Origin of the sequence: Variovorax sp. J22P240, assembly GCF_030316855.1 — a bacterium.
Classification (GTDB): domain Bacteria; phylum Pseudomonadota; class Gammaproteobacteria; order Burkholderiales; family Burkholderiaceae_C; genus Variovorax.
This window is the reverse complement of record NZ_JASZYR010000002.1, coordinates 509116-564542: the sequence shown is the minus strand read 5'-3', so window position 1 is coordinate 564542 and position 55427 is coordinate 509116. Positions and strand designations below refer to the sequence as shown.

Sequence of the window (55427 nt, the reverse complement as noted above, 5' to 3'; positions counted from 1 at the left end):
AAGAAGGGCCAGTTCCTCGCGCCGCACGACATGAAGAACGTGATCGACAAGGCGCGTGCGGCGGCCAAGGAAAAGGGTCTGCCGGAAGACAGCTTCATGGCCTGTGAACGCGGCGCGAGCTTCGGCTACAACAACCTCGTCTCTGACATGCGCTCGCTGGCGATCATGCGCGAGACGGGCGCGCCGGTGGTCTTCGACGCCACGCACTCGGTGCAGCTGCCCGGCGGCCGGGGGACGAGTTCCGGCGGCCAGCGCGAGATGGTGCCCGTGCTGTCGCGTGCCGCCGTCGCGGTGGGTGTGGCCGGCCTGTTCATGGAAACCCACCCTGACCCGGCCAAGGCGCTCAGCGACGGCCCCAACGCCGTGCCGCTCAAGCACATGAAGGCGCTGCTCGAGACGCTGCTCGCGCTCGACAGCGTCACCAAGAAAAACGCATTCCTAGAGGACATTTTTCAGCAATGACCAGTGCCTACATCATCGCCAACGTCGAAGTCACGAATCCGACGCAGTATGAGGAATACAAGAAGTGGTCCACCGAGGCCATGAAGGCGCACGGCGCCGAAGTCTGCGTGCGCGGCGGCAAGGTCGAAGTGCTCGAAGGCGACTGGAATCCCCAGCGTCTCGTGATCCTCAAGTTCCCGACCGTCGAGGCCGCGAAGAAATTCAACGACTCCCCCGAATACGGCAAGGCCCGCGCTTCGCGCCAGGGCGCAGCGATCATGCGCATGATCGTGGTCGAAGGTGTCTAGCAGGCTCCCCCCCAACCAACAGCCCGGCGGAGCCGGTTCTGCGGTATCTCGCGAATGGGGAGTGGCATGATTTGGATATTGAGTGATTACCAGGTTTTTTTCGGAGCAAGAGAACAATGAGTGCAATCGTTGACATCGTCGGGCGTGAAATCCTCGACAGCCGCGGCAACCCCACCGTCGAGTGCGACGTGCTGCTCGAATCGGGCACCATGGGCCGCGCGGCCGTTCCCTCGGGCGCATCGACCGGCTCGCGCGAAGCGATCGAACTGCGCGACGGCGACAAGAGCCGCTATCTCGGCAAGGGCGTCCTCAAGGCCGTCGAGAACATCAACACCGAGATCTCCGAGGCCGTGCTGGGTCTCGACGCCAGCGAGCAGGCGTTCCTCGACCGCACGCTGCTCGACCTCGACGGCACGGACAACAAGGCACGCCTGGGCGCCAACGCTACCCTGGCCGTGTCGATGGCCGTGGCTCGCGCTGCTGCCGAGGAATCGGGCCTGCCGCTGTACCGCTACTTCGGCGGCATGGGCGGCATGCAGCTGCCGGTGCCGATGATGAATGTCATCAATGGCGGCGCACACGCCAACAACAGCCTGGACCTGCAGGAATTCATGATCATCCCCGTGGGCGCGAAGAGCTTCCGCGAGGCCGTGCGCTATGGCGCCGAAGTGTTTCACGCGCTCAAGAAGATCCTGGGCGACCGCGGCATCAGCACCGCCGTGGGCGACGAAGGCGGCTTCGCACCGAGCGTCGAGAGCCACGAAGCCGCGATCCAGTTGATCCTCGAAGCCATCGACAAGGCCGGCTACACCGCCGGCGAACAGATCGCCCTGGGCCTGGACTGCGCCGCGAGCGAGTTCTACAAGGACGGCAAGTACGTGCTTTCCGGCGAGAACCTCAGCCTCACCGCCGAAAGCTGGACCGACATGCTCGCGACCTGGGTCGACAAGTACCCGATCATCAGCATCGAGGATGGCATGCACGAAGGCGACTGGGACGGCTGGAAGCACCTGACCGAGCGCCTCGGCAAGCGAGTGCAGCTGGTCGGCGACGACCTGTTCGTGACCAACACGAAGATCCTGCAGGAAGGCATCGACAAGGGCATCGCCAATTCGATCCTGATCAAGATCAACCAGATCGGCACACTGACCGAGACTTTCGCCGCCATCGAGATGGCCAAGCGCGCGGGATACACCGCCGTGATCAGCCACCGTTCGGGCGAGACCGAGGACAGCACCATCGCCGACATCGCCGTGGGCACCAACGCCGGCCAGATCAAGACCGGCTCGCTGTCGCGCTCGGACCGCATCGCCAAGTACAACCAACTCCTGCGCATCGAGGAAGACCTCGGCGACGTCGCGTCGTACCCGGGTCGCGCCGCTTTCTACAACCTGCGCTGATCTCCCCGGATCAGGCGCCATGCGATCACGCATCGTCCCGATCATCCTGGTCCTCCTGCTGCTGATCCTTCAGTGGCAGCTCTGGACCGGGCGCGGCAGCGTGCGCGAGGTCGCACAGCTGCAGGAGAAGCTGGCGGACCAGAAGGAAGCCAATTCCCGCGCCGCCTTGAACAACGAACGTCTCGCCAACGAGGTCAACGACCTCAAAGAGGGTCTGGAGATGGTCGAGGAACGTGCCCGGCAGGAGCTCGGCATGGTCAAGCCCAACGAAGTCTTCGTGCAGATCACGCGCTGAATGACTTCGATCTCGGCGGCCCCATGACGCCCGATCTCCCCGCTGGCTGCGTCATCGCGCTGCTCGGCGCCCACGGCACCGGAAAGACCAAACTCGCGAACGCGCTCGCAGCGCGGATCTTGCAGCGCGGCATCGTGGCCACCCTGGTGGCGGACGTCTCGCACGAATGGCGAGTGCGCGAGCGGCGCAGTCCGAACGCCGTCGAACTGGCGGCTATCGCCCGCGAACAGACCCGACTCATCGCATCCGCGGCCGAACAGGGGGTGGTCGTGGCCGACACGACGGCCCTGACGCCAGCGGTTCACAACGACATCCTCTTCAACGACGACGCGCTGTATGCGAATGCACTGACGGCACACCGCGGCTATGCGATCACGCTGCTCATGGCGCTCGACCTGCCGAGCAGCATCGAGGAGGAGCAACGCGACCGGGTGGACGCATCGTTGCGCGCAGCCTTCGCCCGCTCGGGAACGCCCTACTCCGTGATCCATGGACGTGGCTCGGAGCGACTCGCCAATGCATGGAACGCCATCAACGCGAGCGCGGAAGCCGCGGGAAATGCGTCGAGCAGGGGCCGCATCGGCGGCGACCAGCGGCCCTGGTTCTGGCCATGCGACAAATGTTCCGATCCCGCGTGCGAGCACAGGCTGTTCAGCGACTTGGTGGCCCGGCGCCCTTAGTGCAGAAGACACCACAAGACCCCATGGCAAGTCCATCGCTACTCAAACTCAAAGTCCAGATAGCGGCTTTCCTGGCCGTGACATGCTTCGTATGCGCGTCGGCACGAGCCGCACCGGCCACCGTGACCGTCGAGAACCAGACGCGCCCCACCGCTTGCGCCGAGGAGGACAACGTGTCCATGACCCTCAGCGGCCGGAATATTGCCCGCTTCCGGGTCGAAGCGCTGCAACCAATCTACCTGGCCGACATCAAGGCCGACATCACCGCGCCCGACTTTTCCAACTGCAACTTCGACGGCGGCGCGCATCCCACGGACCCGAGCTACCCCTTCAAGCCGCGCCGCGTCGTATTCCACGACGGCAAGGATTGGATGATCGTCGGCATCACGCTGCCCAGCTTCTGGCGGCCGCACCGGGTGCCGGTGCGTGTCGGCAAGCGAGTGGAGGATGACATCCATCTGCTGCAGGTCTATGCGAAGAAGCCCGGTGCCAAGCCGCTCGAAGCGCTGGTGATGTATCCGGCCGACGGCTACTGGCGCCTCAAACCGCTCCCGCCAGCGCGCTTCGGCGACGGCGTCTACGGCTCGTCCTTCTTGATGGGGCGGGTCGGGACGGACGGCCGGCCGGTGGTCAACATCGCATCGATCGACGTCAGTATGAGGCCACTCGCCTTTCGCGTTCGCTTCGTCGGCGGCGGCCGTGTCGACGTGAAGGTCGCGGAGATCAGCGAGAAACGCACTGCGCTCAATGTGTCCCTGAAGCCGCCGACGCGGGGCGACCAGCCCTTCGCGATGCTGCGCTCGATGTACGTGACCGCCGACAACGCGGACATGAGCGCGGTGAGCTGGCGGGCGACGCCCACTTCTGCTCTGCAGACGCGGGAGCTGCCTTCGGTCTCCACGCTCGAGGCGGCACAGGTCCGCTTCGGCCGCACAGTGCCTTCGCGCCACAACACCAGCGCACCGGACATCCGGTTCAGCGCCTTCGAGGCCGGGACGAGACGCTCCGCGCCCCAGCCATGAAGGTTGAACCGCCCTACTGCACCACCGCCGTACCCGGCATCTGATCCCCCGGCGCGGTAAATATCTGCGCGGCATCGACCGCATCGAAGCGGTACTGCTTGCCGCAGAAGTCGCAACCGACCTCGATGTCGCCACGCTCGGCAAGGATGCTCTCCGCTTCTTCCACGCCAAGCCCACGGATCATGTTCGCGACCCGCGTGCGCCCGCAGGTGCATGCGAAATGCGGTCCAAGCAAGCCGGCCTGCGGCTCGAAGCGCAGCAGTTTCTCTTCCCAGAAAAGACGACGCAGGATGGTGTCCACATCCAGTGTCAGGAGTTCGTCGCGCGTCAGGCTCGAGGCAAGAATGGAAATGCGGTTGTAGTCCTCGTTGCGGCCGATCTCGTCCTCGTTGGACTGGTCATGATCGCTGCGGGATGTGCCTTCGAGGTTGGCTTCACCCTTGACCGGCAGGCGCTGGATCAGGAGGCCTGCAGCCACCTTGTCGTCGGCCGCAAGGACCAGCGTCGTATCGAGCTGCTCGCTTTGCAGCATGTAGTGCTGCAACACGTCGCTGAGCTTGTCGAGCTTTTCGCCGCGGTCGCCGAACAGCGGCACCACGCCCTGGTACGGCTGCTGGCCCGGGAGCTTGTCCTTGGGGTCGAGCGTGATCGCGCAGCGGCCCTTGTTCTTGACGTTGACCATGTCGGGCAGACGCGCATCGGCGGCGAGCTCACCCACCACCTTGGCGGTGGCGCGCAGGCTCAGATCGGGCTTCACTTCGGCGACCGCGATCTTGACCGGGCCGTCGCCAAAGATCTGAAGGATGAGCGCGCCGTTGAACTTGATGTTGGCCTGCATCAGCGTGGCCGCGGCCGTCATCTCGCCCAGCAACTCTGCCACCGGGGCCGGATAGGCGCCGGTGCCTGTATTGGACGCACGGCGCGCCAGGATTTCCTGCCAGGCATCGGTCAGTCGCACGATCATGCCGCGCACAGGCAGGCCGTCGAACAGGAACTTGTGCAACTCGCTCAATTGAGACTCTCTCTCCCGCCCTTTCAGGCGATTTTCTTGAGGCCTTTCGCGAAGCGACGGCCGTTTTCCACATAGTGCTCGGCGCCATGCCGCAGCTTCGCGGCGGCGGCATCGTCGAGCGTGCGCACCACCTTCGCCGGCGATCCGATGATGAGCGAGTTGTCAGGAAACTCCTTGCCCTCGGTCACGACGCTGCCGGCGCCAACGATGGAATTGCGGCCGATCTTCGCGTTATTCAAGATCACCGCCTGGATGCCGATGAGCGAGTTGTCACCGATCGTGCAGCCGTGCAGCATGACCTGATGGCCGATCGTCACGTTGTCGCCGATGGTCAGCGGGCAGCCGGGGTCGGAATGGAGCATCGACAGATCCTGCACGTTGCTGTTGCGCCCGAGGCGCATCGCCTCGTTGTCGCCCCGCAGCACCGCGCCGAACCAGACGCTCGCGTTCTCGGCGAGCACCACGTTGCCCATGACCTGAGCGCTATCGGCGACCCATGCGCCTTCGCCGAGTTGGGGTGCCACGCCGTCGAGTTCGTAAAGGGCCATCGCGATGTCTCCAGAGGTCGAAAACTAGAATTGTAGGGATGCACCCCCGCCTTGGCGCCCTGGCCGCACTGCGCCTCACCGATACCGACCTCAAGGTGGCCGCGACGCACGCCACGGTCGCGCAATCCATCCTGCACCCGATGCCCACGGAGCCCATCCGCACGGAAGGCGACGAAGCCGGCGTCCCTGGCCGCCCCGAGCGTCCGCTGCGCGTCTCCGCCACCGAAGTCGAGAAGCGCTCGCCGTTCACGACGGAAGGCCGCGCCGCGCTGATCCATTCGATCTGCCATATCGAGTTCAATGCGATCAACCTCGCCCTGGACGCGGCCTGGCGCTTCGACGGCATGCCCGAGGCCTACTACCGCGACTGGCTGCGCGTGGCCGACGAGGAGGCCCAGCACTTCATGCTGCTGCACGACCATCTTCGTGGCATGGGCTGGAGCTACGGCGATTTCACCGGCCATGACGGCCTGTGGAACATGTGCGAGAAGACCAAGGACGACGTGGTCGCCCGCATGGCCTTGGTGCCTCGCACCCTCGAAGCGCGCGGTCTGGACGCGACGCCGCTGATCCAGGCCAAGCTGCGCCGCGTGAACACGCCGGACGCGCTGGCCGCTTGCGCGATCCTCGACATCATCCTGCGCGACGAAGTCGGACATGTGGCTATCGGCAACCGCTGGTACCGCTGGCTGTGCGAGCGCCAGGGCCTCGACCCGATCGCACACTACCGCGTGCTGTACCGGCGGCACGAGGCGCCGCGCCTGAAGGCTCCATTCAATCTGGAGGCCCGTGCGCGGGCCGGCTTCACGAACGAAGAGTTGCAGGCCTTGACGGCTCATTCCCGCGGGGAAAACTGACGCCGCGACACCACCATCTTCGGCGAGAAACGCTGCAGCACATCACCGTGCTGGTTCTTCGTCTCGCAACGCATCACGACCATCCCGCGCCCCGGCTTCGAGCGCGACGGGATCACCTCCACCACTTCGCTCTCGACGCGCAGCACGTCGCCCGGCCGGGTCGGCTTGGGCCAGTGGATCTCGCCGCCCGAGCCGATCACGCCATCGGCCAGCGGCATGCCACTGGTCACGAGCAGCCGCATCGTGATCGCCGCCGTATGCCAGCCGCTCGCCGCCAGACCCTGGAAAAAAGTGTTCTTGGCGGCTTCCGGATCCAGATGGAAAGGCTGCGGATCGAAGCGCTGCGCGAACTCGATGATCTGTGCCTCATCGAGCGCGTGCAATTCGCTGACGAAGCGATCGCCGGCCTTCAGGTCTTCGAGATAAAGGTTGCGCTGGAAGGTGCCGGGTTCGGTCATATCGATCTCCTGTGCGGCCATGCCAGTGGCCCATGGCGCAATGCGCCTTCCGCGACGCATGAATCCGCTTAGCCGAGGGCCAGGAATGCCGCGGAACCGGCTTGGCCGGGCCTCTGGCATTGCCCCCGGCAGGGGGTTGGCGCAGCGACACGAAGTGCGCGGAGCCTGGGGGCGAGTTTCATCCTACTCGGCCTTGATGCCTGCGGCTCGCACGATGCGGCCGTTGCTCTCGTATTCGCTCGCGATCTCGTTCGCGAATTCTTCGGCGCGACCGCCGGTGGGCACGTTGTCGGTCGACTGCAACTTCGCGCGCAGATCGGGGCTGGCCAGGGCCTTGTTGATCTCGACGTTGTACTTCTCGATCAGGATCGACGGCGTCCCGGCCGGAGCGAACACGCCGAAGAGAGATGAAACGTTGGCCGCGGGATAGCCCAACTCCGACAGCGTCGCCACCTTCGGCAGGTTGTCGAGCCGCTTCGGCGCGCCGACTGCCAGAGGACGCAGCTTCCCGGCCGTGATCTGCGCGGCGACAGTCGGCCCCGCATTGGTCGAGAGAATCTCGAACTGCCCGCCGATCGCGTCGTTGAGCTGCTGGCCTCCCCCCTTGTACGGGATGTGCGTGATATCCACCTTGGCGGCCGCGCGAAGCTGTTCGAGCACCACGTGGCCCAGCGAGGCCTGGCCCGATGTCGCCCAACGCACTGCACCTGGCCTTGCCCTCGCATCGTCGAGCAATGACTGGAAATCGCGAGTCCCGGTCGCCGGCGTTGCCAGCAGCAACACCGGCGAATACATGACGCTGACCACTGGAGCGATGTCCTTCAGCGGATCGAAAGGCGACTTGCCGAGATGGGGATTCAGCACCAGTGGACTGATGGCGGAGAAGCCCAGCGTCGCGCCGTCGGGCGCGGCCTTGGCGACGGCGTCCATGCCGATCGTCCCGCTCGCGCCCGCCTTGTTCTCGACCACGACCGTGCTGCCGAGCTGCACGGAGAGTTTGTCGGCCAGTGCGCGGGCAATCACGTCACTGACGCCGCCCGCGGGATAGGCAACGACGAGGCGAATCGTTTTCGGTATGACCTGCGCCTGTGAGACGCCGGCGGACAGTGCAAGACCCAGCGCAAGCGCAATGCGGTGCACGGGAAAATTGAAAGACATCGATGCAACTCCTTTCTTGTCAGCCGCGCGGATGGTGCTGCGCATGCAGCTGCTTCAGCCGCTCGCGCGCGACGTGCGTGTAGATGGTGGTGGTGGAAATGTCCGCGTGGCCCAGCAGCAGTTGCACCGCGCGCAAGTCCGCGCCATGGTTGAGCAGGTGCGTCGCGAACGCATGGCGGAGCGTGTGCGGCGACAGCGGCACATGAATGCCGGCCGCCAGCGCGTTCTTCTTCACGATGACCCAGAACATCGCGCGCGTCATCCCCGCGCCGCGATTCGTGACGAAGAGGTCGGCGGTCTGCTGACCATCCAGGATCACGGGACGCGACTCGTGCAAGTAGCGGTCGATCCAGCGCCGAGCCTCGCCTCCGAAAGGCACCAGGCGCTCCTTGCTCCCCTTGCCGAGCACGCGCAGCACGCCATCGTTCAGGCTCATCTCGAACACCTTGAGTTCGACCAGTTCGCTGACGCGAAGCCCGCTCGCGTACATCAGCTCGAGCATGGCGCGGTCGCGCAGGCCCAGCGGCGTATCGACATCCGGCGCGGCGAGCAGGTCGTCGACCTGCTTCTCCGACAGGGTCTTGATCGCTCGCGGCATCTGCCGGGCCGGCGCCAGCCGCAGGCTCGGGTCGGCGGCGATGCGCTGTTCGCGCAGAGCCCATCGGTAGTAGCGCTTGAAAACGGTGAGCCGCCGGTTTGCCGAGGTCGCCTTGCCCTTGTCGGAAAGACGCACGCCCATGTAGGCCTGCAGGTCGTTCTCCTGGGCGGCGTCGAGCACCTTGCCCCGCTCGGCTTTCATCCAATGGGCGAACAGTTCGAGATCGCGGCGATAGGCGGCCAGCGTGTTCTTCGACAGACCGTCCTCGAGCCACAGGGCGTCGATGAAGTCGTCGATTTCGGGCGTTTCGGTGGGCGTTTCGGTGGCCGCGGTCATGCGATGCAAGATAACAAAAAGAAAAAGCCGCCCGGGAGGGGCGGCTTCGAGCGGGAGTGCCGTGATCAGTCGAGCTTGAGCTTCTGCTTGGCCACGACCTGCTTGTAGACCTCGTACTCGGCCTTGATCTGCGCCGCGAACTGCTCGGGCGTGTTCGCCACGACGAGCGAGCCAGTGTCCTCGATGCGCTTGCGCACGGCCGGGTCCTCGACGGACTTCTTGACGCCAGCGTTGATCTTGTCGACCACTTCCTTCGGCAGCCCCTTCGGGCCGAGGATGCCGTAGTAGGCCATGCGGTTCACCGGTTCCAGGCCGACTTCCTTGAAGGTCGGCACGTTGGGCAGCGCGGCGAGGCGCTGGGGCGCCGACACCACGATCGGCACCAGCTTGCCGGTCTGGATGAAGGGCAGCGCCGACGGGATGTTGTCGAACATGATCGGCACCTGTCCAGCCACGACGTCGTTCAGCGCGGGGCCTGCACCGCGATACGGAATGTGGGTGACGAACGTGTTGGTGAGGCTCTTGTAGAGCTCCATCAGCAGATGCCCGATGCCGCCCGTGCCCGAGGTCGCGTACGAATATTTGCCCGGGTTTTTCTTCAGCTCGGCGATGAATTCGGCGTAGTTCTTGGCCGGGAAACTCGGGTGCACCGCGATGATGTTGGGCGTGGCGGCGATGTTGACGATCGGCGTGAAATCGTTGATCGGGTCGTACGGCGTCTTCGGGTTGATCGCCGGATTGGCTGCCGTGCTCGACACTGTCGCGACGCCCAGCTTGTAGCCGTCCGGCGTGGCCCGGGCCGTTTCGGCCGCACCGACGATGCCACCGCCGCCCGCCCTGTTGATGACCACCACGGGCTGGCCCAGCGTCTTGCCCAGCGGTTCGGCGATCACGCGCGCCACGATGTCGGTGGTGCCGCCCGGTGCGAACGGCACCGAAAGTTCGATGGGCTTGTTCGGGTAACCCTGCGCCCAGCTGGACCCTGCGAGCGCGAACAGCGCGGCTGCGCTGGCAAACGCATTCCATTGACGACGTTGCATTTGGATAGCCCTCCTTGGGCCAATAAACGAAAGCCCGGATGCTAACGGGTCGCTCGTCCGTCTACGTCGTGGATTACCCATGCCGCGCGGCGGATATCCTCGAACGGTGAACTATGCGCAGTTGCTCTTCCCCGACTTCTCCCTCATCGCCTGCGGCTGGCTCCTATGCCGCTATACCGCACTTGACCGCCGCGTGTGGAACCAGGTCGAAAGCCTTGTCTACTACTTTCTCTTTCCGGTGCTCCTGTTCCATTCGATCGTGCGCAGCCCGCTCGACTTCGGGGCTACGTCCAACCTGCTGACCGCGGGCGTGGGCGTCGGGCTCAGCGGCATCGCGCTGGCCTACGCCCTGCCCTTTCTGCCGGCGATCGGCGCGCACATCGATCGTCGCGACCACGCGGCCAGCGCGCAGATCGCCTTTCGCTTCAATTCGTTCATCTGCCTCGCCCTTGCCGACCGCGTGGCGGGGCCGGAGGGCCTGCTCATGATCGCGGTGCTGATCGGGGTGTGCGTGCCGATGTTCAACATCGCGGCCGTCTGGCCGATGACCCGGCACGCGCAGACCGGCTTCGTGCGGCAGCTCGCGCGCAACCCGCTGATCATCGCCACCGTGACCGGCCTGATCGCCAACGTGCTGGGCCTCGGCGTGCCCACCTGGCTCGAACCGACGCTCACCCGCATCGGCGCGGCATCGCTCGCGCTGGGGCTGATGGCGGCCGGCGCGGGCATGCAGTTCGCGACCCTCGCGCAAGGCAAGGTGCTGGCGGTATCGGTCCTGGCCATACGGCATCTGGTGCTGCCGCTGATCGGCTGGGGGCTCGCGATCGTGCTGAAGCTGGACCCGGCCCAGGCGGCGGTGCTGATGACCTTTTCTGCCGTGCCCACCGCGTCGAGCGCCTACGTGCTGGCGGCGCGCATGGGTTACAACGGCGCCTATGTGGCGGGGCTTGTGACGCTGTCGACGCTGCTGGGCGTCCTGAGCCTGCCCTTTGCCCTCGCGCTGACACGCTAGTGGGCCACCTTCGCGGCTACCATCTCCCGATGCGCCGCTACCTCCTGGCCGTTGTCGCAGCATCATCGCTGGCGGGCGTGGCGCACGCGCAGGAATACACCCGCTACCAGGGCGGCTGGAACGGCCCCTTCCTGTTCTACGTGGTGCAGCAGGACACGGGCGCGCAAGGACCACCGGAGGTCTATTCGGGCGTGCTGCAGATCGACTTCGACGGCCGGGTGAATGGCAGTGTCCCTGAAGCCACCTGCAGCCTGATGGGGTCGAGCATGGACTACGTGTCGCCCGCGAATGCCTCGCTCGAGCTCACCGTGAGCGGCTGCAAGGACACACGCTTCAACGGCCACTTCAGCGGCAAGCTGATCAACAACCCCACATTGAAATACGCCTCGCTTCGCCTGAGCTCGATGCGCTCGCTGGACTCGGGGACGGCCCAGATCTCAGCCATCATCCGGCACTGAAGGCCAGCGCCCACTCGACGTGCTCGCGCACCAGCGCGCTCGGGTGCTCGCGGCGGGAGGCCAGGGCCGCGCGCGCGCTGTCATCCCCGGCGCGCAGCGCATTGCCGAGCGCGACGGCCACGTTGCGCAGCCATCGCTCGTGACCGATGCGCCGGATCGGACTGCCCTCGGTGTAGCGCAGAAAGTCTTCCTCGCTCCAGGCGAAGAGTTCGCTCAACTGACGCCCGGTAAGGCCGTCGCGCGCATCGAAGTCGGGCAGCGCGCTTTTCTTGGCGAACTTGTTCCAGGGACAGATCAACTGGCAGTCGTCGCACCCATAGATGCGGTTGGCCATCAGCGACCGCAGTTCGACGGGGATCGCCCCCGCATGTTCGATCGTCAGGTACGAAATGCAGCGTCGCGCGTCAAGGCGGTACGGCGCGATGATGGCCTGTGTCGGGCACACGTCGATGCAGGCACTGCAACTGCCGCAATGGGGCGTGACCGGTTGGCTCGGCGGCAACGCCATGTCGACGTAGATCTCGCCGAGGAAGAACATCGAGCCGGCTTCGCGGTCCAGCACCAGCGTGTGTTTGCCGCGCCAGCCTTGGCCGCTGCGCGACGCGAGTTCGGCCTCCAGCACGGGCGCGGAGTCGGTGAAGGCGCGGTGACCGAAGGGTCCGACCTCGCCGGCAATGCGATCCGCCAGTTTGGAGAGGCGCGAGCGAAGGACCTTGTGATAGTCCCGGCCACGCGCGTAGAGCGACACGACGCCCTCGTCCGGCCGCCGAAGGCGTGAGAACTCGATCGCCTGCCAATCGTCGGGCGTGGCCCGTGGAAGGTAGTCCATGCGGGCCGTGATCACCGACACGGTGCCGGGCACCAGTTCCGCCGGCCGCGCGCGCCGCGTGCCGTGGGCGGCCATGTAATGCATGTCACCATGGAATCCCTCGGCCAGCCACTGCATCAGCCCCGGCTCGGCACTCGAGAGGTCGACACCCGCGACCCCGATTTGGGAGAATCCGAGTTCCCGGGCCAAAGCCCGAATCCGAATCACGAGTTGATGTCTGCCGATCACCTGCCGATTGTAGAAACGCACAGCGCCACCTTGGTCTGGCGCACCGAAGACGACACGGACGCGTTGGCATGCGCCCTCGCGCAGTCGCCGGCGCTGCGCGACGCCTTCATCTCGCTGCAAGGCGACCTGGGCGCGGGCAAGACGACCTTCGTGCGCCACCTGCTGCGCGCACTCGGCATCACGGGCCGCATCAAGAGCCCGACCTACGCGGTCGTGGAGCCGCACGAGGCGCCCGACGGGCTCGCCATCTTCCATTTCGACTTCTATCGCTTCAGCGATCCACGCGAATGGGAGGATGCCGGCTTCCGTGACATCTTTGCCGGACCAGGGGTCAAGTTGGCGGAATGGCCCGAAAACGCCGCGGGGCGCATTCCGCTTGCGGACCTCGCTATTAAAATCGAAGCAATGACCGACGACACCCGCACAGTGACTCTTCGCGCGCACACGCAGCGCGGCAGCCGGTTGCTTGCCGACGCCGCATGAGGGCGAGCGGACTGAAGCGACGTGCGCTGCTGCAAGGCGGCAGCATTGCCTTGCTGCTGGGCATCCACGAGATCGCCCAGGGCGCGACCATCGTCGCGGTCCGCGTCTGGCCCGCCTCCGACTACACACGCGTGACCATCGAATCCGATGGCCGGCTGAACTCGCAGCAGCTGGTGGTCGGCAGTCCACCGCGGCTGGCGGTGGACATCAACGGCATCGACCTCAATCCCGCGCTGCGCGAGCTGGTCGGCAAGATCAAGCCTGACGACCCGTACATCAACGGCCTGCGTGTCGGGCAGTTCGCGCCGGGCGTCGTGCGCATCGTCTTCGACCTCAAGCAGGCGGTAGCGCCGCAGGTGTTCTCGCTGGCGCCGGTCGCGGCCTACAAGGACAGGCTAGTGCTGGACCTCTATCCGCAGCAGGCAGCCGATCCGCTGGAGTCACTGATCGCCGAGCGCCTGCGCGACGCGCCGAAAACCGCGGTGGCCGGCGCCGCCTCCTCTTCCGGCGACACACCTGCGCCCTCGCGACCCGGCGCCGAGGCCGCCGACCCGCTCGGCGACCTGATGGCGCAGCAGTCCACCCGTGCGGCACCGCCGGTTTCAGTCACGCAGGCCAATCGCCCGTCGGCACCCGTCGGCCCACTGCCGATTCCCATGCCGCCGCCGGCCGTCAGCGCGCCTCCCCCACCGGCCACTTCCGGGCGCGGCGTCGCCACGGCGAGCCAGACCGACCGCATCATCATCGTCGCGCTGGATCCGGGCCACGGCGGCGAGGACCCCGGCGCCATGGGCCCGAACGGCACGCGCGAGAAGGACATCGTCCTGCAGATCGCCCATCGGCTGCGCGAACGCATCAACGCGAGCAGCGTCAACGGCAACCCGATGCGCGCCTTTCTCACACGCGACGCAGACTTCTTCGTGCCGCTCGGCGTGCGCGTGCAGAAGGCGCGCCGCGTGCAGGCCGACCTGTTCGTGAGCATCCACGCCGACGCCTTCACCACCCCCGAGGCGAAAGGCGCCAGCGTGTTTGCGCTGAGCCAGGGTGGCGCATCGAGCAGTGCCGCGCGCTGGCTCGCGAACAAGGAAAACCAGGCCGACAAGGTCGGCGGCGTGAACGTGGGCAATCACGAAGCGCAGGTGCAGCGCGCACTGCTCGACATGAGCACCACTGCGCAGATCAACGACAGCCTCAAGCTGGGCGGCGCGATGCTGGGCGAGATCCGCGGCATCGGCGCACGCCTGCACAAGGCGCAGGTCGAACAGGCCGGCTTCGCGGTTCTCAAGGCGCCGGACATCCCGAGCGTGCTGGTCGAGACGGCCTTCATCAGCAACCCCGAGGAAGAGGCCAAACTGCGCAGCACGGCCTACCAGGAAGATCTGGCGGATGCATTGATGCGGGGGATTCAACGCTACTTTGCGCAGAATCCGCCGCTGGCGCGCAGCCGGCAGCTGTAAGTCTGTCCGGTAGTCTCGGCGCGAACCTCTCCCCCTCTCACAGCCAGCGCCGCACGCGCTGCTGGTAGGCGGCGTACTCCGCCCCGAACAGCAAGGACAGCGCGCGCTCCTCGCTGGCAATCTGGAACCGTTGGATGTAGAGAGCGAACAGGGGCAACACGGCCAGCGCGAGAAGATCCCAGAGGAAGACCGCCCACGCCAGCAAGTCCAGCAGCAGCCCGAGGTACATCGGGTTGCGCGTCAAGCGGTAGACCCCGCGGGTGACAAGGGCGGATGCCATGTCGGGCGTGAACGGGTTCATCGTGGTTCTCGACTGGTGAAAAGCCCGCATCCCAGCCACGCTGAAGGCCACACCCGCCGCGGCGACCACGATGGCGAAAGTGGCGCGCCACGCGAAAGGGGCCTCCACATCCGGCGGTAGCAGCGATACCAGCCACATCAACAAGGCGGCGGCCAGCGCGACAAGCGGAGGGGGAATCCGATGCTCCAGCACATTCATGAGCGGCCTCTTTGGAAACGGCGGGAACCATCTTGCTCCACGCGCGCCGCGCCTGGCAAAGGGTTCTCTCGCGGCCGCACTCCTTGCGTAGCGGACCTACTCGGCCTCGATTCCCGCGGCTTTCACGATGCGCCCCCACTTCTGCGATTCGCCGGCCTGGAACTTCGCGAGTTCTTCCGGCGAGGTCGTGAATACCTCGGTCCCGGTCGGCTCGTAAAACGCAGCCTTGGCCGCCTCGCTCTTGGCTGCCTTGACCAGCAACTCGTTCAGACGCTTGACGACCGCGGGCGGCGTCTTTGCCGGTGCGTACGCGGCGAACCAGTAGCCCATCTCGTAGCCTTTGACGCCGGCCTCCGAGATCGTCGGCACATCGGGCGCCAGCGGCGAGCGCGTGGCACTTGAAACACCCAGCGCACGCAGCTTGCCGGACTTGACTTGCGGCAGGCCGGTCGCGGTGTCCGTGATCATCATGTTGATCTGGCCGCCGAGCAGGTCCGTCACCGCGAGCGTGTTGCTCTTGTAGGGCACGTGCAGCAGCTTGATGTCGGCCATCTGCTGCAGCAGCTCGCCCGCCATGCGGCTCGACGAACTGCCGCTTCCGAAGCTGTACTTGCCCGGCTCTTTCTTCGCGAGCGCTACGAATTCCGCAACTGTCTTGGCGGGGAAAGAGGGGTTGACCACCATGATCTGGCCGCCCTTGCCCAGCGCGGCGATCGGCGCGTAATCCTTCACCGGGTCGTAGGGCAGCTTCTTGAAGAGGTGCTCGTTGGCCGCGTGCGTGGTGTTGGTGGTGATCAGCACGGTGTAGCCGTCGGCCGGCGCCTTGGCCACCTGCTGCGAGGCGATGAAGCCGCTGGCGCCGGCCTTGTTGTCGATCACCACCGGCTGCTTCGTCTCAGCTGTCACGCCGTTGCCGAGCGCGCGGGCGATCTGGTCGGTTGCCGTGCCTGCGGCAAAGGGCACCACGAACGTAATGGGCTTGTCGGGGAAGGCTTGTGCCTGGGAAAGCAGCGGGACGATGGCCAGTGCAGCGGCGAGCACCGTGAAGGGAAAGCGTGTCATTGTTTGTCTCCGGAAAGGTTGGGAAATACGAACTCAATATTCATCACTGCCGGCAAGCAGCGAAACCAATTCATGCGGAACGCGGATCCGCAGATCGAGCAGAAGAAAGGACAACGCTTTGCCATGCGTATCGAGGTTCAGCGCATCGTTCACGCCGCCGTCGAGCACGCCGTCGAGCACGAAGTTCATCGCGTGCAGCCTGGGCAGCAGATAGCGCTGCACGCCGGCAGGCGCTCGATGTCGAAACTGGGCAGCCACCGCCTCGGGCGTGACCTGCTCCACCAGCATCGGATAGAGCGCCGGATGCCATGCGATGACGCTGATGTTGGAGCGGTCGCCCTTGTCGCCCGTGCGGCCATGCGCGGCGCGGTAGAGCGGGATGTCGATGGTCGTGTTCATGCGGGCGTCTCCTCGTCGATCCTTGCGAAGCTCACGGGCACGGCTTCGCGCGGCAGCAGGCAAGAGATCGTGTTGAGCCGCGGCGTGAGCGAGGTCCGCACGCCGCCGCCTCCCGCCGGGCCACAGGTGTAAAGCGCCATGACTTCGCGCGCGAGGCGCTCGGCCTGCGCGCGGTCCTCGTGCGTCGCTGCAACCCGCAGCCGGATGTCGCGCAAGCCCGCATCGGGCGTCGCCGCGAGCGTGCGGCCCGCGTCGTCTCCCAGCACGCTGACGGCACCGATGAGATCGACGCGCAGCGCCAAGTCGACCAGGCGCTTCTTCAGCACATCGGCGGCCAGCCTCGCGCGCGCTTCGGCCCGCGGACCGGCATAGGAGATCTCGCCTTCGGCCAGCCAGCCCCCCTCATGGCAGACGTTGACCTTGTAGTGCGTCGGCCGCGCATGCCCACGCACACCCGACACCGCCACACGGTCCGCGCCGAGTCCCTGGACTTCCGCATCGGAGATGTCGGCGACCACATCGGGCGTCAGGTAGGCGGCCGGATCGTGCACTTCATAGAGCAGTTGCTCCTTGACTGTCGCCTCCGTCACGAGGCCGCCCGTGCCGTCCGCCTTGCCGATGGTGCAGCGGCCGTCGGCATCGATCTCCGCAATCGGAAAGCCGACCGCCTCCAGACCCGGCACCTCCTTGTAGCCGGGGTCGGCAAAGTAGCCGCCACAGACCTGCGCGCCGCATTCGAGAAGATGGCCGGCCATGGTCGCGCGGCCGAGCCGTTCCCAGTCGTCGCTGCGCCAGCCGAAATGCGACATGGCCGGACCGACAGTGAGCGAGGGATCGGCCACGCGCCCGCAAACCACGATCTGCGCACCCGCATCGAGCGCCGCGGCGATCGGCTCGGCGCCGATGTAGGCGTTGGCACTGACAACGCGGATGTTGTCCATCTCCGCGCCGAGTTGCTTCCGCAGCTGCGCAAGTTGCGCCGGCGCGGAAAGGTCGTCGCCCTCCACCACCGCGATGTGCGGCGCCGCCGCGCCCAGTTCGCGCGCCATGCGCCCGATATGCCGCGCGGCGGCGCGCGGATTGGCAGCGCCGAAGTTGCTGACGATCCGGATGCCGTGCGCCAGGCAGCGCGCCAGCACCGGTCGCAGCATCGCATCGAGGAGGGGCTCGTAGCCCGCTTCAGGGTCGGCGCGGCGGCGCAGTTGCGCGAGCGCCAGCGTGCGCTCGGCCAGGGTTTCGAAGATCAGGAATGCGCGTTGGGCTGCGGGGCCGTTCTGCAGGCGGGCGATGAGCGTATCGACCACCGGACCGGCTGCGTCCGTGCGGTCACCGGAAAAGCCGGCGGCGCAGCCGATGAGGAGCGCGGGGCGGTCGATGGAGTTCATGGGTGCACTCTAGACCCGGCGCCTTCATCCGTAAAATCGAAAGTTCGGATCGATTAATCCATATTTCGGATCAATGCATTGAAGACTCCCGATCTTTCGACGCGGCAGTTGCGCGCGTTCCTGGCGCTGGCCGACCAGTACAACTTCACGCGGGCAGCGCAGAGCTGCCATCTCTCCCAACCCGCGTTCAGCGCGGTGATACGCGGCCTCGAGGACGCGCTGGGCACGCGGCTGTTCGACCGCGACACCCGCAGCGTGCAGCTGACACCCGAGGGCCGCTTGTTCGAAGGCTCGGCACGTCGCCTGCTGGACGACATGGGCGGCGCGATCAGGGACCTCGCCGACCACGTCGAGCGGCGCAAGGGCCGTGTGCGAGTCGCCGCCCTGCCGTCGCTCGCCGCCGGTTGGCTGCCGACGATCCTCGCGGAATTCCAGCATGCATGGCCCGGAATCACCCTCGAGTTGCACGATGCGCTGTCGGACGCCTGCATCGCGCAGCTGCGCGGCGGACAGGCGGATTTCGCGCTGGCTTCATCGGAGGCTGGAACCGCATCGGCCAGCGACCTGCTCGCACGGAAGCTGTGCAGCGACCGGTTTCACCTGGTCTGCCGCGCGGACCATCCGCTGGCAACGGAACCGCGCCTGACGATGAAAAAGCTCGCGCCGTGGCCCTTCATCCAGATGGCGCGCAACAGCAGCGTGCGCCAGTCGCTCGACGCCGCGTTGCACCCGCTGAGGCTCAACGCGACTTTCGAGGTGGAGCATCTCGCCACGGTCATGGGGCTGGTCGAAGCGGGCCTGGGCATCAGCGCGGTGCCGGCGCTGACGCTGTTTCACTTTCGCCGCGAGACGCTGGTGACCCGACCGTTGCCGCTGCCGGCGCTGAAGCGCACGGTGTACCTCGTGCGCCGTCGCGAAGGCAGCCTCTCGGTGGCCGCACAAACGCTTCACGACCTGATCATTGCCCGGCTGGGCGCGCTTCAGCTGGATTGATCACAGCTTGTAGGTCGACAGCAAGATGCTCGTCTCGCTGTTCGATATGCCGGGGATCAAGCGGATCGCGGTCAGCACCCGGTCGAAGGCCTCGAGCGAATCGGCGCGCAGTTCGGCGATCAGGTCCCAACGCCCGTTCGTGGTGTGGAGCGTCACGACATTGGCGTGACCTCGCAGCGCGCGTCGAACCTCCGCGCCATGCGGCCCGTCGACCTCGATGCTCATCATGGCCCGGATGCGATGGGGCTCCGCGTCCGGTCGAAGTCGCACGGTGTAGCCGACGATGGTTCCGTCGCTCTCCAGCTTGCTGATCCGGTTCTGAACGGTGGCGCGCGCCACACGGAGCTTCTGGGCCAGGGCCACCACGGACATGCGGGCGTCGTCGCGCAGCAGGGCGATGAGTTGGCGGTCGGTGTCGTCCATCTGTCAATTTGCCATATCCAGTCGACATAATGTAAACATCAACTTCATTTTTGACAAGGTGAATGGTTCATCTTGGCACCTCTGGCTGGAACAATGAACCCATGCCGCAGTCAGCGGTGCAGCCCTCAGGAGAACCCACACGATGTCGCGTTTCCTCTCGATCCAGGCCCCTTCCGCAATCGTCATGATCCGGCCGCACGGCTTCACGCCCAACCCGGAGACTGCCGCCGACAACGCATTCCAGAGCCGGGCCGAACAGGAGTCCGCGCAAGCCGTCGCCCGCTCTGCTTACCGCGAGGTGACTGCTGCGGCCGAGCGCCTGGAAGCCGAAGGGGTGCGGGTGCATCTTTTCGAGGATCGCGGCGAGCGCGACACACCGGATTCGGTCTTCCCCAACAACTGGTTCTCCACGCACCCGGGCGGCCACGTCGCGCTCTACCCGATGTACTGCGAGAACCGCCGCCGCGAGCGCCGTCCGGACGTCATCGAGATGCTCAAGTCCGAGTACCGCGTGCAGGAAGTCATCGACTACTCCGGCCTGGAGCATGACGGCCTCTTCCTCGAAGGCACCGGCGCGATGGTGTTCGACCATATGGCGCGCGTCGCCTATGTCGCGCGCTCCCATCGTGCAGACCCGGTCGCGCTGGAGCGCTTCAGCACGCATTTCAATTTCGAGCCGATGGCGTTCGACTCGGCCGATCCGAGCGGGCGGCCGGTCTATCACACCAACGTGCTGATGTGCGTCGCGACCGAATTCGCGATGGTGGGCCTCGACCTCGTCTCCGATGCCCGCCGCGCGAATGAAGTGCGCGCACGGCTCGAAGAATCGGGACGCGATGTCATCGCATTGAGCCCGCATCAGATCGCCAACTTCGCGGGCAATGCGATCGAGTTGTCCGGTCGCGACGGTCGCATCCTCGCACTCTCGCAGCGCGCGTTCGACAGCCTCACGGCACAGCAGAAAGCGGTCATCGAACGGTCGGCGCGGCTGGTTCCGCTCGCGGTGCCGACGATCGAGATGGCCGGCGGATCGGTGCGCTGCATGATCGCGGGCATTCATCTTTCGCGGAGGCATCTCGCTTAGCGCAAGCCGTGGTCGTGCACTGCGGGTCGCTGCAGTCGCGCACGGGGCGACCGCCCTTTCGGGCAATACACCGGGGCCGTCTCCTACATTCCGGCGCAGCGTTCTCCACAGAATGAATCCACCAATCACTGAAAGGTGGACATCATGAAGACAAGACTTTGGATCTCGGCAGCGGCTGCTGCTTGCGTTCTTACTTTGGCCGGCTGCGCAAGCGGCCCCAACCAGAACCTCGGGACCGCGGGTGGGGCGGTGGGCGGCGCGCTGATCGGCAACGCCATCGGCGGCAACACGGCCAGTACAGTCGGTGGCGCGGCTGTTGGTGGTCTGATCGGCAACCAAGTGGGCCGTAGCGTCGACGAGCGCAATCAGCGCAACTACTACCCGAGCAATAGCTACTACCCGAACAACGGTCCGCGCTACTGAGCAGCCAGCTAGCGCGAATCACCAAGTGGCGTAGAAAAACGGCGCGCCTTCGGGCGCGCTTTTTCATGGCGAGTGCGTGATCGTATAAACGCGGCATGAGACAAGACATTCTTCGATCCTTCATCGCCACTTGGGTCATCGTGCTGAGTGCATGCAGCGCCATCCCCGACAAGCCGTCCCCGCAAGTTGCAAGCGCTTCGCCCATCACGTCGCCATGCCCCAAGGGCGTCCCCGCCGACACGCGGTGCTACAGCGGCCAGGACGGCGCAGGCGCCTTCTACTGGATCGCCATTCCTGCCGAGTGGAACCGGGTGCTCGTGATGCACGCACATGGCGGCCCCGAGTTGGGTGCTCCCTCCATGGCACGCGCCACCGAAGACTTGCAACGATGGGCCGTCACGCTGAAGGCAGGCTTCGCGTGGGCAGGATCGACGTACCGGCGCGGCGGCTATGGCGTCACGATGGCTGCCGAAGACACCGAGCGACTGCGTGCCTTGTTCGTCCAGACCTTCGGCGCACCGCGGCGCACCTTGCTGCACGGACAAAGCTACGGGGCGGGCGTCGCCGCGAAAGCGGCCGAGCTGTACGCGACGGTCGACGGGCGCAAGGGCCCGTACGACGGATTGCTACTTACCAGCGGCGTACTCGGCGGCGGCACGCAAGCCTACGACTACCGGCTGGACTTGCGTGTGGTCTACCAATACGTCTGCAACAACCATCCCTTGCCCAGCGAGCCTGCGTACCCGCTGTGGCAAGGGCTTCCGCGTGAATCGAAACTCACGTCCGCGGAACTGCTGCGCCGCATCGACGCCTGCACCGGCGTGCGCATGTCCGCAGAAGATCGGACGGCGCAACAGCGCGCAAATCTCGCCACGCTCCTCGACACCGTCCGCATCCCCGAACGTTCACTCGTAGGCAACATGAATTGGGCGACCTTTCTGTTCCGCGACGTGGTGCAGGAGCGACTCGATGGCGGCAACCCCTTCGGCAACATCGGCGTGAAGTACAGCGGCTCGCGCGACGACGCTGCACTCAATGCCGGTGTGCTGCGTTACCCAGCCGACCTTGCCGCAGTGAGCAAGCTGGCCGCTGATAGCAATCCGACCGGCCGCGTGAACATCCCGACGCTCGGGCTCCACGCCATCGACGATCCGACTGCCTTCGTCGAGCTCGAATCGGTCTACCGCGATGTGCGGGAGCGCGCGGGCACGGCGGACTTGCTGGTGCAGACCTTCAGCCGCGAATCCGAACACAGCTACCTGAGCGATGCCGAATACCCGACGCTGTTCGCCGCTCTGCTCGACTGGATCGACAACGGCCGCAAGCCGACAACGGAAGGCATCGCTGCCCGCTGCAAAGACATCGAAGCGCGCTTCGGAGGCGGGTGCCATTTCGATCCCACCTATGTTCCGCAACCGCTGACGGTGCGCGTGCCGCCCCGGCAGCGGCCGTAGTGTGGCGACTCAGTGCGCCGACGACGCGCCGCGGGCGCGCCAGGCGCCGTAGATCGCGATCAGGCCCGGCACCAGGATCAGCGCCCAGATGATCTTCTCGAGGTGCTCCTTCACGAGCGGAAGGTTGCCGAAGAAGTAGCCGACGGTGCAAAGGCCCACCACCCATATCAACGCACCCACGACGTTGAAAAGAGTGAATTTGCCCCGGTTCATCTCGGCCACGCCCGCCACGAAGGGCGCGAAGGTGCGGATGAACGGCATGAAGCGCGCCAGGATGATGGTGACGCCACCGAAGCGCTCATAGAACGCATGGGCCTGGTCGAAGGCCTTGCGGTTGAAGAATCGCGAGTTCTCCCACTGGAAGACCTTGGGGCCGAAATAGCGGCCGATGCTGAAGTTGCACTGATCGCCAAGGACCGCAGCCACCAGCAGGATCGGCACCGCCAGTCCGAAGCTCATCAGCCCCGCGCCGCACAGCGCGCCGACGATGAACAGCAACGAATCGCCCGGCAGGAAAGGCATGACGACCAGCCCGGTCTCGACGAACACGATCAGGAACAGCAGCCCGTACACCCATGGCCCATAGGCAATGACGAAGGCTTCGAGGTGCTTGTCGATATGCAGGACGAAGTCGATGAGAAAGCTGATGATTTCCATGGCGCGCATTATCGCGACAGGGGCGGAAGCCCCCTTTTAGAATGTTCGCGTGAGCGCCCTTCCCTCTTCCATCGATCCGGCCGCACGCCGCCCCATCCGCGAACTTCCTGACGAGCTCATCAGCCAGATCGCGGCTGGCGAGGTGGTGGAACGGCCCGCGTCCGTGGTGCGCGAGTTGCTCGACAACGCGCTCGACGCCGGTGCGCGCCAGATCACGGTGCGGCTTTCTGCCGGCGGTGTGCGCTTGATCTCTGTAGAGGACGATGGACAAGGCCTGCCGCGCGACGAACTGCCGCTGGCCCTGCGCCGCCATGCCACCAGCAAGATCGCCAGTCTCAACGACCTCGAGACGGTCGGCACGATGGGTTTTCGAGGCGAAGCACTCGCAGCCATCAATGCCATTGCGGAGCTGAGCATCCTCTCGCGCTTCGCCGGCGCCGACAACGCCTTCATGCTCGATGGCCGCACCGGCGAGTTGCGCCCCGTGGCCCGCGCGATCGGAACGACCGTCGAAGTGCGCGAACTCTTCTTTGCGACGCCTGCGCGCCGCAAGTTCCTCAAGACCGACGCAACCGAGTTGGCGCATTGCATCGAGTCGGTGCGCCGTCATGCCCTCGCGCGGCCCGAAGTCGGCTTTTCGATCTGGCATGAAGGCAAGCTGGTCGAACAGTGGCGCGCTGCGGCCGCACGCGATCAACGGCTTGGCGACACGCTCGGCGACGACTTCGTGACGCACAGCGTTGCGGTCGAGCACGTCGCCGGCCCGGTGCGCGTCACGGGCCGCGCCGGCATTCCCGATGCGGCGCGTTCGCGGGCCGACCAGCAGTTCTTCTACGTCAATGGCCGTTTCGTGCGCGACAAGGTACTCGCACACGCCGTTCGCAGCGCTTACGAGGACGTTCTGCACGGCCAGCGCCAGCCGGTCTACGCGCTGTATTTGGAGATCGATCCCGCGCGTGTCGACGTCAACGTGCATCCGACCAAGATCGAAGTGCGATTCCGCGACGGGCGTGAAGTGCACCAGGCGGTACGCCACGCCATCGAGGATGCACTCGCCGCGCCCCGCGCCGGCGACGCCACCGCCGCGCCGGCCGAGCCTTTCTTCAAGCCGCGCATGCTTCCGGCATCGGCGTCGTGGACGCAACCCGCGATGCCATTCGCCGCGGAGCGTGGCCTCGGCGATGCCGCTGCCATGTGGCCCGCCTACCGGCAGGAAAAGCCTGCGGACACCCCAGCGGTCGCAAGCACCTCCTGGGTCGCACCTGCGGCGCCGGCTGCACGACAGGAAGCCGCCCCGCCCACCGAATCCGAAGCCTGGCCTCTCGGCCGCGCACTGGCCCAGTTGCAGGGCATCTACATCCTGGCCGAGAACAACCAGGGTCTGGTGATCGTGGACATGCACGCGGCGCACGAACGCATCGTGTACGAGCGCCTCAAGACCCAGCTGGACGGCGCCTCGATCGCCAGCCAGCCACTGCTGATCCCTGCCACCTTTGCCGCCACGCCGCAGGAAGTGGCGACTGCCGAGGCCTGCGCGGCGGTGCTGCCATCGCTCGGCCTCGAGATCACGCCCTTCTCGCCACGCACCCTGGCGGTGCGCGCCGTTCCCGGTACCCTGGCCGACGGCGACCCGGTCGAGCTCGCTCGCAGCGTACTCGCCGAACTTGCCAATCACGACGCCAGTACCGTCGTGCAGCGCGCCCAGAACGAGTTGCTCTCCACCATGGCCTGCCACGGCGCGGTACGAGCCAACCGCAGGCTTACGCTCGACGAAATGAACGCGTTGCTGCGCCAGATGGAGGCGACCGAACGGTCCGACCAGTGCAATCATGGCCGTCCGACATGGCGCCAGCTTTCGGTGCGCGAGCTGGATTCGCTGTTCATGCGCGGGCGTTAGGCCGCTACTTTTCCTTCGCTTACAAACTGCCGGCCAAGACGTTTCTTCGCTTGCCGGCTGCGAAATTCCGCGCATTTGACGGTGGTTGAGGCCCAATCCGAGGGTTTTCATGGGTCATCGGAGGACCGGGCACGCGCGTTGCATGAGGTCTTTCGTTGAACTTTCCGGCCTCTCGCCTGTCCTTCAGCCTTCATGAAATCCTGGACCCTCTTCGCATCCGCCACCGCCCTGGTCGCCCTGCTGGCGGGTGGTTGTTCCACCCTCGACGAGCGTCAGCGCGAGTGGATCTTCCAACCCAGCGACCGAAGCTGGGGCAATTCGGAAGCCATGAGCCAGGGAATGGACGACGTCTGGATCGATTTCAAGTCACCGCTCACGGGAGAGCCCGCGCGGCTGCACGGCCTGTGGCTCGGCGGCGCACCCGAATCACCCGATACGCCTGTTCTGCTTTACCTGCATGGTGCACGGTACAACGTGGCCGGCTCCGCACCCAGAATGCGCCGAATGCACGAATTGGGCTTCGCGGTGCTGGCGATCGACTACCGCGGCTTCGGCAAGAGCTCCAAGGGATTGCCCTCTGAGGACTCGGCCCGAGAGGATGCGTATGCCGCATGGACCTGGCTGGCAGCGAAGCACCCCCAGCAACCGCGCTACATCTTTGGCCATTCGCTCGGCGGCGCTATCGGGATCGACCTGGCATCCCGCGTGAACGACGAGAGCGGCACCATCGTCGAAAGCACCTTCACCTCGATCGCCGACGTGGTGGGCAGCTTCAAGTGGGGCTGGCTGCCCTTCGGTCCCTTCATCACGCAACGCTTCGAAGCCATCAGCAAGGTCAAGGACATCGGCGCGCCCCTGCTCGTGGTGCATGGGGCGGCGGACAGCCTGATCAACCCGACGCTGGGCCGCAAGCTGTATGACGCGGCGACCGTGCCCAAGCTGTTCGTGCTCGTCGAAGGCGGATCGCATCACAACGCCAATTCGATCGGCCAGGCGCAGTACCGCGCAGCCCTGTCGCAGCTCTTTCGAATGAAAGAGCCGCCCACCGACATGGCCGCTGGCGCCGAAACGGCTGCAGCGACTGCACCACCCGCGCTGCCCGACACCACCTCGCACCGTCAAGCCCGCCTGTCCGGACAGGCGATCTGACGCGCCCCGGGCGGTCCGTTCACCGGCTTTGTTAACCTCGGGCGCATGCCGCCCTCTGTCGTACCGGCCCTTTCGCAAACCGTGCCGCGTGCTTCAGGCACGTCGGCAGCACAGCCTTCGCCGCGCTACGTCGCACTGGCCGGACCCACGGCATCCGGCAAGACCGCTGCCGCACTGGCCATCGCCCGCGCGCGGCCCATCGAGATCGTCAGCGTCGATTCGGCGCTGGTCTACCGCGGCATGAACATCGGCACCGCCAAGCCCACGCCTGACGAACGCGCCGAAGTCCCGCATCACCTCATCGACATCCGCGATCCGCGCGAGGCCTACAGCGCCGCCGCATTCGTACAGGACGCCAAGCGGCTGATCGGCGAGATCAGCGCGCGCGGCCGGCTGCCGCTGCTGGTGGGCGGCACGATGCTCTATTTCAAGGCGCTGGCCGACGGCATCGACGCCATGCCGGCAGCCGACCCCGAAGTGCGCAGGCAACTCGAAGCCGACGCCGCCGCACTGGGCTGGCCCGCGATGCACGCACGCCTCGCGGAAGTCGATGCCGTCACCGCCTTGCGCCTGGCGCCCAACGACAGCCAGCGCATACAGCGCGCACTCGAGGTCTGGCACAGCAGCGGACAGCCGCTTTCGAGCTTTCACGCGGCGGGCGCCGCCGACGGTGGCTGGCAGGCCACCGCGCTCCTGTCCCTGGAACCCACCGACCGGGCATGGCTGCATGAACGCATCGCCGCGCGCTTCGACGCGATGCTGTCGTCCGGCTTCATCGCCGAGGTGCAGGCCCTGCGCGCAAGAGGCGACCTGGTCGCGGATTTGCCGTCGATGCGCTGCGTCGGCTACCGCCAGACCTGGGAAGCGCTCGACGGCGAATGGCCCATTGCCGAGTTGCGCGAGCGCGGCATCGCGGCCACGCGCCAACTCGCGAAACGCCAGATCACGTGGCTGCGCAGCATGCCGCAGCGCAAGGTGATCGCAGCGGAGGCCCCCGACGCCATCGAGCAGATCGTGCGGCAGGTCGTCGACATCGCATGACGCTGCGCATCACGGATCTGGGCAAGCACTACGGCGAGGTGCCGGTGTTCGAACACGTGTCGCTCGACGTCGCGACCGGCGAATTCGTCGCGATCGTCGGTGAATCGGGCGTGGGCAAATCGACACTGCTCAACTGCATGGCCGGGCTCGACAGCTGGAATTCCGGCACCGTCATTCACGACGGCGTCGATATCGGTGCGCTCGACGCCGAGGCACGAGCGCTTTGGCGCCGCGAGCACGTGGGCTTCGTGTTCCAGGCTTTTCATGTGCTGCCGCATCTGGATGTCGCGCAGAACATCGGGCTGCCCTTGATGCTGCTGGGCCAGCGTGGTCCGGCCAGCGATGCGCGCGTGACGCAGATGCTCGACGCTGTCGGCCTTGCCGGATTGGGCGAGCGCCTTCCGCAGGAACTCAGCGGAGGCCAGTTGCAGCGCGTGGCCATTGCGCGCGCCCTGGTGCACCGCCCGTCACTGCTGCTGGCCGACGAGCCGACCGGCAACCTCGACCCGACCACCGCCGCCCGCGTCATGGATGTGCTGATCGCGCAGACGCGCGAACATGGCGCCTCGCTGGTGCTGGTCACGCATTCGGAAGCGGCCGCGGCGCGCGCCGACCGGGTGCTGCACTTGAGCGCCGACGGAATCAGCGCCTAGGCAGATCCCGCGAGGAGCGCAGCAAAGCGCCCCAGGTCGACGTTGCCGCCGCTGATGATCACGCCCACGCGCGCCCCGCGAATTGCATCGCCTGCGGCGCAGGCAGCCGCGAACGCGAGGCAACCCGTGGGCTCGACCACCATCTTCATGCGCTCGGCGAAGAAACGCATCGCATCGACGAGTTGCGCATCGCTCACGGTCACGATGTCGTTCACGTCGCGCCGGATGATGCCGAAGGTGTATTCGCCCAGGTGCTGGGTCTGCGCGCCGTCGGCAATGGTCTTCGGCGTATCGATGTGGACGATGCGGCCCGCGCGCAGCGACTGCAGGCCGTCGTTGCCGGCTTCGGGCTCGACACCGTAGATCCGGCAGTCGGGCGACAGGGCGCGGGCCGACAGTGCCGAACCGCTCGTCAAGCCACCTCCGCCCAGGCAGACGTAGAGCACGTCGAGCGCGCCGACGTCCTCGATCAGTTCCTTCACCGCCGTGCCCTGCCCCGCGATCACGTCGGGATGGTCGTAGGGCGGGATCAGCGTCATGCCGCGCTCGACGGCCAAACGGCGCGTCAGCGCTTCGCGGTCTTCGGTGAAACGGTCGTACTGCACGACCTCGGCGCCGTAACCCCGCGTGGCGGCGAGCTTGGCCGCAGGCGCGTCGTTGGGCATCACGATCACCGCCGGCATGCCGAGGATGCCGGCCGCGAGCGCGATGGCCTGCGCATGGTTGCCCGATGAAAAGGCGATCACGCCGGCCTTGCGCTGCGCCGCATCGAATTTCGACAGCGCATTGAACGCACCGCGAAACTTGAAGGCGCCCATGCGCTGGAAGTTCTCGCACTTGAAGAAGAACTGCGCACCCCAGCGGGCGTCCGCGGTTCGCGAGCGCAGCACCGGTGTACGGTGGGCATGGCCTTCGAGCCGCGCGGCCGCGGCGATCACGTCGTCGTAGGTGGGAAGTGTCTGCATGACGGGGAGCTTACCCCGCACCCCAAAAAAGTTTGGAACGCCTTGTCGAAATGTCCGCTTGCATACCGTCATTGCTGTGAGCGATCCTGCTCGATGTTCTTCTCTCTTCGCGGAGGTTCCATGCAATACATGTTGATGTTCTACCAGCCCCAGTCCGAATTCGACCAGCGGGACGAAGCGGCCGCGCAGGCCTACCGGGCGGGCTGGATGGCGTACGTCAGTGCAGCGCGCCAGTCCGGCATCGTGCAGAACGGCCATGGCCTGCACCCGCCGATGACCGGCACCACGCTGCGCGTGCGCGGCGACAAGCGCCAGGTGCAGGACGGCCCCTTTGCCGACACCAAGGAGCAACTCGGCGGCTACTTCGTCATCGACGTGACGGACCTCGACACCGCCCTCGAATGGGCGGCCCGCGCGCCCTGCGCCAGCACGGGGGGCGTGGAAGTCCGGCCGGTCTTCAGCACGCCCGACATGTGACCGGCCCGGCGGTCCAGGAGGCACGCGCGGCCGCGGAGAAGGCCGCGCGCCAGTCGTATGGGCGGCTGGTGGCCATTCTCTCGGCGCGCACGCGCGACATCGCGGCATCGGAAGATGCGCTCGCCGATGCCTTCGCTCGCGCGCTCGAGCGATGGCCGGCCGACGGCGTGCCCGAGCGGCCCGAAGCGTGGCTGCTGAGCGTCGCGCGAAACCGCACCCTGGACGCCTGGCGCCACAGCCGCGTGCAGGACGAGGCTGCCCAGACCCTGCTGCTCCTGGCCGAGGAAGTCGGCGCCGATGCCACCGGCGGCGATGCCGTACCGGACGAACGACTGCGCCTGCTCTTCGTCTGCGCGCACCCTGCCATCGATGCGGCGGCGCGCGCACCGCTGATGCTGCAGACGGTGTTGGGGCTGGACGCCGCCCGCATGGCCGGCGCCTTCCTCATTGCGCCGGCCACGCTCGGGCAGCGGCTGGTCCGGGCCAAGGCGCGCATCCGCGCGGCGGGCATCCCTTTTGAATTTCCGCGCGCCGGCGATCTGCCGCAACGGCTGCAGGACGTGCTGGACGGCATCTACGCCGCCTATGGCACCGGCTGGGACGAGGTCGACGGCGCCGATGCCACCCAGCGCGGCCTCACCGCCGAGGCCATCGACCTGTGTCGCATCCTGTGCAGCCTGATGCCGGACGAACCCGAGCCGCTGGGCCTGCTCGCGCTGATGTTCTTCTGTGAGAGCCGTGCTGCGGCGCGGCGCAGCGACGCAGGGGCCTACGTGCCGCTCGATGAACAGGACGTCCTGCGTTGGGACACACCCCTGCGCGAACAGGCCGAGCGGGCGCTGCAGCATGCCGCGGACATGAATGCCGCCGGCGCCTATCAGATGGAAGCAGCCATCCAGTCGGCCCACTGTGCGCGGCGCCTCGGTGCGCAAGTACCTCCGCACGCGGTGCTCGCGCTCTACGACGGATTGATCTCACTGCGCCCGAGCACCGGTGCAAGAGTCGGCCGCGCCTGCGCGCTCGCAACGGCCGACGGGCCGACCGAAGGCCTGCGTGCGCTTGACACCTTCGCGCCGGACGAAATCGCCAACTACCAGCCCTATTGGGCCGCGCGCGCCTACCTGCTAGGTCGCACCGGCGACCCTGTCGCTGCCCGGCAGGCCTACGCTCGCGCAGCGGGCCTCAGCACCAGCCCGGCCGTGCGCGCCTATCTCGCCTTGGCATCCAGCCGGCTTTGACCGGCGTGCGCATCGCGCAGAATGAGGCGGCATGCGCTCGCTGCTTTCAACCTTTTCCTGGCAAGAGCTGCGCCACCATCCGTGGCGCAACGCGGCGGCGGTCGTCGCCGTGATGCTGGGCGTGGCGTTGGCTTTTTCGGTGCAGCTCATCAACGCCTCGGCGCTCGACGAGTTCTCCAGTGCGGTGCGTTCGGTCAACGGCCAGCCCGATCTTGAGCTGCGCGCCGCGCAAGGGAGCTTCGACGAGGCGGTGTTCGCTCAAGTGGCGCAGCATCCGCAAGTGACGCTGGCGAGCCCGGTGCTGGAAGTGCAGAGTCTGACGATCGCGGGCGAGCGCCGCTTGCCGCTGCGCGTGGTCGGCGTCGATGCGCTGGTGCTCCCTTCGATCGCGCCGGCGCTGATGCCTCGGCCCGCCGAGGGCGGCGACCGGCTGGCACTGCTGGCGCCGGGCCACGTTTTCCTCAACGCCGCCGCACGCAAGGCGCTGGGCGATTCCGCGACCACCATGCAGTTGCGCGTCGGCACGCAATGGCAAACGCTCAACGTCGCCGGCCAAGTCGCGGCTGGCGGTGCCGCGCTCGCCGTGATGGACATCGGCGCGGCGCAGGACCTGTTCGAGCGTGGCGGCCGGCTCACGCGCATCGACCTGCGCCTCGCGCCGGGTGCCGATCGCGCGGCCTTCATCCAATCGCTGCGGCAATCGCCCGGCTGGCCGGCGGGCATCCAGATCGCCGAGCCGGGCGACGCTGCGCAGCGGGTGAGCAACCTGTCGCGAGCCTACCGGGTCAACCTGACGGTTCTCGCGCTGGTGGCCCTGTTCACGGGGGCCTTCCTGGTGTTCTCCGTGCTGGCTCTGAGCGTGGCCAAGCGCGCGCAGCAGTTCGCGCTGCTGGGCGTGCTTGGTGTCACCCCGCGCGAGCGGCTGCGGCTGGTGCTGGCCGAATCCATCGCACTCGGACTGATCGGCAGCATGGCTGGCATCGCGCTGGGCACTGCGCTGGCGCAGTTCGCGCTGCAGGTGCTGGGCGGCGATCTCGGCGGCGGCTACTTCGAAGGCGTGGCGCCGACCTTGCGATGGAGCACGGGCGCGGCAGTGCTTTATGGCGCGCTGGGCGTGCTCGCTGCAGGCGTCGGCGGCTGGTGGCCCGCCCGGGCGGCCCAAGCCCTGCCGGAAGCCCAGACGCTGAAAGGCCTGGGTGCCGCGCCCGCGCGCGGCAGCGCGCATGGCATTGCTCTGCTGTTGATCGCGGCCGGCGTGGCCCTGGCGCTGGCGCCGGCGGTGTACGGTATCCCGATCGCGGCCTATCTCTCCGTCGGCTTCCTGCTGGTCGGCGGCATCGCGGCGCTGCCGTGGCTCATCGCCCTGCTGTATGACCGCCTCGCACCCCTGTTCGCGCGACGCGTGCTGCCGCTGCTGGCGATCGAGCGCGCGCGACGCATGCGGGGGACAGCGGCAGTGGCGGTCAGCGGCGTGGTCGCGAGCCTCAGCCTCGCCGTCGCGCTGACCGTCATGGTCGCGAGCTTTCGCGAGTCGGTCACGCGCTGGCTGGATGTGGTCTTGCCGGCCGATCTCTATGTGCGCAGCGCAGCCGGCGGAAGTTCGATCAGCGAGCAGGCGGCCTTCTCGCCGACCTTCGTGCAGTCCCTCGCGCACTTGCCGGGCGTTGTGCGCACCGGCACGCTGCGAACACGGGCCTTGCTGCTCGATCCTTCGCGGCCCTCCGTCACGCTGATTTCGCGCAGCCTCGAAGAAGATGCCGGTCGGTCGCTTCCCTTGCTGGGTGCGGCCTTGCCGGTGCCCGCGGGACAGGTCGGCATCTACGTGAGCGAGGCCATGGTCGAACTCTATGACGCGAAGCCGGGCACGGTCTTCGAGCCGCTGGCACGCGCCTGGGCCACGGGCGCGGCCGGCGAACGGGCGGTGCCACCGGTCTTCTTCGTTGCCGGCGTGTGGCGGGACTACATCCGCCAGTTCGGCGCGATCACCATGGACGCGCGGGACTTCGAGCGGCTCAGCGGCGAGCGCAACGTGAGCGACATCGCGCTCTGGCTTGCGCCGGGAACCCATGCCGGCACGGCCGAGCAGGCAGTGCGCGAGTTTGCGGCGCGCGAACTCGGCACGAGCGAACCCATTGAAATCGCCTCGGTGGGCCAGATCCGCGCGACCTCGCTGCGCATCTTCGACCGCAGCTTTGCCGTGACCTACTGGCTGCAGGCCGTCGCGATCGGCATTGGGCTGTTTGGCATCGCCGCCAGTTTCAGCGCGCAGGTGCTGGCGCGTCGCAAGGAGTTCGGGTTGCTCGCACACCTGGGCTTCACGCGCACACAGGTGCTCGCCATCGTCGCCGGTGAAGGCGCTGCATGGACCGCCATCGGCGCGGTCGCAGGGCTGGTGCTCGGGCTGGCGGTGTCGGTGGTGCTGGTGCACGTGGTCAACCCGCAAAGCTTCCACTGGACCATGGATCTGCTGGTGCCTTGGACGCGCCTCCTCGCGCTGTGCGCGGCCGTGCTGGCTGCCGGCACCATCACGGCTTGGCTGGCCGGCCGCGCGGCGGCGGGACACGATGCGGTGATGGCGGTAAAGGAAGACTGGTGAACTGAAGCCGGCTCAGGAAAGAGACTTCAGGAAGCGGCAGATTTCATCATTGACGATTTCCGGATGCGTCACGGGGCCCATATGACCGAGCGAATCGAACTCGACGACCTGGACGTCGGGCAATGTGCGCTTCAGCAACCTGGCGACGCCGAGGGAAGAGTCCGGCGACTTCTTCCCGGTCATGTAGAGCACTGGAACACGCATTGCGGCAAAGGCAGCGAGGGGAGTCGGTTCAGTCAGCAACGCACGTGCCCAGTTGCGGACGTTGACCATCGAGCCTTCTATCGGGCCTTTGCGAGCGTCGGGCGTGTGTTTCCAGGCGCCTGCGCCCATCCAGTAGTCGATGAAGCATCTGGCTGCCTCGGACGGATCGCCTTGGTCGAGCGCGGCACCGGCGCCCGCCACGGCCGAGCGAATGCCATCGGCTGCATTGGGCGGTGGCGTCTCGGCATCCAGCAGTGCGAACAAGGTCGGCTCGTACAGCGCCAGGGCGCGCACGCGCTGCGGATGAACGATCGCTGCGACGAGCGCAATGGCAGCGCCGTACGAATGGCCGACCAGAACCATGGGATCTCCGGCAAGCGCGAGAACGGGTTCGAGCAGCGCGACCTCGTCGCGGAGCGCAACCTTCCGGTCGGTCGGCCACGTGGGACTCTTGCCCGCTCCAAAAGAGTCGGCCGCCAGCACGTGAAACTGCGGTGCCAGGCGGTCCATGAGGCCGCGCCATTGGCTCGAACTGCTCGCGTTCGAGTGCAGGCACACCACGCCGGGACCGGCGCCGGCTTCGCGAAAGAACGGGCTGAGGATCTGCATGTTCAATGCTCCAGGAACGGCGGTCCGTTGACCCTGTCTCACTTCGCAGCGAGCGTCGGATCGCCCAAGGTTCGATTGAGTTCGACCGCCTCTCGCGTCAGGCGCCGCACCGTGGCGGTATCGACGGCCATTCCTTCGTGCAACTCCAATGTGGCCATCTCGTACTTGCCTCCGGGTTTGAGACCCGGTTCGATGTCACGCAGGCGCTGCCCTCGCCAGAAGCCGAACAGGACACGGCTGTCCTCCGCGCGAATGAGCAGCACCGGCCCGTTCGCCAGATAGACGAGGTGGCGCCACTTCACCACCTCCTCCATCGTTGACGCGGAACGCACCGCGGCTCGCAACCCTTCGACGCACTCGCGCCGCCAGCCATCGAGCGCCAGCACATAGGCGTCGGGACTTGAAGCGGGCGCGGTCTTTTGCATGGGGACTCTCCAGCGCCCGCATTCTTAATCGAATGGCCGAAAATGTGTGAATGAATGCGTCCTCGCAGGGTCTGTCACGTCGCGCTGTGTTGCTGTCCGCGCTCGCGGTGCCTGCGGCATGGGCATTGCCGCCGCGTGCCATGCAGTTTCCGCGCGATTTCGGCAGCCATCCGGACTTGCGCACCGAGTGGTGGTACATCACGGGGCATGCGAAATCCGGTGCGCGTGAATTCGGATTCCAGCTCACCTTCTTTCGCTCGCGCGTCGAAGCGACGCAGTCGATGCGATCCGCCTTCGCTGCTCGGCAGTTGATCTTTGCGCACGCGGCCATCACCGATCTCGAAGGCCGCAAGCTGTGGCACGACCAGCGCATCGCACGCGCGGGCTTCGGCGTGGCCTATGCCTCCGAAGCCGACACCGACGTCCGCTTGCGTGACTGGACGCTCCGGCGCGACGCCAATAGCTATGTGGCACGCCTTCCCGCCAACGGCTTTGCGATCGACTTGCGCTTCAACCCTACCCAGCCGGTAATGCTGCAAGGCAGCGCGGGCCTCTCGCGCAAGGGCCCGGACGCCGAGCAGGCCAGCTACTACTACAGCGAGCCACAGCTCGCGTCGAAGGGCAGCCTGAGCCTGCAAGGCAGGCGCTTCGATGTGCAGGGCACCGCATGGCTCGATCGCGAATGGAGCGAGGCCTACCTGCACCCGGACGCGGCAGGCTGGGACTGGATCGGCATGAATCTCTTCGATGGCGGCGCGTTGATGGCTTTCCGCATCCGGGGCCGTGACGGGTCGGCGATCTGGGCGGGCGGCTCGCTGCGCACCGCCGACGGGCACCAGCGGGTGTTCGGCCCGGACGAACTGCACTTCGATGCCGAAGGTACCTGGACGAGCCCACGCACGAGAGCGGTCTACCCGACACGGTGGCGAATCCAGACGCCTGCCGGCGCCTTCGCGGTACGCGCCCTGCTGGACGATCAGGAGCTTGACGGCCAGGGCTCGACCGGCACCGTGTACTGGGAAGGCCTGAGCAACTTGCTGGATGCGAGCGGAAAATCCGTTGGCCGCGGCTACCTCGAACTCACGGGTTACGCGCAGCCGCTGCGGCTCTGAACGCCTTCGAGCTGGCGCTCAACCCTTGGCTGCCCCACGCCGACGATCGATGAAGGCAATGATCTCGCCCATGATCCCGCGCCGGAAGGCGAGAACGCAGATCACGAAGATCAGGCCCGTGACCATGGTGACCGATTCGCCCAGCGTGTTGAACCAGTCGATGGTCGTGATGCGGGCCAGCAAGTGGCCGAACTCGCCGATCTTGTTCTCGAGCAGCACCACCACGGCCGAGCCGACCAGCGGACCCGAGAGCGTGCCCAGGCCGCCGACCAGCGTCATCAGGATGACCTGTCCCGAAGCGCTCCAGTGCACGTCAGACAGCGTGGCAAAGCCCAGCACCAGCGTCTTGAGCGAACCCGCGAGGCCCGACAGCGCCGCCGAGATCACGAAGGCCAGCAGCTTGAAGCGGCTTACGTCGTAGCCCAGCGAGAGTGCACGCGGCTCGTTTTCCTTGATGCCCTTCAGCACCTGCCCGAAGGGCGAGTGGATGGTGCGCACGATCAGCAGGAACGCGGCGACGACGATCACGAGCGTGACGTAGTACATGGTGAGGTCGTTCTGCAGATCGAGCACGCCGAAGAGCTTGCCGCGCGGCACACCCTGCAGGCCGTCCTCGCCGCCGGTGAACTTCGCCTGCAATGCGACGAAGAACACCATCTGCGCGAGCGCCAGCGTGATCATCGCGAAGTAGATGCCTTGCCGGCGAATCGCCAGCACGCCGAAGAGCCAGCCCAGCAGCGCGCCTGTGATCGTGCCGGCGATGAGCCCCAGTTCAGGCGTCAGGCCCCACACCTTCATCGCATGGCCCGCCACGTAGGCGGAACCGCCGAGGAAAGCCGCGTGGCCGAAGGACAGCAGCCCCGTATAGCCCAGCAGCAGATTGAAAGCCGATGCAAAGAGCGCGAAGCACATGAGCTTCATCACGAACACGGGGTAGGCGCCGGCGAACGGCGCCGCGACCAGTGCGACGAGCAGCAGCAGATAAATGACAGTGGAAAGCTTTTTCATGCAGCTGTCGTCTTATTTTTCTTTGCCGAACAGGCCGGCGGGGCGAATGAGCAGCACGATGACCATGATCACGAACACCACGGTGGAGGAAGCCTCCGGATAGAAGACCTTGGTCAGCCCCTCGATCACGCCGAGCCCGAGCCCGGTGAGGATGGCGCCCATGATCGAGCCCATGCCACCGATCACGACCACGGCGAACACCACGATGATGAGGTTCTGCCCCATCAGCGGCGACACCTGGATCACCGGCGCTGCAAGCACGCCGGCAAAGGCTGCGAGCGCGACGCCGAAGCCATAGGTGAGCGTGATCATCAACGGCACGTTGACGCCGAAGGCCTCCACCAGCCGCGGGTTCTCCGTGCCGGCGCGCAGGTAGGCGCCAAGTCGCGTCTTCTCGATGACGAACCAGGTCGCGAAGCACACGACGAGCGACGCGACGACCACCCAGGCCCGGTAGTTGGGCAGGATCATGAAGCCGAGATCGGTAGCGCTCGCAAGCGCGTCCGGCGTGTCATAGGCAAGGCCCGAGACACCATAGATGGAACGGAACACCCCCTCGATCAGCAGCGTCAGGCCGAGGGTGAGCAGCAAGCCATAGAGATGGTCCAGCTTGTAGATCCAGCGCAGCAGCAGCCGCTCGATGAGCACGCCAAAAAGCCCCACGATGACCGGCGCCACCACCAGCATCACCCAGTAGTTGACGTTGAAATAGTTCATCGCCATCCAGGTGAACACCGCCCCCAGCATGAACAGCGCGCCGTGCGCGAAGTTGATGACGTTGAGCAGCCCGAAGATCACCGCGAGCCCGAGGCTCAGAATGGCGTAGAACGACCCGTTGACCAGCCCCAACAGGAGCTGGCTCAACAAGGCAGGGAGAGAGATGTTCATAGACGTCTTAACAACCGGGAGCGGCCCTCTTCACCAGGGGGCCGCCGCGCCCGGCCGCCCGTAGCGGCCGGCCCGCCCCCGGCAGGGAGTAGGCGCAGCGACACGCAGTGCGCGAAGCCTGGAGGCGAGCTTTACTTCCAAACGGCGCATTTGCTCTCGGCTTTGGTCGTGAAAACTTGCTCGCCGGGCAGCTTGGCGACCACCTTGTAGTAGTCCCACGGCTGCGTCGATTCGGCCGGCGACTTGACCTGCATCAGGTACATGTCGTGCACGAAGCGGCCGTCAGGACGGATGTTGCCCTTGGCGTAGAAGTCGTTGATCGGCATCTTCTTGAGCTCCACCATCACCTTGTCGGCGTCGGTGCTCTTGGCTGCCTGAACGGCCTTCAGGTAGGTCGTGGTGGCGGAATAGTCGGCGGCCTGGATGTCGGTGGGCATGCGCTTGGTCTTGTCGAAGAACCTCTTGCCGAAGGCGCGCGTCTGCTCGTTGAGGTTCCAGTCCCAGCTCGTGGTGAGCAGGAGGCCTTCGGTGTTCTTCAAGCCGAGGCTGTGGATGTCGGTGATGAACACCAGCAAGCCCGCCATCTTCATGCTCTTCGTGATGCCGAATTCCTTGGCAGCCTTGATCGCATTGATGGTGTCGCCGCCGGCGTTGGCCAAGCCGAGGATTTGCGCCTTGGAGTTCTGAGCCTGCAGCAGGAAGGACGAGAAGTCGGATGCATTGAGCGGATGCTTGACGCCGCCGACCACCGTGCCGCCCTTTTCCTTGACGACCTTGGCCGTGTCGCCTTCGAGCGCCGCGCCGAACGCATAGTCCGCCGTCAGGAAGAACCAGTTCTTGCCACCGTTCTCGACCACTGCGCCGCCCGTGCCCTTGGCCAAAGCCACGGTGTCGTAGGCGTAGTGAACGGTGTAGGGGCTGCATTGCTCGTTGGTGAGCGCCGAAGTGCCCGCGCCATTGACGATGAAGACGCGCTTCTTCTCTTGCGCGACCTTCGCCATGGCGAGGCCGGTGCCGGAATTGGTTCCGCCGAACAGCATCGTCAGGTTGTCGGTATCGATCCACTCGCGCGCCTTCGATGCCGCGATGTCGGCCTTGTTCTGGTGGTCGGCCGTGACGAGTTCGATCGGCAGGCCATTGACCTTGCCACCGAAGTCGTCGATGGCCATCTGGATCGCGGTCGCGCCGTTCTTGCCTTCGACGTCGGCGTAGAGGCTCGACATGTCGGTGATGAAACCGATCTTGACCTTCTCCTGGGCCTGCACGGCGCCGGTGGCAAACGAAACGGCAAGGGAAACGGCGGTGAGTGCAATGGTCTTTTTCATGTTCAGGGCAGGGTCAGGTTGGTTGATAGCAGAGATGCGGTTATTTCCAGAGGGCGCACTTGGAGTCGGCCTTCGCGGTGAAGACCTGCTCACCCGGCAGCTTGGCGTTCACCTTGAGGTAGTCCCAGGGCTGCTTGGATTCGGCGGGCGACTTCACTTCGACCAGGTACATGTCGTGCACCATGCGGCCATCGGGACGGATCTGGCCCTTGGCGTAGAAGTCGTCGATCTTCATGCTCTTGAGTTGCGCCATCACCTTGTCCGAATCGGTGGTCTTGGCTGCCTGCACGGCCTTCAGGTAGGTCGTGGTGGCGGAGTAGTCGGCCGCCTGGATGTCGGTCGGCATGCGCTTGGTCTTGTCGAAGAACCGCTTGGCGAACTTGCGCGTGTCGTCGTTCAGGTCCCAGTACCAGCTCGTGGTGTGCAGCAGGCCTTCGGTGTTCTTGAGGCCCAGGCTGTGCACGTCGCTCAGGAAGATCAGCAGGCCCGCGGTCTTCATGGTCTTGCCGATGCCGAACTCCTTCGATGCCTTGATCGAATTGATGGTGTCTCCGCCCGCATTGGCGAGGCCGAGGATCTGGGCCTTGGAGTTCTGCGCCTGCAACAGGAAGGACGAGAAATCCGAAGCGTTAAGCGGATGGCGCACCGCGCCGACCACCGTACCACCCTTCGCCTTGACCACGGCAGTGGTGTCGGCCTCGAGCGCATGGCCGAAGGCGTAGTCGGCGGTCAGGAAGAACCACGACTTGCCGCCCCGATCGACCACCGCGGCGCCTGTGCCCTTGGCGAGCGCGACGGTGTCATATGCGTAGTGCACCGTGTATGGGCTGCACTGCTCATTGGTGAGTGCCGACGATGCAGCGCCGTTGTTGAAATACACGCGCTTCTTTTCCTGCGCCACCTTCGCGGTGGCCAGGGCCGTGCCCGAATTGGTGCCCCCGAAGACCATCGTCACGCCTTCGGTGTCGATCCATTCGCGCGCCTTCGAGGCGGCAATGTCGGCCTTGTTCTGGTGGTCGGCCGTGAGGAGCTCGATCGGCTGGCCCAGCACCTTGCCGCCGAAGTCGTCGATCGCCATTTGAATGGCGAGCGCGCCGTTCTTGCCTTCGAGGTCGGCGTACAGGCTGGACATATCGGTGACGAAGCCGATCTTCACCTTTTCCTGCGCATGCGCTGCGCCCGACGCGAGCGCCAGGGCTGCGACGGCCAGTGTCAAAGCGGTGAGCTGGTTCTTCATGGGGATCTCCAATCCAATCAAAGGGTTGAGAAGTTCAAACGCCGAGCAGCTCGTTGAGCACCGGCATCTTGGCCTCGAGTTCGGCGGCGCTGAAGGCCTCGACCATGCGGCCGTGTTCCATCACGTAGAAGCGGTCGGCCAGTGGCGCCGCGAAGCGGAAGTTCTGCTCGACCATGACCACCGTGTAGCCTTTGCCGCGCAGCATCTGGATCATGCGGGCGAGCGCCTGCACGATCACCGGCGCCAGACCTTCGGAAATCTCGTCGAGCAGGAGCAATCTGGCGCCCGTGCGCAGGATGCGCGCGACGGCCAGCATCTGCTGCTCGCCGCCCGACAGGCGCGTGCCCTGGCTGTTGCGCCGCTCCGCCAGGTTGGGAAACATCGCGTAGATCTCGTCCACCGACATGCCCTGCCCCGCCCCTTTCAGGGCAGGCGGCAAGAGCAGGTTCTCTTCGCACGACAAGCTCGCGAAGATGCCGCGCTCTTCCGGGCAATAGCCGATGCCCTGGTGGGCGATGCGGTGCGTGGCCATGTCGATGGTCTCGGTGCCGTTGACCTTGATGCTGCCCTTTCGCGCGCCCGTGAGGCCGAGGATCGCGCGCATCGTCGTGGTGCGGCCTGCGCCGTTGCGGCCCAGCAGCGTGACCACTTCGCCGGGCTGCACGACCATGTCGACGCCATGCAGCACGTGCGACTCGCCGTACCAGGCTTGCAGTCCCTTGATTTCGAGTGCAGGGGTCGCCATCAGTGGGCCCCTTGCAGTTGGCCGTCGGTGGTGCCCATGTAGGCTTCCATGACCTGCGGATTCCTCGACACCTCGGCGTATGGCCCCTCGGCCAGGACGGCGCCGCGCTGCAGCACGGTGATCGTGTCGGCGATGGTCGACACCACGCTCATGTTGTGCTCCACCATGAGGATGGTGCGGCCGGCGGACACGCGCTTGATGAGCTCAGCCACGCGGTGCACGTCCTCGTGACCCATGCCCTGCGTGGGCTCGTCCAGCAGCATCAGCTCAGGCTCCATGGCGAGCGTGGTCGCGATTTCGAGCGCGCGCTTGCGTCCGTAGGGAAGATTGACCGTCAGTTCGTCCGCCAGGTCTTCGAGGCCGACCTCGGCCAGCAATGCACGCGCCCGATCGTTCAGCGGCGTGAGCGACTTCTCGCTCTTCCAGAAGTGATACGAAGTGCCGAGCGCACGCTGCAGACCCAAGCGCACGTTTTCGAGCAGGGTCAGGTGCGGGAACACCGCCGAAATCTGGAACGAACGGATGATGCCGCGCCGTGCGATCTGCGCCGGGCGTTCGCTGGTGATGTCCTGTCCATTGAACAGGATGGTGCCGGACGTCGGCTCGAGGAACTTCGTGAGCAGGTTGAAGCAGGTCGTCTTGCCAGCGCCATTCGGACCGATCAGCGCATGAATCGATCCTCGAACGACCGAGAGATTGACCTTGCTGACCGCGGTGAAACCCTTGAATTCCTTGGTGAGCTGGCGTGTTTCGAGAATGATGTCGCTCATCTCGCGCGGTCACCCGTGTGCTGGCAGGAAGAATCAGTCATGCAGTCCATCTGTGCGCGCCACCATGGCTGCGCGGACCGCATTGTTTGCGGGGCCACCAAAACTTGCCTACTGGGGCAAATGCCTAGCTGAGCTCGCCCCCAGGCTTGCGCACTTCGTGTCGCAGCGCCTCCCCCCTGCCGGGCGCAACACCGGTGGCCCGGCAGAGCCGGTTCCACGGTGTTTCACGAAGGGGCTTCGCTTCGCTTGCCGCAGATGTTCTGGGACGTATCTGTTGCCCCCGCACTACGCGTGGGCTGCTGCGGAACCGGCTCCGCCGGGCCGCAAGCAGCGCCCCCTGCAAGGGGGTGGGCGGCCACACGAAGTGGGCAAGCCTGGGGGTGTGCCTAGCTAGTGCGCTCCGGCGGCAGCGTCGGCGGCGCCGGGGCCGCGGGTGGGCTTGGCCAGCCAGACCAGCGGGATCAGCAGGAGGAACAGGATCGCCGAGCCGTAGAACAGGTCATTCGATGCGAGCATGAACGCTTGCTGGTCAACGAAGCGATTGAGCTGACCCAGCACCTGCTCGGGGCTGAAACCGCTTCCGCCCAGGCCGGCGATGGCGCTGCTTGCCGCCCCGCTGCCCTGGGTGACCGATTCGACCAATTGCGCATGGTGCAGCGCCGCCCTGTTCTCCCACAGGGTGGTCGCGGTCGAGGTGCCGATTGCGCCTGCAGTGATGCGCAGGAAGTTGGACAGGCCCGACGCGGCCGGAATCCGGTCGGGCGAGAGGCCCGACAAAGTGATCGTCACCAGCGGGATGAAGAAGAACGCCATCGCGACGCCCTGGATGATCGTCGGGATCATGATGGTCCAGAAGTCGGCCTGCGTATTGAAGTTCGACCGCATCCATAGCACCAGCGCGAACACGAGGAACGAGAAGGTGGCATAGCGGCGCGGATCGATCTTGGCCACCGTCAGGCCGACAATCGGCGAGAAGAAGATCGCCAGCAAGCCCACGGGCGCCATGATCATCCCGGCCTGCGTGGCCGTATAGCCCATGAACTGCTGCAGCCACAGCGGCAGGATCACCACGTTGCCGAAGAAGAGACCGTAGGCCACCGCCGTCGCGAACGCACCCGACCAAAAATTGCGCCGCTTGAACAGCGACAGGTCGACCACCGGGTGCTTGTCGGTGAGTTCCCAGACCAGGAAGAACGCGAAGCCGACACCTGCCACAACAGCGAGCGTGACGATCTCGGCGGAGTGGAACCAGTCGAGCTCCTTGCCCTTGTCGAGCATGAGCTGCAGCGAGCCGACCCACAGCACGAGCAGCGCGAGTCCGATGCCGTCGATCGGCACCTTGCGCGTGCCGCTTTCGCGCTTGCGGTAGATGCCCCACGTGATGCCTGCGGCGAGCAGGCCGACCGGGATGTTGATGTAGAAGATCCAGGGCCACGAGATGTTGTCGGTGATCCAGCCACCGAGCAACGGTCCCATGACGGGCGCCACCAGCGTGGTCATCGACCACATCGCCATCGCGAGGCCGGCTTTCGCGCGCGGATAGCTCGACAGCAGCAGCGTCTGCGACAGCGGAATCATCGGACCGGCCACGAAGCCCTGCAGCGCGCGAAACGCGATGAGCATCGTCATGTTGGGCGCCAGGCCGCAAAGCCACGAACTGATGATGAACAGCAGCACGCTGGTCATGAACAGGCGCACTTGGCCGAAGCGCTGTGTCAGCCACCCGGTGAGCGGCACCGCAATGGCGTTGGCCACCGCGAAACTGGTGATGACCCACGTGCCCTGGGTCGAGCTGACGCCGAGGTCACCGGCAATGGCCGGCAGCGAGACGTTGGCGATCGACGTGTCGAGCACGTTCATGAAGGTCGCAGCTGACAGCGCGACCGTCCCCCACACGCGGGCTGAGCCTTCGAGCGGTGGGAGCGGCTGGGAAACCGGGGCGTTCGACATCGCGCGGGCCCGACCGATCAGCCGGGTTGGGCCTGCGAAGCGGCCGGCGCACCGTGATGGTTCGGGCTCGTCGCGGCGGGAGCCTTGCGCGTCATTTCGCGGCCCAGGTTCGCGGCGATGATGCGTTCGACTTCGGCGTCGGCGCCGTGGTCGAGCTTGCTGTAGACCTGCGTCTGCACCAGCGCGCTGTCACGCGGTGCGTCGGCGAGCATCTTGCCGCCCTTCTGGCTCACATCGATCTCCGCGTCCATCGAAAGACCCACGCGAAGCGGATTGGCCTTGAGCTGCACGGGGTCGAGCGCGATGCGCACGGGGACGCGCTGCACCACCTTGATCCAGTTGCCGGTCGCGTTCTGGGCGGGCAGCAGCGCAAACGCTGCACCGGTGCCGACGCCCAGCCCGGCGACGCGCCCGTCGTACTCCACCTTCTTGCCGTACAGGTCGGCCGTGAGCTTCACGGGCTGATCGATTCGGATGTTGCGCAACTGCACTTCCTTGAAGTTGGCGTCGACCCACAGCTGGTTGAGCGGGACGATCGACATCATCGTCGTGCCCGCGGCCACGCGCTGGCCGAGTTGCACGGTGCGCTTGGCGACATAGCCTTCGACCGGCGCCGGCATGGCGACGCGCTGCGTGGCGAGGTAGGCCTCGCGGACTTTGGCGGCAGCGGCCTGCACGCTCGGATGCTGCTCGACGCTCGTGCCTTCGGTCAGCGACTGGTTGCTGGTGAGCTGTTCGCGCGCGGCGAGTGCATTGGCCTGCGCGGCCGCGAGGGCGCTCTTGGCGTTGGCCAGCGCCGTCTCGGAGTGATTGAGTTCTTCCTTCGACACCGCGCCGTTGCCGGAGAGCGCCTGGCGGCGCTTCAGGTCGTCCTGCGCGCGGGCGATGTCGCTCTGCGCCCTGACGATGTCCGCTTGACGCAGCGACACCTGTGCCGCCAGTGAGGCGTTGTTGACGTACAGGGTGCGAACCTGGCGCACGGCCTGCGCGAGCGCGGCCTCGGCCTGGTCGAGCGCCACCTTGGCGTCGGACGGATCGAGCTGCACCAGCGGCTGACCGGCCTTCACCAGGTCGGTGTCGTCCGCCATGATCGCCATCACCGTGCCGCCGATCTGCGGGGTGATCTGGATCACGTTGCCTTGCACGTAGGCGTTGTCGGTCGATTCATAGTGGCTGGCGACCAGCCATTCGTACACGCCCCAGCCGGCACCGGCGACGACGACGATCGATGCGAGCGCGGTCAGCGCGCGACGGCGCTTGTTATTGGAAGCCGGCGCCTCGGCAGCGGGTGCAGCGGGTTGGGCGGCGTTGTTGTTTTCCATGGCAATGTCTTTCGAATTCAGAGCGATGTTCAGGGGTGTTGGGGCGCGGATGCAGCAGCGGCGGTCTTGTCGCCGTCAGGTTGCCAGCCGCCGCCCAGCGCGCGTGCGAGGGCGACCTGGCTGTCCAGCGCGCGTGCGGCGAGATCCACGCCTTCGCGGCGCTGCAGCAGCACGGTGGTCTCGGCCGACAACACGTCGAGGAAGTTGCCCAGGCCCGCGCTGTAGCGCTGGACGGCGATCTGGTAGGCAGCTTCCGCGGCGTCCTGCGCTTCGCGCTGCTGGACCTGCTGGCGCGCGATCGATTGCACACTCGTGACCTGGTCGGCCACATCGCGCACGGCGTCGAGCACGGTGGTGTTGTAGCTCTCGATCGCAGCGTCGAGATCGGCCGCCTTGCCACGCAGATTGGCGCGCAGCCTCCCACCCTCGAAAATGGGCAAACGAATGGCAGGACCGACGCCCCACTGCTGGCTGCCCGACTTGAGCAGGTTGTCGATACCGATGCTGGAAAAACCGGCAAAGGCGACGAGGTTGATGTTGGGATAGAACTGGGTCTTGGCGTTGGCGACATCGCTGGTCGCCGCTTCGACGCGCCAGCGGGCGGCGGCGATGTCGGCGCGGCGGCCCAGCAGGTCGGCGGGGATCGTCGGCTGCAGTGCCATCGTCTTGAGGCCGTCGAGCGCCGGTGGAATCAGCGCCTGAGTTGCACCCGGCTTTGCCACCAGTGCGTCCAGCGCATGTTGCGCGATCTCGATCTGCTCGCGGAACGACTCGATCTGCTGGCGCGCCTGGGGAATGGCGCCTTCGCTCTGCTTTGACTGCAGTTGCGTATCGAGGCCGGCGGAGACGCGGTCGCGCACCAGCTTGAAGACTTCTTCCCGCTGCGCCAGCGTGCGTTCGGCGACTGCGAGCTGATCGTGCAAGCGGGCCCACTGCACGTAGCTCCGGGCGACGTTGCTGGCCAACAGGATGCGAGCCGCATCGGCTTCGGCGGCGGCAGCGTTTGCAGAGCCGATGGCGGCTTCGATCGCGGTGCGGTTCTTGCCGAAGAAGTCGAGCTCCCAGCTGCCGTTCAGCTGAAGGGCACCCGTTTCCTGGATCGACCCGCCCAGCGGCGCCGGATAGATGTAGTTGCCGCTGAACTTCTGGCGCGTCAGGTCGAGCGAGCCATTGATCTGGGGCTTGTCCGCAGCCTCGGTGGCCGAGACTGAGGCCTGCGCGCGTGCAAGACGAGCGCGCGCGACTTGCAGACTGGGATTGCCTTCGATCGCCTGGGCGATGAGCGAATCGAGTTGCGCATTGCCGAACGCAAGCCACCACTGGCTATCGATCGTCGGGGCAGCGGCGCTGACGGCAGGCGCTGCCGATGTGGCGGCCGCGGCCGTGAGGCCGAGCGACTCCGCATCGCGAAGCTTCGCGTGCGAAGCGATATTGCCCATGTCGGCACAGCCGGCAAGGACCAGCGCGAGCGCCGCGGCTGCCATTGCAGTCGCATGGCGCACGGCGCCTTCAGGAAGAAGCTGAGTCATCTTTCTCTCCACGGGCCGACAGGGCCTGTGCGTTATCAAGGATGCGGCGCAGATAGCTCTTGAGCTGTTGCCACTCTTCGTTCGTGAATCCGGCGAGGTGCTCGTTTTGCACACGGCTGAGCACGTGAGGTACTTCTTCGGCGGCCGCGCGGCCTTCATCGGTGAGCTCGATATTGACCACGCGCCGATCGGCCACGGAGCGCACCCGGCGGCACAAGCCCTTGGCTTCCAGGCGATCGAGAAGGCGAGTCATGGCGCCGGTATCGAGCTGGCATTCGCGCGCCAATTCAGCGACGGTGGTGGCCTGACCGATATGCAGCTTGTGCAGCGGAACCCACTGCGGATAGGTCGGGCTGCCGGGCTCGCACATGTGAATTTCGACGGATTGGCCGACCGCCGTCAGGATGCGGCGCATCATGTAACCAATGCTTTCCTCCGCGCGATAGTTCTCGGCCTTGTAGAAGGCCCTGACCTCAGGCAGCTTGCCTGGCGAAGGAGCCGGTGGGCCGGTTCCAGCAGTCTTTGGATCGGACATGACGCAATAATAGTTGCCGCGACAATTACTGTCAAGGCGACTTTTGTGCGGGCAAGCGTTGCTAGAATCGGGCCATGGTTTGCCCTGCTTCCCCTGCGTCCGGCAAAGGCGCTCCCAAATCACTGTCCGGATTGGCCCCTTTCCTGCGGCCCTATCGCATCCAGATTGGCCTCGCGGGCGTTTTCCTCGTGCTGGCGGCAGCGACCACGCTGGTGTTCCCGGTCGCATTGCGCAGCCTGATCGACGGCGGACTGGTGCCCAGCGACAAGGGAGAACAAACGATGGCGCTGCGCGATCACTTTGTCGCTCTCTTTGCGGTGGCCGTTGCACTGGGCGTGTTTTCCGCGGCGCGGTTCTATACGGTGAGTTGGCTGGGCGAGCGGGTCACGGCCGACCTCCGCAACGCCGTCTACGCACATGTCCTGCGCCAAAGCCCTGTCTTCTTCGAAACCACGCAAACCGGCGAGGTGCTGTCGCGCCTGACGGCGGACACCACGCTGGTCCAGACGGTGGTCGGGTCCTCGCTCAGCATGGGATTGCGCAATGCGGTGATGGGCGTCGGCGCCCTGGCGATGCTGATCTGGACCAACCCTTACGTGATGGTGCAGGTGCTTGGCATTCTGGTGCTGGTGGTATTGCCCAGCATGTGGTTCGGCCGGCGCGTGCGCAAGCTCTCGCGCGCCAGCCAGGATCGCGTCGCCGATTCGAGCGCCATCGCCGCCGAGGTGCTGAACGCCATTCCGGTGGTGCAGAGCTACACCGCCGAAAGCCGCGAGGCTGCCCGCTTCGACGCCTCTACCGACAGCGCTTTCCGGACCGCCGTCCGCCGCACCAAGGCGCGCTCGGTATTGGTCGCCTTCATCATCATCGCGACGTCGGCGGCGTTGCTCTGGGGGCTCTATCAGGGAACGCAGGCGGTGCTGCACGGCGACATCACGGCCGGGCACCTCGGCCAGACCGTCGTCTACGTCATCATCCTGGCGAGCGCTGCAGCGGTCCTCGGCGAGGTCTATGGCGATCTGCTGCGGGCCGCGGGCGCCACCGAGAGACTGATGGAACTGCTGCACGCCAAGCCGGTCATCCTGTCGCCCGCCCAACCGGCCCAGGCGCCCATTCCCGAGGCCGGGAGCGCCGTCAGCTTCGAATCGGTGAGCTTCCACTATCCCTCGCGCCCCGGCATCCCTGCTCTGCGCGACTTCAACCTGTCGGTGGCGCCGGGCGAAACTGTGGCGCTGGTCGGGTCGAGCGGCGCCGGTAAGAGTACGGTCTTTCAGCTGCTGCTGCGCTATTACGATCCGCAATCAGGACACATCAGGCTCGACGGCACGCCACTCGCATCGCTGTCGCTCGACGAACTGCGCACGCGCATTGGCCTGGTGCCACAGGATGCCGTCATCTTTTCGGCCAGCGCCTTCGAGAACATCCGCTACGGCCGTCCGGACGCAAGCGCTGACGAAGTCCACGCCGCCGCCAAGGCAGCGTTCGCGGACGGTTTTCTGAGGGCACTGCCAGAGGGCTACGACACCTTCCTGGGTGAACGCGGCGTGCGGCTTTCGGGGGGCCAGCGCCAACGCATCGCCATTGCGCGCGCCATGCTCAAGAATCCGCCCTTGTTGCTGCTCGACGAGGCGACGAGCGCCCTCGACGCCGAAAGCGAGCGCATGGTGCAAGCTGCGCTCGAATCCGCGATGTCCGGCCGCACGACGATCGTCATCGCTCACCGGCTGGCCACGGTCCAGAAGGCCGATCGCATCGTGGTGCTGGATCACGGTGGCATCGTCGAGCAGGGAACCCATGCGGCGCTGGTGGCGCAGAGCGGCGTTTACGCGCGATTGGCGGCCTTGCAATTCGCGGCCTGAAGAACCGTAGAGCCGGCCTTCCCGCAAGCCGCGACTACTGCAGCGTTTCCTTGAGCGCCGCCGGCAGCGGCAGCGAAAACACCGAGATACCTTCGTCGATCAAGGTCTGGGCTTGCTCACGCGTGGCCTGGCCGCGAATGCCACGCTCCTCGGCTTCGCCGTAGTGCATCTTACGGGCTTCGTCGGCGAAGCGATCGCCGACGTCTTCGGTCTGCGCGATCACCTCGCGCACGGCACGCAACCAGCGCGCCTCGGGCGAATTGTTCTCCGGTGCGGCTGCGGGGACATCAGGGGATGGCTTCGGCCCGCCCAGATTCAGCCGTGGTGCGGCCAGCATCTTGGTGATTGCCGTGTCGCCGCAAATGGGGCACTCCACCAGCCCGGCCGCCAGCTGGGTGTCGAAAGCGTCGTGCGACGCGAACCACCCTTCAAAGCCATGGCCATGCGCGCACTGGAGGTTGAGGACCTTCATGCACGGATTATCCGGCGCGATCGGACAAGGCGCCGCGTTTCCAGTCGAGCGTCCATGCGCCCGACAGGACGTTTTGCAGCCACAGCGTGCAAGTCAGCGTCTTGGCGTCGGACACGGTTCCGTCTCGGCACCAGTCCGTCAGCTCTTCCGGCGTCGCGGTGATCACGTCGAGAAACTCGCCATGGTCGAGCTGCCGTGCGCCGAGCGACAGGCCACGCGCGAAGTAGATATGGATGATCTCCGTCGAATACGCCACCGCGAGGTGCATCGCGCCTGCGTGCGCCCACTCGTTGGCGGTGTAGCCCGTTTCCTCGAGCAATTCGCGCTGGCCGCACAGCAAAGGATCTTCACCCGCATCCAGCTTGCCGGCAGGAAACTCGGTCATCACATGGCCAACGGGGTAACGGAACTGGCGCTCGAGCACCACGCGACCATCGTCGAGCAGGGGCACGACCACCACCGCCCCTGGATGAACGATGTATTCGCGGGTCGCGGTGTGGCCATCGGGGAGGCGGACGGTGTCACGTTTCGCCTGCAGGAAGCTGCCCTTGAAGAGCAGTTCGCTCGCGGTGAGTTCTTCCTTCAGATGTGCGTCATCCATTCAGCTAGCTCCGATGCTTGAGCAGGTAGCGCCAGGTGAATCCTGGAAACGCGAGCACGATGAACAAGGCACCGGTAACCGCATAGAACTCCCATCCTTGAGGGGAAATCTGACCGACTCGGCTTTCGAACAGCAGTCCGATGCCACCCGCGACGAAATAGAGAAACACCAGCTCGCCCAGTCGAACGGCCAGCGTCTTGGTGCGCGGCGACAGCGGCACCAGTCCCAGCAGGCGATCGGTCACGAATGGCAGGTTGGCAGCCACCAGTGCGACCAGCAGCACCATCCAGACCGACGCGCTTTGCGACACGGGGCGTGATCAGGTGGCCAGGGTGGCCACGATCGCCTGGGCGCAGAGCGTCATGAGGCCGCCGGGCAAGATCCCGAGGATCAAGATCAGGGCGCCATTGAGCGTCAGCACCGCGCGCACGTCGATCGGCGCCGACACCGTGGTCGCTGTCACGGGCGCATCGAAGTACATGACCTTCACGACGCGCAGGTAGTAGAAGGCGCCAATCAGCGACATCACGACGGCGAACACCGCCAGGGCGATGTACATCGCCTGACCCGAGTAGATCAGCGCCTGCAAAACGGCCAGCTTCGCATAGAAGCCTACCAGGGGCGGCACGCCGGCCAGCGAGAACATCGCGATCGCCATCACGGCGGCATAGAGCGGACTGCGCTGGTTGAGGCCTGCGAGGTCGGTGATCTCCTCGCTTTCGAACCCTTCACGTGCCAACAGCAGGATGATGCCGAAGCTCGCCAGCGTGGTCAGTACGTAGGTCACGATGTAGAACATCGAGGCGCTGTACGCGAACTGCGCGTTGTAGGTGGTGTCGTTGCCGACACCTGCCACGAGACCGAGCAGCATGAAGCCCATCTGCGCGATCGTCGAATAGGCCAGCATGCGCTTGAGGTTGGTCTGCGCAATGGCGGCGAGATTGCCGACCAGCAGTGACGCTATCGCCAACAAGGCGAGCATCTGCTGCCAGTCGATTGCGAGCGGAAGCAGACCTTCGACCAGCAGGCGGATGATGATCGCAAAGGCCGCGAGTTCCGGAGCCGCACCAATCATCAGCGTGACCGCGGTCGGCGCGCCCTGATACACGTCAGGCACCCACATGTGGAAGGGCGCCGCGCCAACCTTGAATGCCAGACCGGCCACGATGAACACCAAGCCGAACACCAGCACCTGGTGGTTCACCTTGCGACTGGCAATGGCCTTGAACACTTCGTTGATGTCGAGCGAACCGGTGGCGCCGTACATCATGGAGAGCCCGTACAGCAGGAACCCGCTCGCCATCGCGCCGAGCACGAAGTACTTCATCGCCGCTTCGCTCGCCACCGCGTTGTCGCGGCGCAGCGCCACCAGCGCATAGCTCGAGAGCGTGAGCAATTCCAGGCCAAGGTAGATCACCAGGAAATTGCTCCCGGAGATCATCACGAACATGCCGAGCAAGGAGAGCATGCTGATCGTGAACATCTCGCCGCCGCGGAGCATCCCGCGGTCGGCCGCGTAGGGCCGGCCATAGACCAGCGTGACCATCAGTGCGACGGTGGCAAAGCACTTGAGCCAGTTGCCCATCGGATCGCTCACCACCATGCCGCCGAAGCCATAGATGGTCTTGCCCGAGGAGGCATTGAAGCCGCAAAGCACCGCCACGACGGCGAGCGTCATCAGGGTCAGGATGTAGGTGGCCGTGCGGCGGGGGCTGGTGGTGGACAGATCCAGCAGCGCGATGATGCAGGTCGCGACCAGCAGCACCACCTCGGGGTAGATCGTCATCCAGCTGAGTTTGTCAATCATCTCGTTCTCTTGTTCAGCCTGGACTCAAGGCAGCTTGGAAATCGCCATGTGGTTCAGCAGTTCGGCCACGGATGCGTTCATCACGTCGGTGAACGGCTTGGGATAGAGCCCCATCCACAGCACCGCGATCGCCAGCAGTGCCAGCATCAGGAATTCGCGCGCGTCGATGTCGCTCAGTTCCTTCACGTGGTCGTTGCCCACGGGACCGAGATAGACGCGCTTGTACATCCACAGCGTGTAAGCCGCGCCGAAAATCAGCGCCGTGGCGGCACCGAGGCCGAGCCAGAAGTTGGCCTTTACCGCACCCAGGATCACCATCCACTCGCCGACGAAACCGGCGGTGGCGGGAAGTCCGCAGTTGGCCATCGCGAACAGCAGCGCGAACGCCGCGAACTTGGGCATGGTGTTGACCACGCCGCCGTAGTCCGCGATCTGGCGCGAATGCACGCGGTCGTACAGCACGCCGATGCACAGGAACATCGCGCCCGAAACGAAACCGTGCGCAATCATCTGCACGATGCCGCCGGCAATGCCGAGGTCATTGAAGATGAAGAAGCCGAGCGTCACGAAGCCCATGTGAGCCACCGACGAATAAGCCACGAGCTTCTTCATGTCCTGCTGCACCAGTGCAACCAGGCCGACGTAGATCACCGCGATCAGCGACAGCGCGATCATGAGCCAGGCCCACTCGTGCGAGGCATCTGGAGCGATGGGCATCGAGAATCGGAGGAAGCCGTAGGCGCCGAGCTTCAGCATGATGGCCGCCAGCACGGCAGAACCACCCGTGGGTGCCTCGACGTGCACGTCCGGCAACCACGTGTGGACCGGCCACATGGGAACCTTCACCGCGAAAGCGGCGAAGAAGGCGAAGAACAGGAAAGTCTGCTCGCTCGCGGTCAACGGCAGCTTGTGCCAGGTCAGGATGTCGAAGCTGCCACCCGACCTGTTGAACAGGTAGATCAGCGCGACCAGCATCAGCAGCGAACCGAGCAGCGTATAGATGAAGAACTTGAAGGCCGCGTAGATCTTGTTGGGACCGCCCCAGATACCGATGATGAGGTACATCGGAATCAGCGTGGCCTCGAAGAAGACGTAGAACAGCACGCCGTCGAGCGCCGAGAACGACCCGATCATCAGGCCCGACAGGATCAGGAACGCGCCCATGTACTGGTTCACGCGTTCGGTGATCACTACCCACGCCGAGATCACGACGACGACCGTAATGAACGCCGTCAGCAGCACCAGCCAGAACGAAATGCCGTCCAGCCCGATGTGATAGCTGATGTTGAAGCGTTCGATCCAGCTTTCCTTTTCGACGAATTGCATCGCCGCGGTTCCGGTCTGGAAACGCGTGTAGAGCGGCAACGTGACCAGGAAGCTCGCGATCGACCCGACGAGCGCCACCCAGCGCACGCCCTTTGCGTGCTCGTCACGACCAAACGCCAGCAACACGACGCCGAAGACGATCGGCATCCAGATGGCAAGGCTCAACAAACCCATTTTTGTTTTTCTCCAGCGAGAGCCGCTTACCGTTTAAACCAGACGAAGTACGACATGAGGACGAAGATGCCCAACAGCATCGCGAAAGCGTAGTGATAGATGTAGCCGGACTGCATCCAGCGCACGACGCCGGAAATGCGGCCGACCAGTTTCCAGGAACCGTTGACGATCGCGCCGTCGATGATCCCCTGGTCACCGCCCTTCCACAGGCCGGTGCCCAGTGCACGCGTTGCGCGCGCGATCACGTTCTCGTTGAACCAGTCCATGTAGTACTTGTTGTCGAGCAGGCGGTAGATCGGGCCGAACGCGCGCTTGATCGCAGCAGGCAGCGCCGGTTTCACCAAGTACAAGTACCAGGCCGTCACGACGCCGGCAAGCGCCAGCCAGAACGGCGCGGCGGTGAAGCCGTGCAGGGCCATGGCCATCGGGCCGTGAAAGGCTTCGGCCAACTCCTTCATCGCCTCGTGTTTGGTTTCGTCGACGAAGATCGCGCCCTTGAAGAGATCACCGAAGAGCAAGGGCTCGATGGTCATGTAGCCAATGACGACCGACGGGATGGCCAGCAACACCAGAGGCACCCACACGACCCACGGCGACTCATGCGGCTCGTGGTGGTCGTCATGATGACCATGACCGTGGTCACCATCGTGATGCGCATCGGGATTCTGGTCGTAGCGCTCCTTGCCATGGAAAACCATGAAGTACATGCGGAACGAATACAGGGCCGTGACGAACACGCTCGCCAGCACCGCGAAGTACGCGAAGCCCGAGCCCCAGAGATGGCTCTCGCGCACCGCTTCGATGATGCTGTCCTTGGAGTAGAAACCCGAGAACCATGGCGTGCCGATCAACGCCAGCGAGCCCACCAGAGACGTGATCCAGGTGATCGGCATGTACTTGCGCAAGGCCCCCATCCACCGCATGTCCTGGTTGTGGTGCATGCCGATGATGACCGAGCCGGCGCCGAGAAACAGCAGCGCCTTGAAGAACGCGTGCGTCATCAGGTGGAAGATGGCAACTGAGTATGCCGACGCGCCGAGCGCCACCGTCATGTAGCCGAGCTGCGAGAGCGTGGAGTAGGCGACCACGCGCTTGATGTCATTTTGAATGACGCCCAGGAAGCCCATGAACAGTGCAGTGATCCCGCCGATCACGAGCACGAAGCTCAGGGCCGTATCGCTCAGTTCGAACAACGGCGACATGCGCGCCACCATGAAAATGCCTGCCGTGACCATGGTCGCAGCATGGATCAGCGCCGAGATCGGGGTCGGGCCTTCCATCGAATCCGGAAGCCACACGTGCAACGGGAACTGCGCGCTCTTGCCCATCGCACCGATGAACAGGCAGATGCAGATCACGGTGATCAGCATCCACTCGGTACCTGGGAAGCTCAACTTCGCCAGCTCGTTGGCCTTGGCAAAGGTCTCGCCGTAGTTCAATGTGCCCGCATAGGCAGCCACCAGGCCGATGCCCAGGATGAAACCGAAGTCGCCCACACGGTTGACCAGGAAGGCCTTCAGGTTGGCGAAGATCGCGGTCGGCCGGTTGTACCAGAAGCCGATCAGCAGGTAGGACACCACGCCCACCGCCTCCCAGCCGAAGAACAGCTGGAGCATGTTGTTGCTCATCACGAGCATCAGCATCGAGAACGTGAAGAGGGAGATGTAGGCGAAGAAGCGGTTGTAGCCTTCGTCTTCTTCCATGTAGCCGATGGTGTAGATGTGCACCATCAGCGACACGAAGGTCACCACGCACATCATCAGGGCCGTGAGGCCGTCGACCAGGAAGCCGATTTCCATCTTCAGGCCGCCGACCGTCATCCACTCGTAGATCGTGGCATTGAAGCGGGCGCCGTCCGACACCACGCTGTTGAGCGTCATCGCCGAGAGGATGAAGGAGATCAGCACGCCGAGGATCGTCAGCGAATGCGTGGCGCGGCGGCCGATGAGGTTGCCGCCCAACTTCGTGCCGAACAGGCCGGTCACGACGGCGCCGATCAAGGGAGCCAGCGGTACGGCCAGCAGTGTGGATGCGGAAAGTGTTGCGCTCATGAGAAAACCTTCAGCCCTTGAGCGCGTTGAGTTCGTCGACGTTGATGTTCGACTTGTTGCGGAACAAGAGGACCAGCAGCGCCAGCCCGATCGCCGACTCGGCCGCGGCAACTGTCAGGATGAAGAACACGAAGATCTGTCCGTGCATGTCGCCAAGAAAGTACGAGAAGGCGACGAAGTTCATGTTGACGGCCAGGAGCATCAGCTCGATGCACATCAACAGCACGATCAGGTTCTTGCGGTTCAGGAAGATGCCGATGACCGAGAGCGCGAACAGCATCGCACCCAGCGAAAGAAAGTGTCCGAGCGTGAGCGTCATGCCTTGGTCTCCGCTGCTGCCGAGGGTTGTTCAGCGGCAGGTTCAGCCGCACGCGTCACGGGCATCTGGACGATGCGCACACGGTCCCGCGCCTTCACGCGGACCTGATCTGCCGGATTCACGTACTTGCTGTCCTTGCGGGCG

58 protein-coding genes (2 of these 58 only partly in view) are annotated in these 55427 nt (G+C 65.6%); 24 read left to right on the top strand and 34 right to left on the bottom strand.

Annotation, left to right across the window (positions count from 1 at the left end; all coding sequences use genetic code 11):
* The 6 genes from kdsA to QTI24_RS09595 all read left to right on the top strand — a co-directional run.
* Positions 1-462, top strand: partial view of a 3-deoxy-8-phosphooctulonate synthase gene (gene kdsA, locus QTI24_RS09620; protein ID WP_286599978.1) — the 3' portion only. It extends 396 nt beyond the left edge of the window; only the last 462 of its 858 coding nucleotides appear in the window; its start codon lies beyond the left edge, outside the window; it ends in the stop codon at positions 460-462.
* Positions 459-749 (top strand): DUF1330 domain-containing protein, encoded by a 291-nt coding sequence (locus tag QTI24_RS09615; protein ID WP_286599976.1) that lies wholly within the window; start codon positions 459-461, stop codon positions 747-749. The genes kdsA and QTI24_RS09615 overlap by 4 nt, the downstream gene beginning before the upstream one ends.
* A 116-nt stretch (positions 750-865) precedes the next feature.
* Positions 866-2149, top strand: coding sequence for a phosphopyruvate hydratase (gene eno, locus QTI24_RS09610; RefSeq protein WP_286599974.1), 1284 nt, complete (start codon positions 866-868; stop codon positions 2147-2149).
* Positions 2150-2168: 19 nt separating this feature from the next.
* Positions 2169-2444 carry a cell division protein FtsB gene (gene ftsB / locus QTI24_RS09605; RefSeq protein ID WP_286599972.1) on the top strand — a complete coding sequence of 92 codons (276 nt, stop codon included), beginning with the start codon at positions 2169-2171 and terminating at the stop codon, positions 2442-2444.
* 23 nt (positions 2445-2467) lie between these two features.
* Positions 2468-3124 (top strand): AAA family ATPase, encoded by a 657-nt coding sequence (locus QTI24_RS09600; RefSeq protein ID WP_286599970.1) that lies wholly within the window; start codon positions 2468-2470, stop codon positions 3122-3124.
* A gap of 179 nt (positions 3125-3303) precedes the next feature.
* Positions 3304-4146: a hypothetical protein gene (locus QTI24_RS09595; protein WP_286600087.1), complete on the top strand. Its 843-nt coding sequence runs from the start codon at positions 3304-3306 to the stop codon at positions 4144-4146.
* A 13-nt stretch (positions 4147-4159) separates the two neighbouring features.
* Here QTI24_RS09595 and hslO read toward each other — a convergent pair whose 3' ends face one another.
* Both hslO and QTI24_RS09585 read right to left on the bottom strand, forming a co-directional pair.
* Positions 4160-5158 (bottom strand): Hsp33 family molecular chaperone HslO, encoded by a 999-nt coding sequence (hslO, locus tag QTI24_RS09590; RefSeq protein ID WP_286599969.1) that lies wholly within the window; start codon positions 5156-5158, stop codon positions 4160-4162.
* 23 nt (positions 5159-5181) lie between these two features.
* Entirely contained in the window at positions 5182-5706 is a 525-nt protein-coding gene (locus QTI24_RS09585) for a gamma carbonic anhydrase family protein (protein ID WP_286599968.1), read from the bottom strand.
* 38 nt (positions 5707-5744) lie between these two features.
* Here QTI24_RS09585 and QTI24_RS09580 point away from each other — a divergent pair, with 38 nt between their 5' ends.
* Entirely contained in the window at positions 5745-6563 is an 819-nt protein-coding gene (locus QTI24_RS09580; protein ID WP_286599967.1) for a ferritin-like domain-containing protein, read from the top strand.
* Here the strand turns inward: QTI24_RS09580 and QTI24_RS09575 are convergent.
* The 4 genes from QTI24_RS09575 to QTI24_RS09560 all read right to left on the bottom strand — a co-directional run bounded on the left by QTI24_RS09575 (position 6542) and on the right by QTI24_RS09560 (position 10153).
* Positions 6542-7021 (bottom strand): MaoC family dehydratase, encoded by a 480-nt coding sequence (locus QTI24_RS09575; protein ID WP_286599966.1) that lies wholly within the window; start codon positions 7019-7021, stop codon positions 6542-6544. The genes QTI24_RS09580 and QTI24_RS09575 overlap by 22 nt on opposite strands.
* 183 nt (positions 7022-7204) lie before the next feature.
* Positions 7205-8179, bottom strand: a complete 975-nt coding sequence (locus QTI24_RS09570) for a Bug family tripartite tricarboxylate transporter substrate binding protein (RefSeq protein WP_286599964.1) — start codon at positions 8177-8179, stop codon at positions 7205-7207.
* A 19-nt stretch (positions 8180-8198) separates the two neighbouring features.
* Complete coding sequence (gene xerD / locus QTI24_RS09565; protein ID WP_286599963.1) at positions 8199-9113, bottom strand: site-specific tyrosine recombinase XerD; 915 nt, start codon at positions 9111-9113, stop codon at positions 8199-8201.
* Positions 9114-9178: 65 nt separating this feature from the next.
* A complete protein-coding gene (locus QTI24_RS09560) occupies positions 9179-10153 on the bottom strand; it encodes a tripartite tricarboxylate transporter substrate binding protein BugE (protein WP_286599962.1) in 975 nt (324 codons plus the stop codon).
* 79 nt (positions 10154-10232) lie between these two features.
* Here QTI24_RS09560 and QTI24_RS09555 point away from each other — a divergent pair, with 79 nt between their 5' ends.
* Entirely contained in the window at positions 10233-11165 is a 933-nt protein-coding gene (locus tag QTI24_RS09555; RefSeq protein WP_286599961.1) for an AEC family transporter, read from the top strand.
* A 29-nt stretch (positions 11166-11194) separates the two neighbouring features.
* A complete protein-coding gene (locus QTI24_RS09550; protein WP_286599960.1) occupies positions 11195-11623 on the top strand; it encodes a hypothetical protein in 429 nt (142 codons plus the stop codon).
* Here the strand turns inward: QTI24_RS09550 and queG are convergent.
* The gene (gene queG / locus QTI24_RS09545) at positions 11610-12680 is read right to left on the bottom strand and encodes a tRNA epoxyqueuosine(34) reductase QueG (protein WP_286599959.1); all 1071 of its coding nucleotides are present in this window, start codon (positions 12678-12680) and stop codon (positions 11610-11612) included. The genes QTI24_RS09550 and queG overlap by 14 nt on opposite strands.
* On the opposite strand from queG, the gene tsaE reads away from it, so the two are divergent.
* Both tsaE and QTI24_RS09535 read left to right on the top strand, forming a co-directional pair.
* Entirely contained in the window at positions 12666-13163 is a 498-nt protein-coding gene (gene tsaE, locus QTI24_RS09540) for a tRNA (adenosine(37)-N6)-threonylcarbamoyltransferase complex ATPase subunit type 1 TsaE (protein WP_286599958.1), read from the top strand. The two genes, queG and tsaE, sit on opposite strands and share 15 nt — an antisense overlap.
* Complete coding sequence (locus QTI24_RS09535) at positions 13160-14620, top strand: N-acetylmuramoyl-L-alanine amidase (protein ID WP_286599957.1); 1461 nt, start codon at positions 13160-13162, stop codon at positions 14618-14620. The genes tsaE and QTI24_RS09535 overlap by 4 nt, the downstream gene beginning before the upstream one ends.
* A gap of 37 nt (positions 14621-14657) precedes the next feature.
* On the opposite strand, the gene QTI24_RS09530 is transcribed toward QTI24_RS09535, so the two are convergent.
* The 4 genes from QTI24_RS09530 to QTI24_RS09515 all read right to left on the bottom strand — a co-directional run bounded on the left by QTI24_RS09530 (position 14658) and on the right by QTI24_RS09515 (position 17965).
* Complete coding sequence (locus QTI24_RS09530) at positions 14658-15119, bottom strand: methyltransferase family protein (protein ID WP_286599956.1); 462 nt, start codon at positions 15117-15119, stop codon at positions 14658-14660.
* Positions 15120-15215: 96 nt separating this feature from the next.
* Complete coding sequence (locus QTI24_RS09525; protein WP_286599955.1) at positions 15216-16181, bottom strand: Bug family tripartite tricarboxylate transporter substrate binding protein; 966 nt, start codon at positions 16179-16181, stop codon at positions 15216-15218.
* Between the two features lie 33 nt (positions 16182-16214).
* Positions 16215-16580 (bottom strand): AtuA-related protein, encoded by a 366-nt coding sequence (locus tag QTI24_RS09520; RefSeq protein ID WP_286599954.1) that lies wholly within the window; start codon positions 16578-16580, stop codon positions 16215-16217.
* Positions 16577-17965, bottom strand: a complete 1389-nt coding sequence (locus QTI24_RS09515) for an acyclic terpene utilization AtuA family protein (RefSeq protein ID WP_286599953.1) — start codon at positions 17963-17965, stop codon at positions 16577-16579. Before QTI24_RS09515 ends, QTI24_RS09520 begins: the two co-directional genes overlap by 4 nt.
* Before the next feature lie 78 nt (positions 17966-18043).
* Here QTI24_RS09515 and QTI24_RS09510 point away from each other — a divergent pair, with 78 nt between their 5' ends.
* Positions 18044-18958 carry a LysR family transcriptional regulator gene (locus tag QTI24_RS09510; RefSeq protein WP_286599952.1) on the top strand — a complete coding sequence of 305 codons (915 nt, stop codon included), beginning with the start codon at positions 18044-18046 and terminating at the stop codon, positions 18956-18958.
* Here QTI24_RS09510 and QTI24_RS09505 read toward each other — a convergent pair whose 3' ends face one another.
* Positions 18959-19381, bottom strand: coding sequence for an Lrp/AsnC family transcriptional regulator (locus QTI24_RS09505; protein ID WP_286599951.1), 423 nt, complete (start codon positions 19379-19381; stop codon positions 18959-18961).
* A gap of 142 nt (positions 19382-19523) precedes the next feature.
* Here QTI24_RS09505 and ctlX point away from each other — a divergent pair, with 142 nt between their 5' ends.
* From ctlX to QTI24_RS09490, 3 genes are all read left to right on the top strand, one after another.
* Positions 19524-20465, top strand: coding sequence for a citrulline utilization hydrolase CtlX (gene ctlX, locus QTI24_RS09500; RefSeq protein WP_286599950.1), 942 nt, complete (start codon positions 19524-19526; stop codon positions 20463-20465).
* A gap of 144 nt (positions 20466-20609) precedes the next feature.
* Positions 20610-20888 carry a YMGG-like glycine zipper-containing protein gene (locus QTI24_RS09495; RefSeq protein ID WP_286599949.1) on the top strand — a complete coding sequence of 93 codons (279 nt, stop codon included), beginning with the start codon at positions 20610-20612 and terminating at the stop codon, positions 20886-20888.
* 95 nt (positions 20889-20983) lie between these two features.
* Positions 20984-22342, top strand: coding sequence for an alpha/beta hydrolase (locus tag QTI24_RS09490; protein WP_286599948.1), 1359 nt, complete (start codon positions 20984-20986; stop codon positions 22340-22342).
* Positions 22343-22351: 9 nt separating this feature from the next.
* On the opposite strand, the gene QTI24_RS09485 is transcribed toward QTI24_RS09490, so the two are convergent.
* Positions 22352-22999 (bottom strand): DedA family protein, encoded by a 648-nt coding sequence (locus QTI24_RS09485; protein ID WP_286599947.1) that lies wholly within the window; start codon positions 22997-22999, stop codon positions 22352-22354.
* 49 nt (positions 23000-23048) lie between these two features.
* Here QTI24_RS09485 and mutL point away from each other — a divergent pair, with 49 nt between their 5' ends.
* From mutL to QTI24_RS09465, 4 genes are all read left to right on the top strand, one after another.
* Complete coding sequence (gene mutL, locus QTI24_RS09480) at positions 23049-24896, top strand: DNA mismatch repair endonuclease MutL (RefSeq protein WP_286599946.1); 1848 nt, start codon at positions 23049-23051, stop codon at positions 24894-24896.
* A 192-nt stretch (positions 24897-25088) separates the two neighbouring features.
* Positions 25089-26045 carry an alpha/beta hydrolase gene (locus QTI24_RS09475; RefSeq protein ID WP_286599945.1) on the top strand — a complete coding sequence of 319 codons (957 nt, stop codon included), beginning with the start codon at positions 25089-25091 and terminating at the stop codon, positions 26043-26045.
* A 45-nt stretch (positions 26046-26090) separates the two neighbouring features.
* The gene (miaA, locus tag QTI24_RS09470; RefSeq protein ID WP_503011231.1) at positions 26091-27086 is read left to right on the top strand and encodes a tRNA (adenosine(37)-N6)-dimethylallyltransferase MiaA; all 996 of its coding nucleotides are present in this window, start codon (positions 26091-26093) and stop codon (positions 27084-27086) included.
* Positions 27083-27739, top strand: a complete 657-nt coding sequence (locus tag QTI24_RS09465; RefSeq protein ID WP_286599943.1) for an ABC transporter ATP-binding protein — start codon at positions 27083-27085, stop codon at positions 27737-27739. Before miaA ends, QTI24_RS09465 begins: the two co-directional genes overlap by 4 nt.
* On the opposite strand, the gene QTI24_RS09460 is transcribed toward QTI24_RS09465, so the two are convergent.
* The gene (locus QTI24_RS09460) at positions 27736-28704 is read right to left on the bottom strand and encodes a threo-3-hydroxy-L-aspartate ammonia-lyase (RefSeq protein ID WP_286599942.1); all 969 of its coding nucleotides are present in this window, start codon (positions 28702-28704) and stop codon (positions 27736-27738) included. The genes QTI24_RS09465 and QTI24_RS09460 overlap by 4 nt on opposite strands.
* A 120-nt stretch (positions 28705-28824) precedes the next feature.
* Between QTI24_RS09460 and QTI24_RS09455 the strand changes: the two genes are divergently transcribed.
* The 3 genes from QTI24_RS09455 to QTI24_RS09445 are packed head-to-tail and all read left to right on the top strand — an operon-like array spanning position 28825 to position 33015.
* A complete protein-coding gene (locus QTI24_RS09455) occupies positions 28825-29181 on the top strand; it encodes a YciI family protein (RefSeq protein WP_286599941.1) in 357 nt (118 codons plus the stop codon).
* On the top strand, positions 29178-30419 hold the full coding sequence (locus tag QTI24_RS09450; protein WP_286599940.1) for an RNA polymerase sigma factor: 1242 nt from the start codon (positions 29178-29180) through the stop codon (positions 30417-30419). Before QTI24_RS09455 ends, QTI24_RS09450 begins: the two co-directional genes overlap by 4 nt.
* 31 nt (positions 30420-30450) lie before the next feature.
* Positions 30451-33015 (top strand): FtsX-like permease family protein, encoded by a 2565-nt coding sequence (locus tag QTI24_RS09445; protein ID WP_286599939.1) that lies wholly within the window; start codon positions 30451-30453, stop codon positions 33013-33015.
* A 12-nt stretch (positions 33016-33027) separates the two neighbouring features.
* Here the strand turns inward: QTI24_RS09445 and QTI24_RS09440 are convergent, their stop codons facing one another.
* Both QTI24_RS09440 and QTI24_RS09435 read right to left on the bottom strand, forming a co-directional pair.
* Positions 33028-33828: an alpha/beta fold hydrolase gene (locus QTI24_RS09440; protein WP_286599938.1), complete on the bottom strand. Its 801-nt coding sequence runs from the start codon at positions 33826-33828 to the stop codon at positions 33028-33030.
* Between the two features lie 38 nt (positions 33829-33866).
* The gene (locus QTI24_RS09435) at positions 33867-34253 is read right to left on the bottom strand and encodes a DUF1801 domain-containing protein (protein WP_286599937.1); all 387 of its coding nucleotides are present in this window, start codon (positions 34251-34253) and stop codon (positions 33867-33869) included.
* A gap of 50 nt (positions 34254-34303) precedes the next feature.
* Here QTI24_RS09435 and QTI24_RS09430 point away from each other — a divergent pair, with 50 nt between their 5' ends.
* Positions 34304-35365: a lipocalin-like domain-containing protein gene (locus QTI24_RS09430; RefSeq protein WP_286599936.1), complete on the top strand. Its 1062-nt coding sequence runs from the start codon at positions 34304-34306 to the stop codon at positions 35363-35365.
* 18 nt (positions 35366-35383) lie between these two features.
* Here QTI24_RS09430 and QTI24_RS09425 read toward each other — a convergent pair whose 3' ends face one another.
* From QTI24_RS09425 to QTI24_RS09380, 10 genes are all read right to left on the bottom strand, one after another.
* Positions 35384-36373, bottom strand: coding sequence for a branched-chain amino acid ABC transporter permease (locus QTI24_RS09425; RefSeq protein ID WP_286599935.1), 990 nt, complete (start codon positions 36371-36373; stop codon positions 35384-35386).
* A gap of 12 nt (positions 36374-36385) precedes the next feature.
* Positions 36386-37261: a branched-chain amino acid ABC transporter permease gene (locus tag QTI24_RS09420; RefSeq protein WP_286599934.1), complete on the bottom strand. Its 876-nt coding sequence runs from the start codon at positions 37259-37261 to the stop codon at positions 36386-36388.
* Between the two features lie 131 nt (positions 37262-37392).
* The gene (locus QTI24_RS09415; protein WP_286599933.1) at positions 37393-38586 is read right to left on the bottom strand and encodes an ABC transporter substrate-binding protein; all 1194 of its coding nucleotides are present in this window, start codon (positions 38584-38586) and stop codon (positions 37393-37395) included.
* Positions 38587-38626: 40 nt separating this feature from the next.
* Positions 38627-39823, bottom strand: a complete 1197-nt coding sequence (locus QTI24_RS09410; RefSeq protein WP_286599932.1) for an ABC transporter substrate-binding protein — start codon at positions 39821-39823, stop codon at positions 38627-38629.
* Positions 39824-39857: 34 nt separating this feature from the next.
* The gene (locus QTI24_RS09405) at positions 39858-40568 is read right to left on the bottom strand and encodes an ABC transporter ATP-binding protein (RefSeq protein WP_286599931.1); all 711 of its coding nucleotides are present in this window, start codon (positions 40566-40568) and stop codon (positions 39858-39860) included.
* Complete coding sequence (locus tag QTI24_RS09400) at positions 40568-41338, bottom strand: ABC transporter ATP-binding protein (protein ID WP_286599930.1); 771 nt, start codon at positions 41336-41338, stop codon at positions 40568-40570. The genes QTI24_RS09405 and QTI24_RS09400 overlap by 1 nt, the downstream gene beginning before the upstream one ends.
* Positions 41339-41728: 390 nt before the next feature.
* Positions 41729-43288 carry a DHA2 family efflux MFS transporter permease subunit gene (locus tag QTI24_RS09395; RefSeq protein WP_286599929.1) on the bottom strand — a complete coding sequence of 520 codons (1560 nt, stop codon included), beginning with the start codon at positions 43286-43288 and terminating at the stop codon, positions 41729-41731.
* Positions 43289-43305: 17 nt separating this feature from the next.
* Positions 43306-44610: an HlyD family secretion protein gene (locus QTI24_RS09390; RefSeq protein ID WP_286599928.1), complete on the bottom strand. Its 1305-nt coding sequence runs from the start codon at positions 44608-44610 to the stop codon at positions 43306-43308.
* Positions 44611-44639: 29 nt separating this feature from the next.
* Positions 44640-46139: an efflux transporter outer membrane subunit gene (locus QTI24_RS09385; protein ID WP_286599927.1), complete on the bottom strand. Its 1500-nt coding sequence runs from the start codon at positions 46137-46139 to the stop codon at positions 44640-44642.
* On the bottom strand, positions 46120-46674 hold the full coding sequence (locus QTI24_RS09380) for a MarR family winged helix-turn-helix transcriptional regulator (RefSeq protein ID WP_286599926.1): 555 nt from the start codon (positions 46672-46674) through the stop codon (positions 46120-46122). The genes QTI24_RS09385 and QTI24_RS09380 overlap by 20 nt, the downstream gene beginning before the upstream one ends.
* Before the next feature lie 74 nt (positions 46675-46748).
* Here QTI24_RS09380 and QTI24_RS09375 point away from each other — a divergent pair, with 74 nt between their 5' ends.
* Positions 46749-48533 (top strand): ABC transporter transmembrane domain-containing protein, encoded by a 1785-nt coding sequence (locus QTI24_RS09375; RefSeq protein ID WP_286599925.1) that lies wholly within the window; start codon positions 46749-46751, stop codon positions 48531-48533.
* Between the two features lie 34 nt (positions 48534-48567).
* Here the strand turns inward: QTI24_RS09375 and QTI24_RS09370 are convergent, their stop codons facing one another.
* The 8 genes in view from QTI24_RS09370 to QTI24_RS09335 are tightly spaced (at most 26 nt apart) and all read right to left on the bottom strand, a layout consistent with a single transcriptional unit that may run on beyond the window.
* Complete coding sequence (locus tag QTI24_RS09370; protein WP_286599924.1) at positions 48568-49005, bottom strand: DUF1178 family protein; 438 nt, start codon at positions 49003-49005, stop codon at positions 48568-48570.
* A gap of 7 nt (positions 49006-49012) precedes the next feature.
* Positions 49013-49606: an NUDIX domain-containing protein gene (locus QTI24_RS09365; RefSeq protein ID WP_286599923.1), complete on the bottom strand. Its 594-nt coding sequence runs from the start codon at positions 49604-49606 to the stop codon at positions 49013-49015.
* Positions 49607-49610: 4 nt separating this feature from the next.
* Positions 49611-49916 (bottom strand): DUF2818 family protein, encoded by a 306-nt coding sequence (locus QTI24_RS09360; RefSeq protein ID WP_286599922.1) that lies wholly within the window; start codon positions 49914-49916, stop codon positions 49611-49613.
* A gap of 9 nt (positions 49917-49925) precedes the next feature.
* Positions 49926-51413, bottom strand: a complete 1488-nt coding sequence (gene nuoN / locus QTI24_RS09355; protein WP_286599921.1) for an NADH-quinone oxidoreductase subunit NuoN — start codon at positions 51411-51413, stop codon at positions 49926-49928.
* 24 nt (positions 51414-51437) lie between these two features.
* Entirely contained in the window at positions 51438-52913 is a 1476-nt protein-coding gene (locus QTI24_RS09350) for an NADH-quinone oxidoreductase subunit M (protein ID WP_286599920.1), read from the bottom strand.
* Between the two features lie 26 nt (positions 52914-52939).
* Entirely contained in the window at positions 52940-54964 is a 2025-nt protein-coding gene (gene nuoL, locus QTI24_RS09345; RefSeq protein ID WP_286599919.1) for an NADH-quinone oxidoreductase subunit L, read from the bottom strand.
* Positions 54965-54974: 10 nt separating this feature from the next.
* The gene (nuoK, locus tag QTI24_RS09340; RefSeq protein WP_028248920.1) at positions 54975-55283 is read right to left on the bottom strand and encodes an NADH-quinone oxidoreductase subunit NuoK; all 309 of its coding nucleotides are present in this window, start codon (positions 55281-55283) and stop codon (positions 54975-54977) included.
* Positions 55280-55427 carry the end of an NADH-quinone oxidoreductase subunit J gene (locus QTI24_RS09335; protein WP_286599918.1) on the bottom strand. 500 nt of this gene lie beyond the right edge of the window, so only the last 148 of its 648 coding nucleotides appear in the window; its start codon lies beyond the right edge, outside the window — the gene reads right to left on this strand; its stop codon occupies positions 55280-55282. Before QTI24_RS09335 ends, nuoK begins: the two co-directional genes overlap by 4 nt.

Bases quoted from the DNA above. Each gene is read 5' to 3' on its own strand.
- eno (WP_286599974.1), top strand. From the start codon at position 866: ATGAGTGCAATCGTTGACATCGTCGGGCGTGAAATCCTCGACAGCCGC.
- QTI24_RS09555 (WP_286599961.1), top strand. From the start codon at position 10,233: ATGCCGCGCGGCGGATATCCTCGAACGGTGAACTATGCGCAGTTGCTC.
- QTI24_RS09465 (WP_286599943.1), top strand. From the start codon at position 27,083: ATGACGCTGCGCATCACGGATCTGGGCAAGCACTACGGCGAGGTGCCG.
- nuoL (WP_286599919.1), bottom strand. From the start codon at position 54,964: ATGAGCGCAACACTTTCCGCATCCACACTGCTGGCCGTACCGCTGGCT.
- QTI24_RS09580 (WP_286599967.1), top strand. From the start codon at position 5,745: ATGCACCCCCGCCTTGGCGCCCTGGCCGCACTGCGCCTCACCGATACC.
- QTI24_RS09595 (WP_286600087.1), top strand. From the start codon at position 3,304: ATGACCCTCAGCGGCCGGAATATTGCCCGCTTCCGGGTCGAAGCGCTG.
- QTI24_RS09430 (WP_286599936.1), top strand. From the start codon at position 34,304: ATGAATGCGTCCTCGCAGGGTCTGTCACGTCGCGCTGTGTTGCTGTCC.
- QTI24_RS09425 (WP_286599935.1), bottom strand. From the start codon at position 36,373: ATGAAAAAGCTTTCCACTGTCATTTATCTGCTGCTGCTCGTCGCACTG.
- tsaE (WP_286599958.1), top strand. From the start codon at position 12,666: ATGTCTGCCGATCACCTGCCGATTGTAGAAACGCACAGCGCCACCTTG.
- QTI24_RS09375 (WP_286599925.1), top strand. From the start codon at position 46,749: ATGGTTTGCCCTGCTTCCCCTGCGTCCGGCAAAGGCGCTCCCAAATCA.
- QTI24_RS09415 (WP_286599933.1), bottom strand. From the start codon at position 38,586: ATGAAAAAGACCATTGCACTCACCGCCGTTTCCCTTGCCGTTTCGTTT.
- QTI24_RS09380 (WP_286599926.1), bottom strand. From the start codon at position 46,674: ATGTCCGATCCAAAGACTGCTGGAACCGGCCCACCGGCTCCTTCGCCA.
- QTI24_RS09495 (WP_286599949.1), top strand. From the start codon at position 20,610: ATGAAGACAAGACTTTGGATCTCGGCAGCGGCTGCTGCTTGCGTTCTT.
- QTI24_RS09370 (WP_286599924.1), bottom strand. From the start codon at position 49,005: ATGAAGGTCCTCAACCTCCAGTGCGCGCATGGCCATGGCTTTGAAGGG.
- QTI24_RS09395 (WP_286599929.1), bottom strand. From the start codon at position 43,288: ATGTCGAACGCCCCGGTTTCCCAGCCGCTCCCACCGCTCGAAGGCTCA.
- QTI24_RS09525 (WP_286599955.1), bottom strand. From the start codon at position 16,181: ATGACACGCTTTCCCTTCACGGTGCTCGCCGCTGCACTGGCCATCGTC.
- nuoN (WP_286599921.1), bottom strand. From the start codon at position 51,413: ATGATTGACAAACTCAGCTGGATGACGATCTACCCCGAGGTGGTGCTG.
- QTI24_RS09615 (WP_286599976.1), top strand. From the start codon at position 459: ATGACCAGTGCCTACATCATCGCCAACGTCGAAGTCACGAATCCGACG.
- QTI24_RS09440 (WP_286599938.1), bottom strand. From the start codon at position 33,828: ATGCAGATCCTCAGCCCGTTCTTTCGCGAAGCCGGCGCCGGTCCCGGC.
- QTI24_RS09505 (WP_286599951.1), bottom strand. From the start codon at position 19,381: ATGGACGACACCGACCGCCAACTCATCGCCCTGCTGCGCGACGACGCC.
- QTI24_RS09400 (WP_286599930.1), bottom strand. From the start codon at position 41,338: ATGAGCGACATCATTCTCGAAACACGCCAGCTCACCAAGGAATTCAAG.
- QTI24_RS09390 (WP_286599928.1), bottom strand. From the start codon at position 44,610: ATGGAAAACAACAACGCCGCCCAACCCGCTGCACCCGCTGCCGAGGCG.
- QTI24_RS09520 (WP_286599954.1), bottom strand. From the start codon at position 16,580: ATGAACACGACCATCGACATCCCGCTCTACCGCGCCGCGCATGGCCGC.
- QTI24_RS09385 (WP_286599927.1), bottom strand. From the start codon at position 46,139: ATGACTCAGCTTCTTCCTGAAGGCGCCGTGCGCCATGCGACTGCAATG.
- QTI24_RS09460 (WP_286599942.1), bottom strand. From the start codon at position 28,704: ATGCAGACACTTCCCACCTACGACGACGTGATCGCCGCGGCCGCGCGG.
- ctlX (WP_286599950.1), top strand. From the start codon at position 19,524: ATGTCGCGTTTCCTCTCGATCCAGGCCCCTTCCGCAATCGTCATGATC.
- QTI24_RS09445 (WP_286599939.1), top strand. From the start codon at position 30,451: ATGCGCTCGCTGCTTTCAACCTTTTCCTGGCAAGAGCTGCGCCACCAT.
- QTI24_RS09420 (WP_286599934.1), bottom strand. From the start codon at position 37,261: ATGAACATCTCTCTCCCTGCCTTGTTGAGCCAGCTCCTGTTGGGGCTG.
- QTI24_RS09570 (WP_286599964.1), bottom strand. From the start codon at position 8,179: ATGTCTTTCAATTTTCCCGTGCACCGCATTGCGCTTGCGCTGGGTCTT.
- QTI24_RS09530 (WP_286599956.1), bottom strand. From the start codon at position 15,119: ATGAATGTGCTGGAGCATCGGATTCCCCCTCCGCTTGTCGCGCTGGCC.
- QTI24_RS09435 (WP_286599937.1), bottom strand. From the start codon at position 34,253: ATGCAAAAGACCGCGCCCGCTTCAAGTCCCGACGCCTATGTGCTGGCG.
- xerD (WP_286599963.1), bottom strand. From the start codon at position 9,113: ATGACCGCGGCCACCGAAACGCCCACCGAAACGCCCGAAATCGACGAC.
- nuoK (WP_028248920.1), bottom strand. From the start codon at position 55,283: ATGACGCTCACGCTCGGACACTTTCTTTCGCTGGGTGCGATGCTGTTC.
- QTI24_RS09410 (WP_286599932.1), bottom strand. From the start codon at position 39,823: ATGAAGAACCAGCTCACCGCTTTGACACTGGCCGTCGCAGCCCTGGCG.
- QTI24_RS09585 (WP_286599968.1), bottom strand. From the start codon at position 5,706: ATGGCCCTTTACGAACTCGACGGCGTGGCACCCCAACTCGGCGAAGGC.
- QTI24_RS09485 (WP_286599947.1), bottom strand. From the start codon at position 22,999: ATGGAAATCATCAGCTTTCTCATCGACTTCGTCCTGCATATCGACAAG.
- QTI24_RS09455 (WP_286599941.1), top strand. From the start codon at position 28,825: ATGCAATACATGTTGATGTTCTACCAGCCCCAGTCCGAATTCGACCAG.
- QTI24_RS09490 (WP_286599948.1), top strand. From the start codon at position 20,984: ATGAGACAAGACATTCTTCGATCCTTCATCGCCACTTGGGTCATCGTG.
- miaA (WP_503011231.1), top strand. From the start codon at position 26,091: ATGCCGCCCTCTGTCGTACCGGCCCTTTCGCAAACCGTGCCGCGTGCT.
- QTI24_RS09535 (WP_286599957.1), top strand. From the start codon at position 13,160: ATGAGGGCGAGCGGACTGAAGCGACGTGCGCTGCTGCAAGGCGGCAGC.
- QTI24_RS09515 (WP_286599953.1), bottom strand. From the start codon at position 17,965: ATGAACTCCATCGACCGCCCCGCGCTCCTCATCGGCTGCGCCGCCGGC.
- QTI24_RS09575 (WP_286599966.1), bottom strand. From the start codon at position 7,021: ATGACCGAACCCGGCACCTTCCAGCGCAACCTTTATCTCGAAGACCTG.
- QTI24_RS09365 (WP_286599923.1), bottom strand. From the start codon at position 49,606: ATGGATGACGCACATCTGAAGGAAGAACTCACCGCGAGCGAACTGCTC.
- QTI24_RS09405 (WP_286599931.1), bottom strand. From the start codon at position 40,568: ATGGCGACCCCTGCACTCGAAATCAAGGGACTGCAAGCCTGGTACGGC.
- QTI24_RS09475 (WP_286599945.1), top strand. From the start codon at position 25,089: ATGAAATCCTGGACCCTCTTCGCATCCGCCACCGCCCTGGTCGCCCTG.
- QTI24_RS09560 (WP_286599962.1), bottom strand. From the start codon at position 10,153: ATGCAACGTCGTCAATGGAATGCGTTTGCCAGCGCAGCCGCGCTGTTC.
- QTI24_RS09550 (WP_286599960.1), top strand. From the start codon at position 11,195: ATGCGCCGCTACCTCCTGGCCGTTGTCGCAGCATCATCGCTGGCGGGC.
- ftsB (WP_286599972.1), top strand. From the start codon at position 2,169: ATGCGATCACGCATCGTCCCGATCATCCTGGTCCTCCTGCTGCTGATC.
- QTI24_RS09350 (WP_286599920.1), bottom strand. From the start codon at position 52,913: ATGGGTTTGTTGAGCCTTGCCATCTGGATGCCGATCGTCTTCGGCGTC.
- QTI24_RS09600 (WP_286599970.1), top strand. From the start codon at position 2,468: ATGACGCCCGATCTCCCCGCTGGCTGCGTCATCGCGCTGCTCGGCGCC.